The 56,857-nt window shown below is 69.8% G+C and carries 51 protein-coding genes and 3 pseudogenes (2 of these 54 cut by a window edge); 33 read left to right on the top strand and 21 right to left on the bottom strand.

Features of this window, described 5'->3' with window-relative positions; translation table 11 throughout:
• Positions 1 to 493, bottom strand: the 5' portion of a protein-coding gene (locus DMC61_RS31400; RefSeq protein WP_016334088.1) for a TetR/AcrR family transcriptional regulator. Its footprint begins 104 nt before the window's first position; only the first 493 of its 597 coding nucleotides appear in the window; the start codon lies at positions 491 to 493; its stop codon lies beyond the left edge, outside the window.
• Between the two features lie 203 nt (positions 494 to 696).
• Here DMC61_RS31400 and DMC61_RS31395 point away from each other — a divergent pair, with 203 nt between their 5' ends.
• From DMC61_RS31395 to DMC61_RS31380, 4 genes are read left to right on the top strand one after another with little or no spacing between them, the layout of a single operon-like run.
• On the top strand, positions 697 to 1,095 hold the full coding sequence (locus DMC61_RS31395) for a hypothetical protein (protein ID WP_016334089.1): 399 nt from the start codon (positions 697 to 699) through the stop codon (positions 1,093 to 1,095).
• A 2-nt stretch (positions 1,096 to 1,097) separates the two neighbouring features.
• Complete coding sequence (locus DMC61_RS31390) at positions 1,098 to 1,724, top strand: DUF3558 domain-containing protein (protein WP_043848104.1); 627 nt, start codon at positions 1,098 to 1,100, stop codon at positions 1,722 to 1,724.
• Positions 1,721 to 3,055: a hypothetical protein gene (locus DMC61_RS31385; RefSeq protein ID WP_125693700.1), complete on the top strand. Its 1,335-nt coding sequence runs from the start codon at positions 1,721 to 1,723 to the stop codon at positions 3,053 to 3,055. The genes DMC61_RS31390 and DMC61_RS31385 overlap by 4 nt, the downstream gene beginning before the upstream one ends.
• A 24-nt stretch (positions 3,056 to 3,079) precedes the next feature.
• The gene (locus DMC61_RS31380; RefSeq protein WP_125693742.1) at positions 3,080 to 3,811 is read left to right on the top strand and encodes an ESX secretion-associated protein EspG; all 732 of its coding nucleotides are present in this window, start codon (positions 3,080 to 3,082) and stop codon (positions 3,809 to 3,811) included.
• 4 nt (positions 3,812 to 3,815) lie between these two features.
• Here the strand turns inward: DMC61_RS31380 and DMC61_RS31375 are convergent, their stop codons facing one another.
• Complete coding sequence (locus tag DMC61_RS31375) at positions 3,816 to 4,619, bottom strand: MarR family transcriptional regulator (RefSeq protein ID WP_199750146.1); 804 nt, start codon at positions 4,617 to 4,619, stop codon at positions 3,816 to 3,818.
• A gap of 207 nt (positions 4,620 to 4,826) precedes the next feature.
• On the opposite strand from DMC61_RS31375, the gene pip reads away from it, so the two are divergent.
• Positions 4,827 to 5,732, top strand: coding sequence for a prolyl aminopeptidase (gene pip / locus DMC61_RS31370; RefSeq protein WP_233595024.1), 906 nt, complete (start codon positions 4,827 to 4,829; stop codon positions 5,730 to 5,732).
• 45 nt (positions 5,733 to 5,777) lie between these two features.
• Here the strand turns inward: pip and DMC61_RS31365 are convergent, their stop codons facing one another.
• A complete protein-coding gene (locus DMC61_RS31365) occupies positions 5,778 to 6,965 on the bottom strand; it encodes a Glu/Leu/Phe/Val dehydrogenase dimerization domain-containing protein (RefSeq protein WP_125693694.1) in 1,188 nt (395 codons plus the stop codon).
• A 164-nt stretch (positions 6,966 to 7,129) separates the two neighbouring features.
• Between DMC61_RS31365 and DMC61_RS31360 the strand changes: the two genes are divergently transcribed.
• The 7 genes from DMC61_RS31360 to DMC61_RS31330 all read left to right on the top strand — a co-directional run bounded on the left by DMC61_RS31360 (position 7,130) and on the right by DMC61_RS31330 (position 14,765).
• Complete coding sequence (locus DMC61_RS31360) at positions 7,130 to 8,053, top strand: LysR family transcriptional regulator (protein ID WP_037337353.1); 924 nt, start codon at positions 7,130 to 7,132, stop codon at positions 8,051 to 8,053.
• A gap of 129 nt (positions 8,054 to 8,182) precedes the next feature.
• Positions 8,183 to 9,445 carry a glutamate-cysteine ligase family protein gene (locus DMC61_RS31355; protein WP_125693692.1) on the top strand — a complete coding sequence of 421 codons (1,263 nt, stop codon included), beginning with the start codon at positions 8,183 to 8,185 and terminating at the stop codon, positions 9,443 to 9,445.
• Complete coding sequence (gene egtB, locus DMC61_RS31350) at positions 9,442 to 10,791, top strand: ergothioneine biosynthesis protein EgtB (protein WP_125693690.1); 1,350 nt, start codon at positions 9,442 to 9,444, stop codon at positions 10,789 to 10,791. Before DMC61_RS31355 ends, egtB begins: the two co-directional genes overlap by 4 nt.
• 5 nt (positions 10,792 to 10,796) lie before the next feature.
• Entirely contained in the window at positions 10,797 to 11,561 is a 765-nt protein-coding gene (egtC, locus tag DMC61_RS31345) for an ergothioneine biosynthesis protein EgtC (RefSeq protein WP_125693688.1), read from the top strand.
• The gene (gene egtD / locus DMC61_RS31340) at positions 11,558 to 12,535 is read left to right on the top strand and encodes an L-histidine N(alpha)-methyltransferase (RefSeq protein WP_125693686.1); all 978 of its coding nucleotides are present in this window, start codon (positions 11,558 to 11,560) and stop codon (positions 12,533 to 12,535) included. Before egtC ends, egtD begins: the two co-directional genes overlap by 4 nt.
• Before the next feature lie 46 nt (positions 12,536 to 12,581).
• Positions 12,582 to 13,004, top strand: coding sequence for a nitroreductase family deazaflavin-dependent oxidoreductase (locus tag DMC61_RS31335; protein ID WP_072027263.1), 423 nt, complete (start codon positions 12,582 to 12,584; stop codon positions 13,002 to 13,004).
• A gap of 156 nt (positions 13,005 to 13,160) precedes the next feature.
• Positions 13,161 to 14,765 carry an alpha/beta hydrolase gene (locus DMC61_RS31330; RefSeq protein WP_125693684.1) on the top strand — a complete coding sequence of 535 codons (1,605 nt, stop codon included), beginning with the start codon at positions 13,161 to 13,163 and terminating at the stop codon, positions 14,763 to 14,765.
• A gap of 211 nt (positions 14,766 to 14,976) precedes the next feature.
• On the opposite strand, the gene DMC61_RS31325 is transcribed toward DMC61_RS31330, so the two are convergent.
• On the bottom strand, positions 14,977 to 15,879 hold the full coding sequence (locus DMC61_RS31325) for an SDR family oxidoreductase (RefSeq protein ID WP_125693682.1): 903 nt from the start codon (positions 15,877 to 15,879) through the stop codon (positions 14,977 to 14,979).
• A 13-nt stretch (positions 15,880 to 15,892) separates the two neighbouring features.
• Positions 15,893 to 17,314, bottom strand: coding sequence for an MFS transporter (locus tag DMC61_RS31320; RefSeq protein WP_199750145.1), 1,422 nt, complete (start codon positions 17,312 to 17,314; stop codon positions 15,893 to 15,895).
• A gap of 138 nt (positions 17,315 to 17,452) precedes the next feature.
• Between DMC61_RS31320 and DMC61_RS31315 the strand changes: the two genes are divergently transcribed.
• Positions 17,453 to 18,406, top strand: a complete 954-nt coding sequence (locus tag DMC61_RS31315; protein WP_125693678.1) for a LysR family transcriptional regulator — start codon at positions 17,453 to 17,455, stop codon at positions 18,404 to 18,406.
• A 135-nt stretch (positions 18,407 to 18,541) separates the two neighbouring features.
• Positions 18,542 to 18,985, top strand: a pseudogene (locus DMC61_RS31310) (MgtC/SapB family protein); the annotation flags it as partial.
• A 42-nt stretch (positions 18,986 to 19,027) separates the two neighbouring features.
• Here DMC61_RS31310 and DMC61_RS31305 read toward each other — a convergent pair.
• A complete protein-coding gene (locus DMC61_RS31305) occupies positions 19,028 to 19,831 on the bottom strand; it encodes an alpha/beta fold hydrolase (RefSeq protein ID WP_125693674.1) in 804 nt (267 codons plus the stop codon).
• Between the two features lie 75 nt (positions 19,832 to 19,906).
• The gene (locus DMC61_RS31300) at positions 19,907 to 22,714 is read right to left on the bottom strand and encodes an aconitate hydratase (RefSeq protein WP_125693672.1); all 2,808 of its coding nucleotides are present in this window, start codon (positions 22,712 to 22,714) and stop codon (positions 19,907 to 19,909) included.
• Positions 22,715 to 23,055: 341 nt separating this feature from the next.
• On the opposite strand from DMC61_RS31300, the gene DMC61_RS31295 reads away from it, so the two are divergent.
• The 6 genes from DMC61_RS31295 (at position 23,056) to DMC61_RS31270 (ending at position 30,363) form a co-directional block, all read left to right on the top strand.
• Positions 23,056 to 24,405, top strand: coding sequence for an NlpC/P60 family protein (locus tag DMC61_RS31295; protein ID WP_016334110.1), 1,350 nt, complete (start codon positions 23,056 to 23,058; stop codon positions 24,403 to 24,405).
• Between the two features lie 2 nt (positions 24,406 to 24,407).
• Complete coding sequence (locus DMC61_RS31290) at positions 24,408 to 24,950, top strand: molybdenum cofactor guanylyltransferase (RefSeq protein ID WP_125693670.1); 543 nt, start codon at positions 24,408 to 24,410, stop codon at positions 24,948 to 24,950.
• Positions 24,951 to 24,994: 44 nt separating this feature from the next.
• Positions 24,995 to 27,271, top strand: a complete 2,277-nt coding sequence (locus DMC61_RS31285) for a hypothetical protein (protein ID WP_125693668.1) — start codon at positions 24,995 to 24,997, stop codon at positions 27,269 to 27,271.
• A gap of 92 nt (positions 27,272 to 27,363) precedes the next feature.
• A complete protein-coding gene (locus DMC61_RS31280) occupies positions 27,364 to 28,431 on the top strand; it encodes a MoxR family ATPase (RefSeq protein WP_016334113.1) in 1,068 nt (355 codons plus the stop codon).
• Positions 28,432 to 28,501: 70 nt separating this feature from the next.
• The gene (locus DMC61_RS31275; protein WP_228688411.1) at positions 28,502 to 29,386 is read left to right on the top strand and encodes a DUF58 domain-containing protein; all 885 of its coding nucleotides are present in this window, start codon (positions 28,502 to 28,504) and stop codon (positions 29,384 to 29,386) included.
• Positions 29,383 to 30,363 (top strand): VWA domain-containing protein, encoded by a 981-nt coding sequence (locus DMC61_RS31270; RefSeq protein WP_016334115.1) that lies wholly within the window; start codon positions 29,383 to 29,385, stop codon positions 30,361 to 30,363. Before DMC61_RS31275 ends, DMC61_RS31270 begins: the two co-directional genes overlap by 4 nt.
• A 77-nt stretch (positions 30,364 to 30,440) precedes the next feature.
• Here the strand turns inward: DMC61_RS31270 and DMC61_RS31265 are convergent, their stop codons facing one another.
• On the bottom strand, positions 30,441 to 30,902 hold the full coding sequence (locus DMC61_RS31265; RefSeq protein ID WP_125693666.1) for a tRNA (cytidine(34)-2'-O)-methyltransferase: 462 nt from the start codon (positions 30,900 to 30,902) through the stop codon (positions 30,441 to 30,443).
• Positions 30,903 to 31,014: 112 nt separating this feature from the next.
• Between DMC61_RS31265 and DMC61_RS31260 the strand changes: the two genes are divergently transcribed.
• Positions 31,015 to 32,610, top strand: a complete 1,596-nt coding sequence (locus DMC61_RS31260) for an alkaline phosphatase (protein ID WP_125693664.1) — start codon at positions 31,015 to 31,017, stop codon at positions 32,608 to 32,610.
• On the opposite strand, the gene DMC61_RS31255 is transcribed toward DMC61_RS31260, so the two are convergent.
• From DMC61_RS31255 to DMC61_RS31230, 6 genes and pseudogenes are all read right to left on the bottom strand, one after another.
• On the bottom strand, positions 32,598 to 33,029 hold the full coding sequence (locus DMC61_RS31255; RefSeq protein ID WP_063273699.1) for a thioesterase family protein: 432 nt from the start codon (positions 33,027 to 33,029) through the stop codon (positions 32,598 to 32,600). The two genes, DMC61_RS31260 and DMC61_RS31255, sit on opposite strands and share 13 nt — an antisense overlap.
• 60 nt (positions 33,030 to 33,089) lie before the next feature.
• Positions 33,090 to 34,376: a lipase gene (locus tag DMC61_RS31250; RefSeq protein WP_125693662.1), complete on the bottom strand. Its 1,287-nt coding sequence runs from the start codon at positions 34,374 to 34,376 to the stop codon at positions 33,090 to 33,092.
• Between the two features lie 100 nt (positions 34,377 to 34,476).
• On the bottom strand, positions 34,477 to 35,418 hold the full coding sequence (locus DMC61_RS31245; RefSeq protein WP_125693660.1) for a TAXI family TRAP transporter solute-binding subunit: 942 nt from the start codon (positions 35,416 to 35,418) through the stop codon (positions 34,477 to 34,479).
• On the bottom strand, positions 35,415 to 36,818 hold the full coding sequence (locus tag DMC61_RS31240) for a HAMP domain-containing sensor histidine kinase (RefSeq protein ID WP_125693658.1): 1,404 nt from the start codon (positions 36,816 to 36,818) through the stop codon (positions 35,415 to 35,417). The genes DMC61_RS31245 and DMC61_RS31240 overlap by 4 nt, the downstream gene beginning before the upstream one ends.
• Positions 36,819 to 36,821: 3 nt before the next feature.
• Positions 36,822 to 37,490, bottom strand: a complete 669-nt coding sequence (locus DMC61_RS31235; RefSeq protein WP_043848110.1) for a response regulator transcription factor — start codon at positions 37,488 to 37,490, stop codon at positions 36,822 to 36,824.
• A 46-nt stretch (positions 37,491 to 37,536) separates the two neighbouring features.
• A pseudogene (locus tag DMC61_RS31230) lies at positions 37,537 to 38,859 on the bottom strand (MFS transporter); the annotation flags it as partial.
• 192 nt (positions 38,860 to 39,051) lie between these two features.
• Here DMC61_RS31230 and fabG point away from each other — a divergent pair.
• The gene (gene fabG, locus DMC61_RS31225; RefSeq protein WP_016334125.1) at positions 39,052 to 39,756 is read left to right on the top strand and encodes a beta-ketoacyl-ACP reductase; all 705 of its coding nucleotides are present in this window, start codon (positions 39,052 to 39,054) and stop codon (positions 39,754 to 39,756) included.
• 51 nt (positions 39,757 to 39,807) lie between these two features.
• A complete protein-coding gene (fabI, locus tag DMC61_RS31220) occupies positions 39,808 to 40,575 on the top strand; it encodes an enoyl-ACP reductase FabI (protein WP_016334126.1) in 768 nt (255 codons plus the stop codon).
• 64 nt (positions 40,576 to 40,639) lie between these two features.
• Here fabI and DMC61_RS31215 read toward each other — a convergent pair whose 3' ends face one another.
• The 3 genes from DMC61_RS31215 to DMC61_RS31205 form a co-directional block, all read right to left on the bottom strand.
• A complete protein-coding gene (locus tag DMC61_RS31215; RefSeq protein ID WP_125693656.1) occupies positions 40,640 to 41,044 on the bottom strand; it encodes a nuclear transport factor 2 family protein in 405 nt (134 codons plus the stop codon).
• Between the two features lie 9 nt (positions 41,045 to 41,053).
• Positions 41,054 to 42,235 carry a Cmx/CmrA family chloramphenicol efflux MFS transporter gene (locus DMC61_RS31210; protein WP_125693654.1) on the bottom strand — a complete coding sequence of 394 codons (1,182 nt, stop codon included), beginning with the start codon at positions 42,233 to 42,235 and terminating at the stop codon, positions 41,054 to 41,056.
• 72 nt (positions 42,236 to 42,307) lie between these two features.
• Positions 42,308 to 42,892, bottom strand: a complete 585-nt coding sequence (locus DMC61_RS31205) for a TetR/AcrR family transcriptional regulator (RefSeq protein WP_125693652.1) — start codon at positions 42,890 to 42,892, stop codon at positions 42,308 to 42,310.
• An 85-nt stretch (positions 42,893 to 42,977) separates the two neighbouring features.
• On the opposite strand from DMC61_RS31205, the gene DMC61_RS31200 reads away from it, so the two are divergent.
• The 3 genes and pseudogenes from DMC61_RS31200 to DMC61_RS42160 all read left to right on the top strand — a co-directional run bounded on the left by DMC61_RS31200 (position 42,978) and on the right by DMC61_RS42160 (position 45,368).
• Complete coding sequence (locus DMC61_RS31200; RefSeq protein ID WP_125693650.1) at positions 42,978 to 44,024, top strand: ferrochelatase; 1,047 nt, start codon at positions 42,978 to 42,980, stop codon at positions 44,022 to 44,024.
• A 405-nt stretch (positions 44,025 to 44,429) separates the two neighbouring features.
• A pseudogene (locus DMC61_RS41805) lies at positions 44,430 to 44,627 on the top strand (cold-shock protein); the annotation flags it as partial.
• A 30-nt stretch (positions 44,628 to 44,657) separates the two neighbouring features.
• Entirely contained in the window at positions 44,658 to 45,368 is a 711-nt protein-coding gene (locus tag DMC61_RS42160; protein ID WP_370456436.1) for a cold-shock protein, read from the top strand.
• Between the two features lie 247 nt (positions 45,369 to 45,615).
• On the opposite strand, the gene DMC61_RS31190 is transcribed toward DMC61_RS42160, so the two are convergent.
• Positions 45,616 to 46,179, bottom strand: coding sequence for a TetR/AcrR family transcriptional regulator (locus DMC61_RS31190; RefSeq protein WP_125693646.1), 564 nt, complete (start codon positions 46,177 to 46,179; stop codon positions 45,616 to 45,618).
• An 89-nt stretch (positions 46,180 to 46,268) separates the two neighbouring features.
• Between DMC61_RS31190 and DMC61_RS31185 the strand changes: the two genes are divergently transcribed.
• The gene (locus DMC61_RS31185) at positions 46,269 to 47,153 is read left to right on the top strand and encodes an alpha/beta fold hydrolase (RefSeq protein ID WP_125693740.1); all 885 of its coding nucleotides are present in this window, start codon (positions 46,269 to 46,271) and stop codon (positions 47,151 to 47,153) included.
• Complete coding sequence (locus DMC61_RS31180; RefSeq protein ID WP_125693644.1) at positions 47,150 to 47,770, top strand: VC0807 family protein; 621 nt, start codon at positions 47,150 to 47,152, stop codon at positions 47,768 to 47,770. Before DMC61_RS31185 ends, DMC61_RS31180 begins: the two co-directional genes overlap by 4 nt.
• 4 nt (positions 47,771 to 47,774) lie before the next feature.
• Here the strand turns inward: DMC61_RS31180 and DMC61_RS31175 are convergent, their stop codons facing one another.
• Entirely contained in the window at positions 47,775 to 48,572 is a 798-nt protein-coding gene (locus tag DMC61_RS31175) for a hypothetical protein (protein ID WP_072027246.1), read from the bottom strand.
• A 132-nt stretch (positions 48,573 to 48,704) separates the two neighbouring features.
• On the opposite strand from DMC61_RS31175, the gene DMC61_RS31170 reads away from it, so the two are divergent.
• The 4 genes from DMC61_RS31170 (at position 48,705) to mshC (ending at position 54,155) form a co-directional block, all read left to right on the top strand.
• A complete protein-coding gene (locus DMC61_RS31170) occupies positions 48,705 to 50,102 on the top strand; it encodes an ATP-binding protein (protein ID WP_125693642.1) in 1,398 nt (465 codons plus the stop codon).
• Positions 50,099 to 52,057, top strand: coding sequence for a VWA domain-containing protein (locus DMC61_RS31165; RefSeq protein WP_125693640.1), 1,959 nt, complete (start codon positions 50,099 to 50,101; stop codon positions 52,055 to 52,057). Before DMC61_RS31170 ends, DMC61_RS31165 begins: the two co-directional genes overlap by 4 nt.
• Before the next feature lie 19 nt (positions 52,058 to 52,076).
• Entirely contained in the window at positions 52,077 to 52,841 is a 765-nt protein-coding gene (locus tag DMC61_RS31160; protein WP_125693638.1) for a MerR family transcriptional regulator, read from the top strand.
• A 75-nt stretch (positions 52,842 to 52,916) separates the two neighbouring features.
• Positions 52,917 to 54,155: a cysteine--1-D-myo-inosityl 2-amino-2-deoxy-alpha-D-glucopyranoside ligase gene (gene mshC, locus DMC61_RS31155; protein ID WP_125693636.1), complete on the top strand. Its 1,239-nt coding sequence runs from the start codon at positions 52,917 to 52,919 to the stop codon at positions 54,153 to 54,155.
• 72 nt (positions 54,156 to 54,227) lie between these two features.
• Here mshC and DMC61_RS31150 read toward each other — a convergent pair whose 3' ends face one another.
• Together DMC61_RS31150 and DMC61_RS31145 are read right to left on the bottom strand one after the other, a co-directional pair.
• The gene (locus DMC61_RS31150; RefSeq protein ID WP_125693634.1) at positions 54,228 to 55,835 is read right to left on the bottom strand and encodes an ABC-F family ATP-binding cassette domain-containing protein; all 1,608 of its coding nucleotides are present in this window, start codon (positions 55,833 to 55,835) and stop codon (positions 54,228 to 54,230) included.
• A 149-nt stretch (positions 55,836 to 55,984) separates the two neighbouring features.
• The gene (locus DMC61_RS31145; RefSeq protein ID WP_125693632.1) at positions 55,985 to 56,455 is read right to left on the bottom strand and encodes a MarR family winged helix-turn-helix transcriptional regulator; all 471 of its coding nucleotides are present in this window, start codon (positions 56,453 to 56,455) and stop codon (positions 55,985 to 55,987) included.
• 144 nt (positions 56,456 to 56,599) lie between these two features.
• Here DMC61_RS31145 and DMC61_RS31140 point away from each other — a divergent pair, with 144 nt between their 5' ends.
• On the top strand, positions 56,600 to 56,857 hold the 5' portion of the coding sequence (locus DMC61_RS31140; RefSeq protein WP_125693630.1) for a helix-turn-helix domain-containing protein. Its footprint extends 321 nt past the window's final position; the window shows 258 of its 579 coding nt (coding positions 1-258); the start codon lies at positions 56,600 to 56,602; the stop codon falls past the right edge of the window.

Genomic DNA, 56,857 nt, shown 5'->3' with positions numbered 1-56,857 from the left:
GAGAGACGAGACCTTCGAGAACCAGTTCGAGATACGCGGTCAGGATGTCGACGTCGACGTCGTCACGCAGGATCCCGGCCTCGCGCTGACGCTCCAGACGGCGCCGGGTCGCGGCGGTCAGCTGATGGGACCGCTCGGCCCAGCGGGCACGGAACTCGGGGTCGGTGCGCAGGCGGCGGGAGACCTCCAGCCGCGTGCCGAGCCAGTCGGCGGGGTGTTCGCTGCGGTTCGTCAGCAGCTCGCGCATCACCTGGACGAGACCCTGCTCGGCGACGATGTCGGCCATGCGCACCGCGTCGTCCTCGGCCAAGGCGAGGAAGAGGGACTCCTTGTCACGGAAATGGTGGAAGATCGCACCGCGGGACAGGCCGGTGGCCTCTTCCAGCCGCCGGACGGTGGCACCCTCGTAACCATGGCGTGCGAAGCACACGCGCGAGCCGTCGAGGATCTGGCGCCGGCGTGCGTCGAGGTGATCCTGGCTGACCCGTGGCATCCTGGAATCCTGTCACCGGGAACCCGGTTAATGCAATCCGTACGTACGTACTGTGACCAGTTCGCGGGATGTTCCACCCTCACCGGGAACCGGACGGCTCCGAGACACGTCCGATCACTCGGCCGGATCGGCTGACACGCCGTCCGCCGCTTGGCTACTCTTTGTCCATCACCGTGTGTGAGTGCTGAGGGGAAGGTGCGGGTGTGAACATCATCGGCGACGCCGCGAGCGCGATCAAGGCCGTCTGGGGTGACCTCACCACGCCGAAGGAACCGACCGTTTACGGCGGTGGGGGCGGCGGTGGCGGCGGGTTCGAGATGAGCCCCGAGGAGCTGAAGACCGTCATCGGGCTGTGGCAGGACGAGCTGAAGAAGGTCGTCGACGACGGCGACAAGATCGACATGATCGTCGGTGACCTGATGCCCCCGGGGAAGGATGAGGCCAGCACGAGCTACGTGAACTCCGGGCTCGACTCCTTGTTGTCCCTGCAGAAGCAGAACGAGTCGATGCGGGCCTACATCGAGGGCTACATCGAGAAGCTCGAGATCGCTCGCACGAAGACGATGGCGACCGACCAGGCCAACACCCTGCGCACTACCTGAGGATGCCGAACGTGTTGAGGAATCGCGCCGCGGTGGCGGCGCTCGTGCTCGTTTCCGTCGCGGTCGCGGGCTGCACGGGGGAGACCCCCGGTACAGCAACGCCCACCCCGGGAACGTCGCCGTCGTCGGCTCCGTCGGCCGCGCCGGAGGATCCGAACGTCCCGAAGGTGGCGAATCCGCTGGACGCCTCGGCATTCGTTGGTGACGTCTGCAAGCTGCTTCCGGCCGCCGCGGCCGCGGAACTGGGGTTCACCGCGCCCGGCGAGTCGAAGGGTGAAGGCAGCAATCCCGGTTGTAGCTGGCAGATTCGCGGCAAGGCCGACAGCTTGCTGATCATCCTCGGTAGCGGGAACCGCGAGAAGGGCATGGGCGGCATCGCCGGTCTGCACAAGGCCAAGGAAGCCGGGCAGCTGAGGTTCCTCGAGCCCGGCCCCGAGGTCGACGGTTATCCGACCGTCTACTACGGACTGCAGGACCGGCGAGCGAGTGGCAGCTGCGATCTCGCGGTGGGCGTCGCCGACGATCTGGCGATCAGCACCCTCGCCAAGGGATACGACAACGAACAGGATTCGTGCGGGACCGCGCAGAAACTCGCGTCGGCCGTGATCAAGACACTCAAGGGGGCATGAGGGTGGACGGCAAACAGATCTACGAGAACTTCACCCAGGGCGACACTCGCAACCTGCGCAGCGCGGCCGATCGCGTCGCGGAACTCTCGAACGCCTACGTCGAGCGCGGGATGGCCATCAAGTCCCTGCAGACGCGGATGACGGCGTCCTGGACCGGTTCCGCCGCCGACGCGGCCAACGCCGGTGCCGGTCCGCTCGAGCAGGCCTTCAAGGAGACCGCGGATCCGCTGTTCCAGACCAGGGACTCGGTGACGACGCAGGCCGACAGCTTCGACGATTCGGGCTCGTCCGTCGTCCCCGTGCCGCCGAAGCCGGACAAGCCCAACCCCTGGACCACCGGCCTGAAGGGCGCGATCCCGATCGCCGGGCCGTTCATGGTCAACAACGACATCAAGAACTACCAAGAGGGCGTCGCGAAGCACGAGGCGGCGAACCAGAACAACGTCCGCGTGATGGACCAGTACGACTCGGTCACCAGCAGCACGAGCTCCAGCCTGCCGACCGACTACGGCGTGCTGAAGAACGACGGCGCGAACGTCAGTGTCAAGACCCCCGGCGGTACGCCCCCGGTCATCATCCCACCGGTCATCCCGGTGAAGCCCGGCAGGAACGGCGGCGGGGACGACAACGACGGTACGGACACCAGCGGCACGGACGACAACGGCACCAACCAGAACAGGCCGGGCGGCGACCAGAACCAGAACAGGCCGGGTACCAACGAGGACCGTCCGGTGCCTCCCCGGGACAGGCCCGACACCAACATCACGAACCCGCCGCGGAGGCCGGGGGGTACCGGGGACGACGACACCACGCGGCCGTCCGGCGGTGGCAAGGGCAAGCCGGGCCCGACGACCGATATCCCGGGCAGGACTCCTGGACGTGGTCCCGGCGGAGACTCGGACAACGTCATCGGCCTGCCGAACGGCCCCGGCCAGAACTACAACCCCAACGCCCCGGGCCAGAATCCGCCGGGAACCAGCGGTGGTCGCAACGTGCCCCCGTCCAACAGCGCCGCGGGCAGGCTGCTCGGTGGCGAGGGCGGCACCGGCGGCAAGGCCGGCGCTCCCGGTTCCGGCGGTCTCGGCTCGGGCAGGGGCTCCGGTATGGGCGGCATCGGCGGCCTGGGCGGTGCCGACCACCTGGCCGGTGGCCGTGGCGGCGCCGGTCGTGGCGGCGCGGGTGCGATGGGCGGCCCGATGGGAGCCGGTGGCAGGCGCGCGGACGGCGACGAGGACGACGAGCACCAGCGTCCCGACTACCTGATCGAGGCCGACCCGGACGCGATCTTCGGCACCGACCAGCGGACCAGCCCGCCGGTCATCGGCGAGTAGCGGATGACCGTGAGAACAGGCCGGGTGGACGTCCCGGTCGAAGCCCTGGCGGCGCTCGCCGAACGCGAACGCGTCGGCGAGCTGCACATCACGCTGCGTCCCGAACCGCGCTGGCTGTCCAGGACGGCCCGCGCGGAGGCGGACAAGCGAGTGGAAGCGGCACTGGCACAGGCCGGGTTGCTGGATTCGAGCGGCCGCGCGTCGGTCGACTTCCTGGACTGGCTTCCGGTGCTCACGAAACCGGCCATCGAGTACTACGGCTGGGTGAACACCGGAGGCCAGACCTACGGCGTCCTCGCCGCCTCGCTGGGGCTGCAGGCGGTCCTGGCGGTGGCGTCCGGCGACTGGGTCGGGCTGCAGGAGATCGATCGGCGACGGTTGCCCGAGACACTGATCGAGCAGCTGCCGCCCGTCCCGGCGGGCGGCGGCAGGCTGCGCACGGTCCGCGCGTACGAGCTCGAAGAAGCGGCTCGCCGCGGCCCGGACACGCATTCGCTGCCGCCGGTGATCGCGGACATCGTCAGCCTCGTGCAGCGGCCGGTCGAGGGGAGTGGCGAGCTCTACGTCGGCAAGCGGGACGAAGTCGGCAGGCATGTGGCCGCCGAGGATCCGCTCCACTTCGCCGACACCGACTGGGGCCGGTACCTCAGCTACACGACCGGCCACGGCAACGACGCCGTCGTCCACATCGGACCCGCCGGCCCGGCGGAGCTGGTAGACGCGCTTCGGCACGTCTCCAGCACCTTGGCCGGCTAGGCCGTCACCAGGGATACACCGCTCGGAGCGCGGCCGAGATCGGTTCGAGGTCGGCGACGACCCACTGGAGTTCGTGGGCGCTCAGGGCGTCGTAGGGCGTCTCCGCGAGCCGGTCGGTCATGGCCTCGACGCGTTCCTTCGTGGCGCGGCCGTCGGCGGTGAGCCAGCCGTCCGTCCCGATGAGACCGCGGTCGCGCATACCGTCGACGACCGCGGTCAACCGGTCGGCGGGGAGGTGCCAGACCCGGCCGAACTTGTTCGCGGGGACGCCGGTCGACAGGGCGTGGAGCACGTGGGACTCGGTGCCGCCGATGCCCTCGGCCAGCAAGGCGACGGTGTGGCCGTCGCCGCGGTGTTCGCGCAGGAGGGTGGCGGCGTGCCACAGCCTGGCCACGGGCTCCTGCGGGACCGGAAGGGTGCGAAGGGCGGCGTAGAGGGCACGTCCCTCCACCCGCGCGCTGGTCGCCGCTTTCATCAGGAGATCACCTGCTCGGGTGACTTCGGGGGCGTCGGCGAGCTCGCCGAGGATCCGCCGTATCCCCGCGACGCAGCCCCGTTCGCGGGCGGCCAGTGCCGCCTCGGGGGTGGTCAGGTCCCAGACCTTCGGGATGTGGCGGGCCACCTCGCCGGGGGCGAAGTTGTAGAAGATCGCATGGATCACCTCGGCGGGCACTGACCGGCCGAACGGCGCGGCCCGGCCCGCGAAGTAGGCGTCCCACTGGTTGCGCAGGCCGAGCGCGATCAGCGCCTCGTCCGACTCGTCGGCGAAGTAGGGCACCAGGCCGATGGGCTCGACCAGGTCGTACATGCGGCGGGCGTGTGCCATCTCATCCCCTGAGGTTCGTGGCGGCACCCCTCGTGGGAGCCACTCATCTTGTCCACGAACGTCCAGGGCCGGAACAGACACTCGGACCACATCCCGCTATTGTGACAGCGCTGTTGTATTTCTGGCGGGGTCTGGGAGGACGAGAACGTGACACGGCTGTATCCGGAAATCGAACCGTACGACCACGGGATGCTCGACGTCGGCGACGGGCACCTCGTGTACTGGGAGGTCTGTGGTAATCCCGACGGCAAACCCGCCGTCACGCTGCACGGTGGCCCCGGGACCGGCTGCAGCACCGGCCTTCGCCGGTATTTCGACCCGGCCAAGTACCGCGTCGTGCTGTTCGACCAGCGGGGCTGCGGCCGGAGCACCCCGCACGCGGGGGAGACCGAGGCCGACCTCTCCGCCAACACCACCGACCATCTGATCGCCGACATGGAACGGCTTCGCGAGCACCTGGGCATCGAGAAGTGGCTGCTCTTCGGCGGTTCCTGGGGATCGGTACTCGCTCTGGTCTACGCCGAGCGCCATCCGGACCGGGTCTCGGAGATGGTCCTGATGGGCTTGGCGACCGGACGGCGGAGCGAGACCGACCTGCTCACCCGCGGCCTCGGCGGCGTCTTCCCCGAGGCATGGGCGAAGTTCCGTGACGGCGTTCCCGAAGAGGATCGCGACGGTGACCTGGCGGCGGCTTACCTGAAGTTGCTGATGGACCCTGATCCCGCGGTGCACCAGAAGGCGGCGGCCGACTGGTGCGCCTGGGAGGACGCGATCATCCCGACCTCCCCGCCGTACAAGAGTTTCGAAAGTCCGGAGTTCCGGCTCGCCTTCGCCCGGCTGGTCACGCACTACTGGAGCCAAGGGTCCTTTTTGGACGAAGGCGTGGTCCTGCGGGAGGCCGGGAAACTGGCCCACATCCCGGCGGTGCTCGCCGAAGGAAGTCTCGACCTGAGCAACCTCATCGGTACGCCGTGGGAGCTGGCGCACGCGTGGCCCGGCAGCGAACTGGTGATCATCGACGAGGTCGGCCACAGCACCCAGGACGAGCCGATGCGCGAAGTCCTCATCGGCGCGACAGACCGCTTCGCCTCCTGAACGAGTGTGAAGGCCCCTTCGCGGGAGGGGCCTTCACACTCGTTGTCAGGGGATGACCAGTGCAGGTGCGGTTTCCGGGGTGGCGGCGTCCGAACGGGTGGTTTCGGCCAGTCGCAATCCCGTGGTGCGGGGTGCGATCCGGTCGAGGTTCCACGAGCTCAGCAGCAGGGCCACCTTCGCCCGCATCTCGGTCCGCAGGCGCAGGAACGAATCGGCGGGATCGGCGCCGACCTCGCCGAGCAGGAGCCACCAGGCCCACGCGGCCGCGCCGGCGTTCGCGACGAAGTCCGGGATCACCGGGATGCCGCGGGCCGCCAGCCCCGCTTCCGCGTCGGGTGTGGTCGCCGCGTTGGCCGCTTCGATGACGACCTTCGCCTTGACGACGCCCTGGTTCCCGGCGCGCAACGCGTAGGAGATCGCCGCCGGGACGAGGATGTCCGCTTCGGTCGCCACGATCTCGTCGCGGGGGAGCAGCCGCACGTCGGCGGGGAGCCGGCTGCGGTCGACCTCGCCGTAGGAGTCGCGTAGTTCCAGCAGCGCCGGGATGTCGAGGCCTTCGGGCCGGTACAGCGTGCCGGCCGCGTCGGCGACCGCGACGACCTTCATCCCGGCTTCGTGCAGGTACCAGGCCGCGCCGCCGCCCATCGTGCCGATGCCCTGGATGGCGACCGTGGTCTCGTCGGCGGCCCATTCCCACGCGTCGGCGACACCGAGGCAGGCCTGCGCGACGCCGTAGCCGCCGATCACGTCGCCGAGCAGGAGCCCGCCGGGGACCGGTGTGTTCAGCCCGGCCTGTACGCGGCGAAGGGTGTGCGCCGGATCGGCCGAACGACGGATCGCGGCGTGGTACGACTGCTCCAGCCCGAGCTTCGCGAACACCTCGTCGATCAGGTGCTGTGGCACGCCGAGGTCTTCGGCGGTCACCCAGTGGTTGTCGATCCACGGCCGCAGGAACGAGCAGAACCGTTCCAGCACACCGAAAGCACGCTCGTCCTTCGGATCGAAGTCGATACCGCCCTTGGCCCCGCCCACCGGCAGGCCGAAGGTCGCGGTCTTGTTCGCCATCCCCCTCGCCAGGTCTTCGACCTCGGTCATCGTGCAGCCCGCGCGCATCCGGGTCCCGCCGGTCGCGATGCCGGAGACCAGGCTGTGCACTACGAGGTAGCCGGTGGCACCGGTGACGGGGTCGGTCCAGACGAGCCTCATCAGCGGTTCGGCGTTCCTCGCGGCCATGCGGCCACCTCCTTCGTGGATTCGGGGTCGTTCCTGCGCCACTTCCGAGGGTGCGCCCACGCCGGCGCGCGCGTCCATTTACCGAATCTGAACGATGATGTGCAGAGAAACTGGTGTAACGCGTCACCGGGCGTCCGCGACCGCACCCGATTACGTTTGGGGCCATGGAGCTTTCGTTGCACCGCCTGCGGATGCTCCGCGAGCTGAGCAGGCGCGGCACCGTCACGGCGGCCGCCGCTTCGCTGCATTACACCGCTTCGGCGGTATCGCAGCAGCTGGCTCAGCTGGAGCGGGACGTGGGCGCGAAGCTGTTCGAACGATTCGGCAGACGGGTGCAGCTGACCGAACTGGGGTTACTGCTCACCGAGCACGCCGAGGAGATCCTGGGATCGGTCGAACGGGCGACACTGGCCTTGGAGGAGGCACAGGAAACCGTTTCGGTCCGCCTCATGGCCGGAGTGTGGGCGTCGGTCGCCTCCGGTCTGCTGCCGCACGCGCTGGCCGCGCTCGCTGGTGAGCATCCGGGCATCCAAGTCCGGACCCGTGAACTGGCTCCCGAGGACACCGCCGACGCCGTCCGTGACGGCGAGCTGGACCTGTCGTTCGTCCTCGACTATTCCGACGCGCCGATGCCGTGGGACGCGGGCCTGGAGCGCGCGGTGATCGCGGTCGAACGGCTGCACGCCGCCGTACCCGCCGGTGCGGTGCCCGCCGGGAGTGCTTCCCTGCTCGAACTGGGTGAGCATCCCTGGATCCTCGCCAGCCCGAAGAGTCATTTCGGTCGCGCGGTGCGCACGGCTTGTCACCGGCACGGATTCGAACCCAAGATCAATCACGAGGTCGAGGAGCAGTCGACGGCGATGGCGATGGTCAGGGCCGGGCTCGGGGTGACCCTCGTTTCCGACCTCGGGCTCGGGCTGCGGCCGCCGGGGATCGACGTCGTCGCGTTGACCACACCCTTGCTCCGGACGGTTTCGATCGCCTACCGGACGACCTCGTCACGGCGGCCGGCGCTGCAGCTGGTGATCGAGGCGGTGCGGAACGCGGCGGCGGCACTGGGCCTGGGCACGGAGCCCGCTTTGCCCTGATCGTCCCGTCCCGGACGGTGGTCCGGGAATCCTGCCCGGCAAGAACCGGACTGATTTTGTCGGACCTCGCGTGTAGCGTCCGAAGTCAAGGTATCTCAGTTATCGGACAACCGACTGGACTGCGGAAAGATGACTACTGTTCATGATTTCCCCGAGAAGTCCGGGAGCGCGTCGAACGCGACGGCGAAGGTCCTGTCGGACCGCGCCGAAGGCGAGGCGTATGTGGCTTCCGTGTGCTTCAAACACGGGCCGCCGAGACTGCTCGGCGTAGAGCTGGAATTCACCGTGCACTACGCCGACGACCCCGCCCGGCCCCTCGACCCCGACGATCTCGCCACCGCGCTCGGCCCGCACACGCCGCGGACACTGCGCCCCGACAGTCCCGCCCTCCCGCTTCCGGCAGGTTCACCGCTGAGCCTCGAGCCCGGATGCCAGGTGGAGATCTCCGCTCATCCACAGACCACGCTGCGCCACCTGGACGCCGTAGTCTCGGCCGATCTGGCCCACCTCGAAAGTCTTCTCGCCGCACGAGGCCTGTACCTGGGGGACACCGGGATAGACAGGTATCGCGCGCCCGCCCGCAAGCTGGGCACCCCTCGCTACGCCGCCATGGAACGCCGCTTCGCCCCGATGGGCGCCGGCGGCGCGACGATGATGTGCAGCACCGCGGGCCTGCAGGTCTGTGTGGACGCCGGCGAGGCGCACGACCTGGCCGTCCGCTGGGCCGCCGTGCACGCGCTCGGCCCGCCGCTGCTCGCCACCTTCGCCAATTCCCGGATCCACGCCGGACGCGACACCGGCCACGCGTCCGCGCGCTGGCTCGCCGTCATGGAGACGGAAAAGGCCCGCACCCGGTCGGCGGAACCGGGCGAGGATCCGGCCGCCGAGTGGGCGGACAGGATCCTGGACACCCCGCTGATGGTGCTTCCGGGCTCCGACGGCCGCTGGGACGCGCCCGATTCCCTGACCTTCGCCGACTGGATCGAAGGACGGGGAGAGGGCGCCGGGCTCGGCAAGCCGACCGAGGAAGACCTGGCCTATCACCTGACGACGTTCTTCACCCCGGTCCGTCCACAGGGGTACCTGGAGATCCGCTACCTGGACGCCCAACCCGCCGCCAGGTGGCTTCATCCGGTGGCCCTGCTGGCCGCACTGCTCGCGCGTCCGTCCACAGTGGACAAGGTGCTCGAACTGTGCGAACCGGTCATGGGCAGATGGGAGTGCGCGGCCCGGTTCGGCCTCGCCGACCGGGCGATCGCCGACGTCGCGGGCAAGGTGGTGGACCTCGGCTGTGCCGAACTGGGCACGACCGGTCTGCCACCGGAGACCATCACCGAGATCAGCGAGGGCGTGCTGTCCCTCGTAAGCGGTTCGAGGAGCCACCAGTCATGAGCGTGGAAAGCACCGAGACCAACCCGCTTCGCGCGCTGAGCCCGCAAGACCTGCGGGCCCACGCGGCCGAGGCGCTCACCAGGGCCCGTGAGCGCAGTGTCGCGCTGACGAGCGTCGACGACGAAGACCTGGTCCGCCAGCATTCGAAACTGATGTCGCCGCTGGTCTGGGACCTCGCGCACATCGGCAGCCAGGAGGAGCTCTGGCTGGTACGCGACGTCGGCGGCCGCGAGGCGCTCCGGCCCGACATCGACGACATCTACGACGCGTTCCAGCACGCCCGCGCGGATCGCCCGGCGCTGCCGCTGCTGGGCCCGGAGGAAGCGCGCAAGTACGTCCGCGAGGTCAGGGAGAAATCCTTCGACATCCTGGAAACCGTTCCACTGCAAGGCAGGCGGCTCACCGAGGACGCCTTCGCCTTCGGCATGATCACCCAGCACGAGCAGCAGCACGACGAGACGATGCTGGCCACCCACCAGTTGCGCAAGGGCGATCCGGTGCTGCACGCGCCCGCCCCGCCGCCGTCGCGGTCCGGGCCGCTGCCCGCGGAGGTGTTCGTGCCCGGCGGTGCCTTCACCATGGGCACTTCCGCCGAGCCGTGGGCGCTGGACAACGAGCGTCCGGCGCACGAGGTCGCGGTGGAGGCGTTCTTCATCGACACCACGCCGGTCACCTGCGGGGCGTACGCCGAGTTCCTCGATTCCGGCGGTTACGAAGATCCGAAGTGGTGGAGCGAGCGCGGCTGGGCGTATCGCAGCGAGCACGGCATCGACGCGCCGCGGTTCTGGAAACGGGAGCAGGACGGCTGGTGGCGGACGCGGTTCGGCGTCTACGAGAAGGTGCCCGCGGCGGAACCCGTGGTCCACGTTTCCTTCCACGAGGCCGAGGCGTACGCCGCCTGGGCGGGCCGTCGCCTGCCGACGGAGCCGGAATGGGAGAAGGCCGCCCGGTTCGACCCGGCGACCGGCCGGTCGCGCCGGTTCCCCTGGGGCGACGAGGAACCGACCCCCGACCACGCCAACCTCGGGCAGCGGCATCTGCGGCCCGCGGAGGTCGGCGCGTACCCGGCGGGTGTTTCGCCGCTGGGAGTCCACCAGTTGATCGGCGACGTCTGGGAGTGGACCAGCAGCGGGTTCGAGGCGTACCCGGGATTCGCCGCGTTCCCGTACAAGGAGTACTCGGAGGTCTTCTTCGGCGGCGACTACCGGATCCTGCGCGGTGGCTCGTTCGGTACGGACGCGGCGGCCATCCGCGGCACGTTCCGCAACTGGGATCACCCGATCCGGCGGCAGATCTTCTCCGGGTTCCGCTGTGCCCGGGACGCGCGGCCGAGCGAGGTGGCCTGAGCGGCATGTGCCGTCACGTCGCGTATCTCGGCGAGCCACGTTCGCCCGCCGAGACGCTCTTCCACGCCCCTCATTCGCTGCTCGTGCAGTCGTACGCCCCCCGTGACATGCGGGGCGGCGGCTCCGTCAACGCGGACGGGTACGGCCTCGGCTGGTACGCCGAAGGCCCCGAGCCGCTGCGGCTGCGCCGGTCCGCTCCCTTGTGGACGGACGGGGATCTGCCCGCCCTCGCCGGATCGGTCCGCTCGCACGCCTTCCTGGCGGCGGTCCGGAACGGTACGACGGGGATGCCCGTGGTCGAGGCGGCGAACGCGCCGTTCACCGGCGGCGGCTACCTCTTCAGCCACAACGGGCTGGTGCGGGGCTGGCCGGACTCGATGGCCGAGCTCGCCGCGAAGCTGCCGATCACCCGGCTGCTGACCCTGGAGGCGACCACGGATTCGGTGCTGCTGTGGGCTTTGCTGCGTGAACGGCTCGATGCGGGCGAAGACCCGCTCGCGGCCGTCACCTGGCTGACCGGAGCGGTCGAGGAGGCGGGGCCGGGTTCGCGGCTCAACCTCCTGCTGACCGACGGCCGGACGCTCATCGGTACCGCGTGGACGCATTCCCTGTCCTATCGGGACACCGGAGACGGTGTGCTCGTCGCGTCGGAACCGTGCGACGACGATCCCGGATGGACCCCCGTTCCCGACCGCCACGCCGTCCGGGTCACCGGCGCGGGCGTGGAGATCCTGCCCCTCGAAGCCGATCGGAGCCCTGAGGCACGATGACCGAACTCGACCTCGACGTACACCACAGCGAATCGGATATCACCGAGCAGCTGCGCGCGGACGTCCGCACCGGCCTGGAGGCGGACCAGAAGTGGTTGTCGCCCAAATGGTTCTACGACGCGCGCGGCAGCGAGCTGTTCGAGAAGATCACCGCCCTTCCCGAGTACTACCCGACCCGGAGCGAGCGGGAGGTGCTCGCCGCGCGCGGTGGCGAGATCGCCGCGAGCTCGGGCGCGCACACCCTCGTCGAACTCGGCTCCGGATCGAGCGAGAAGACGAGGCTCCTGCTCGACGCGCTCACGAGTCACGGCACGCTGAAGGAGTTCGTCCCGCTGGACGTCTCCGAAACCGCGCTCGCCGAGGCGGCGGAAGCCATCACCGCCGACTACCCGTCCCTCGAGGTCCGCGGCGTGGTCGGCGACTTCACCCAGCACCTCGACCTGCTGCCGGGTGACCGGCCGCGGATGGTGGTCTTCCTCGGCGGCACGATTGGGAACTTCCTCCCCGCGGACCGCACCGCGTTCCTGCGCTCGGTCCGGGAGGTGCTCGACGAAGGGGAGTGGTTCCTTCTCGGGACGGATCTGGTGAAGGACCGGGAAACCCTGGAGCGCGCGTACGACGACGCGGCCGGGGTGACCGCCGAGTTCAACCGCAACATGCTCCACGTGATCAACAACGGCCTCGGCGCGAACTTCGACCCGGCCGCGTTCGACCACGTCTCGTATTGGGACGAAGAGAACGAATGGATCGAAATGCGCCTGCGTGCGCGTGAGCCGCAGACCGTCGACATCCCGGGCGCCGACCTGCGGGTGAAGTTCGCCGAGGGGGAATACGTGCGCACCGAGATCTCCGCGAAGTTCCGGCGGGAGGGAATCGCCGCGGAACTGGCCGAAGCCGGTTTCTCCGTGGAGAAATGGTGGACGGACTCGGAATCGCGGTTCGGGGTGAGCCTGGCAAGATCTGTCCGTGGCTAACCCTCTCACGTCGCTCGCCCGCGTACTCGGCACCAAACCGTGGCTGATGGGGCTCGCGGGCGGGATCATCTGGGTGGACAAGAGACTCCACCGGCTGTTCAAGGGGAAGGTGAGCCTGGTCGCGCTGGCCGGGCTCCCTTCCCTGCGGCTGACCACGACCGGGCGGAAGAGCGGGCTGCCGCGCGCTACCAATCTCCTGTACTTCCCGCACGGGGAGGATTTCGTGCTCGTCGGCTCCAATTGGGGGAAGCCGAACGATCCGGCGTGGACACACAACCTGCGCTCGAATCCCGAGGCGGTCGTCGCGCTGGCCGGCAAGGAGATCCCGGTCAGGGCCAGGGAACTGCTCGGTGACGAGTACGAAGCGATGTGGAAACTGCTGCTGGAGTTCTGGCCCGGTTACTCCATGGAGGCCGACGCCGCTCGCCGTGTGTTACCGATTTTCGAGTTGAAGACAACCACTCGATAGGTTCGTACCATCCTTTCGGCCGGTGACTGGGTTACCGGCCTGTGCGAGGCTCCTTTGGTGTTACGCGCCGTGACGTCGGCGGCGCATCGTGCGACGTGGTCCGTCACGTCGCCAGCCGAGGGAGGAGTCGTTTTGCCGAGATCCACAAGGAGGCCGGTGCGCGGTTTCGCACTGGTAGGGGCACTCGTGGCCGGCGCCGCGCTGACCGGGGCGTCCGGGACGGCGGTCGCCGCCCAGGAAGCCGGGCCGCCCGCCGCCCAGGTCGGTGCGACGGCGCCGGTGAACTGGGGTGCCTGCACGGCGGACCAGCTCCGCGGTGTTCCGGCCGATCAGGTGAAGTTCTACAGCTGTGCGCGGTATCGCGTGCCGATCGACCACGACAACGCGGCGCTCGGCACGATCGACATCGCGATGCTGAAGCGGGCGGCGAAGACGCCCGACAAGAAGGTCGGTTCGCTGTTCCTGAACCCGGGAGGTCCGGGCGGCTCCGGGTTCCGGATGCCGATCGGCGCGGTGAACTACTTCCAGCCGCAGGTGCTGGACCGGTTCGACCTGATCGGGTTCGACCCGCGCGGCGTCGGGGCCAGCAACCCGCTCAAATGCTTCACCACGCAGGAGGACGCGGACGACGTCTTCGCCGCGCAGATCCCCGTGCCGCTGTCGCGGCAGGAGATCTCCGGGACGCTGGCCTCGTACCGCGACTACGGCCAGTTCTGCAAGAACAACGCGGGCGCGCTGCTGAACCACATGTCCACCAAGGACGTCGTGCGTGACCTCGACAAGATGCGGGCGGCCGTCGGCGACCAGAAGCTGACCTTCGTCGGCTTCTCGTACGGAACCCTGATCGGGTCGACGTACACGTCGATGTTCCCGAAGCAGAGCCGGGCGATCGTCATCGACGGCAACGTCGATCCGGCGCTGCGCACCAGCGACGGCGTGCAGTACGACCGCGAGCGCGCTCGCGGGTTCGAGATCGCGCTGGACGCCTTCCTGCGCAAGTGCGCGCAGGTCGGGCCGAAGTGCTCGTTCAGCGCGGGCACGCCGCGGGACAAGTTCGACGAGATCCGCGACCGCCTGCGCCAGCAGCCGATCAAGCTGCCGGACGGGAGCAGCTACGACATCAACGCGTTCACCAGCACGGTGGCCGGGGTGCTGTACTCGCCGACGTCGTTCCCGCCGCTGGCCGACGACCTGCAGGCGCTGTACAACGTCGTCCACCCGCCCGCTGCGCAGACTCAGGCGGCTCAGGCCGTCGAGCTGAAGGTGCTGCGGTCCGGGGCGAACGGGCGCGCGGACGCGGACCCGGACAGCCCGTACACCGGCGACGACTCGTACTTCGCCGTGAACTGCTCGGACAAGAAGATCACGATCAAGCAGGAGAAGGTTCCGGAGATCGCCGCGAAGTGGGAGAAGGAATCGCCCACTTTCGGTCGCTACCAGGCGTTCTCGGACGTGGCGGGCTGCCCGGTGTGGCCGGTGAAGAAGCCGGACGTCTACCGCGGTCCGTGGCAGGCCAAGACCGACACCCCGGTCCTGGTCGTCGGCAACTACTACGACCCGGCGACCCAGTACCTGTTCTCGAAGCGGATGGCCGACCAGCTGGGCAACGCCCGGCTGCTCTCGGTCGACGCCTTCGGGCACTGCATCCTGGGCGACTCGCTCGGGGTGGACAAGGTGACGGCCGACTACCTGATCGATCTGAAGGTCCCGGCCAACGGCCAGGTCTTCCAGCCGAACGTCCAGCCGTTCGAAACCGCCTGATCCAGGGCTGAAGAACACGAAGGCCACCGTCTCGGCGGTGGCCTTCGTGGCGTCCGGGGACCGGTCCCGAACTCTCGGCCCTAGGGTTCCGGACGGGGAGGGCCGGATCGGCCCCTGGGCGAACCCCACGTCCAGGAGATCCGGGTGGGTAACCAGGGCACCGGCTTCGGCTTGGTCGCGGCCGCCGGTGCGCCTGGCTCATCCATCGGCCTCAGACGTTGATGCTCGCGTAGGCGCCGGCTTCGATGTCCTCGGCCAGGCTCGGTCCGTACGGGGTCCACTTCAGGAGTTCGCGGGTGCGTGCGCTGGACGCGGACATGTCCAGCGCGAAGAACCGGCCGACGAACCCGAAGTGCTCGGCGGCGTTCTCCGGTGCCACGGACACCACCGGGACGTCGAGCGTCCGTCCGATGGATCCGGCGATCTCCTTCGTGGTGACGGCTTCTTCCGCGACCGCGTGGAGCAGCGAGCCGGTGGGTGCGCCTTCCAGTCCCAGCCGGACGAGCCGGGCCGCGTCGGTGCGGTGCACGGCGGCCCACGCCGCGCTGCCGGCGCCGAGGTAGCCGGAAACGCCATGCTTGCGGGCGGCCGCGACGAGGGCGGCGATGAAACCGTGGTCGCCCACGCCGTGCACGGACGGCGCGAAACGGACACTGATCACCCGCATGCCCTTTTCGGCGTACTCGAGCGCGAGGTTCTCGGCGCCGCCACGGTGGGAGCCGGGGCCGACGGCGGGGGAGAGGTCGGTCTCGGTGGCGGGGCGTCCGGTGGCCAGGGTCGAGAGGCCCGCGGCGAGAACGAAGGCTCGCCCGGTACCGGTCAAGGCATCGGCGAAGGTCTGGACGGCCGCCCGTTCGGCCCGGTCGGATTCCGCCGGGTTGGCCCAGTCGTGCTTGTTCGCCAGGTGGATGACGGCGTCGGCCGCCTCGGCGCCGTCGCGGAGGCCGTCGAGATCGTCCAGGTCGCCGCGGCGGACCCGGACGCCCTTCCGCTCCAGCGCGGCGGCTGAGGCGTCGGATCTGGCGAGGCCGGTGACCTCGTGCCCGGCGTCGAGCAGTTCGTCCACGACGGCCGAGCCGATCCAGCCGGTCGCCCCGGTGACGAATACGTGCATGGGAATGCTCCTTCTACTTGGCGTTGCGGGAAAGCCGTGATTGCAGGACGACGAGCGCCCCGAGGACGAGGACGCTCACCCCGATCACCCGGAGTGCCGTGCTCGCGCCGGTGACGAACGCGGAGATCACCTCGGGCGAGCGGCCGGGCGCGGTGACGGCCAGCGCTTGCGCGACGGTGTGCGGATCGTGGGCCTCACGGATGTCTTCCGGCAGCGCCGCGACGAAGCGTCCGGTGAGGACGGTGCCGATGACTGCGACACCGAGTGCGCTGCCAAATTCGCGCGTGGTGGCCTGAAGTCCGGCGCCGACACCGGCCTGTGCCGGAGGCAGCGAGCCGGAGATCGCGGCGGACAGCGTCGGAAGGGCCAGGGTGACACCGGCCCCGGTCACCACGAGCCAGGCCGCGTAGACCGGATACGGCGTCGAAGCGTCGCTTGTGGACAGTCCGAGGAGACCGCCGCCGCAGAAGAGGAACGCGATGGCGACGACGGCGTCGACCCCGAAACGTTGGACGAGCTTGCCGACGTGCCGTGCGCCGAAGATGACCGGCACGGTCAGCGGGATGATCCCGAGCCCGGTCGGCAGTACCCCGAAACCCTTGCCGTACTGGAGGAAGGACGCGTTGACGTAGAAGAGCGCGAACATCCCGAAGAAGATCGCGGTCATGCCGAGACACGCACTGCGCAGCGCGGGCACCCGGAACAACCGGGGATCGAGAAGCGGGTGCTCGGCCTTCAGTTCCACGAACGTCCACAGCGCGAACAACACGACCGAACCGGCGAATCCGGCCAGGACGATCGGGCTGGTCCAACCCGCTTCGGGACCTTCGACGATGCCGAGCAGCAGCGCGACCGAAGCGCCGACGAGCAGGACGGCGCCGAGCGGGCTGAGCGGCCGCTCGTGCCGCGGGGACACCGGCGCGATCCGGGCGACGAGCGCCACGAGCACCAGCGAGATCGGGACGGCGGCCGCGAACAGCCATCGCCACGACCCGCCCGCCAGCACGGCGCCGCCGCCGGCATTGCCCGCGACACCGCCGATCCCGGTCATCGACGCCCAGGTCGCGATGGTCACGCCCTTGCGCTCGGCGGGCACGGCGTGCAGCAGGACGGCGAGCGTGTTGGGCAGCACCGCGGCGGCCCCGATCCCGGTGATCGCCCGGCCCGCCAGCAGGAAGGGCACGTTCGGCGCGATCGCCGACAGCAGCGCGCCGAGCGCGAAAAGCGCCAGGCCCGCGAGCAGGACACCCTTGCGGCCGAACCGATCGCCCGCCGCTCCGCCGGGGATCACCAGACAGGCGAAGAAGACGACATAGGTGTCGACGATCCAGATCAGCGCCGACGCGGACGGGTGGAGATCGCTCGCGGCGAGCATCGGGACGGCGAGGTTGATCGCGGCGACCATCCCGACCATGAGCACGACACAGGCGCACATGACGGGCAGCAGGCCGCGTCGGTCCGCTGCGGGGGCGGCGCGGACTTGAAGTCGGAGTGGCATGTCCACGACGCTATGGGCCTGCTGGTTCTTCGTGCCACGCAACATTGGCAACTAAAAGTTGCGTACGATGCAACTATGGCCGATCAGCTGGACCTCAATCTCCTGCGGGTGTTCGACGCCTTGCTGCGGGAGGGCAGCGTGACAGCGGCCGCCGAACGCCTGCATCTGTCGATCCCGGCGGCGAGCCGGGCGCTGGGCCGGCTGCGGCGCGCGATGGGGGATCCGATCCTCGTGCGCGCCGGCCGCGGGATGGTGCCGACGCCGTTCGCGCTCCGGACGGCGCCACGGGTGCGATCGCTGCTCGACGAGGCGTCGGCGCTGATCAGCGCGGACCGCGAGTTGTCCCTCGGCGACCTCGAACGCACCTTCACCATCCGCATCAACGACGGCGTCGCCGCGACACTGGCGACGGCCGTCGTCGAGGCGACCGCCGCCGTCGCTCCGGGCGTCGTCCTGCGCTTCGTCGCGGAAGGCAGCGAAAGCACCGAAGCCTTGCGAGACGGTTCGGTGGACCTGGACATCGGCGCGGGCGACATCACGGCCCCCGACATCCACTCGGCGCTGCTGTACCACGAACGCGTGGTCGCGATCGTCAGGGCGGACGGTCCGCTCGGCGGAGTGCGGCGGCCGACGCTGGCGCAGCTTTGCCGCCATCCCCACGTTTCCGCGTCGCGGCGTGGCCGGGGCAGGGGACCGCTCGACGACGTGCTCGAGGCGGCCGGTCTCCAGCGCCGGGTCGCCGCGGTCGTCCCCACCTCGGCCGTCGCCGCGTTCCTGGTCGCGTCGAGCGACTACATCGGGCTCGCGCCCCAGCGGCTCGCCGAGCAGTACGGCCGGTCGCTCGGCATCCGCTGGTTCCCGATCCCCGCCGATCTCCCGCGGATCGAGGTCTGCCAGCTCTGGCACGCGCGGCTCGACGCCGATCCGGCCCAGCGCTGGCTACGTGACACGATCCACGCCGCGCTCGGGCCGTCCGGTGGTAGAGTCCCGAAGGTTGATCAACACCGATCGAGTACGAAAGCGAGGTGAGCGGCACATGCCGGAAGACAGTTCTGGACCGACCGGACGTGGTCGCCGTTCACCCGTGTGCGCGGTGCGCTGACCTTCTCCGGTCTCCTTTCCCTGTCTGGCTTTGTGTACGCACGCCAGAAAAGAGCCGGAATCATGAACACCTTCGAAATGCTGCTCCGGGTCGGCACCGGCGTCGGCCTCGGCGCCGTCATCGGCATCGAGCGTCAGTACCGCGCCCGGATGGCCGGACTCCGCACCAACGCCCTCGTCGCCGTCGGCGCGACCCTCTTCGTCCTGTTGTCCGCCCACGGTTTCGGCGGGCTGACCACCAGCGGTGACGCCGACCCGACACGCGTCGCCGCCCAGATCGTCTCCGGAATCGGTTTCCTCGGCGCCGGGGTGATCCTGCGCGACGGCCTGAACGTGCGCGGGCTCAACACCGCGGCCACCCTCTGGTGCTCCGCGGCCGTCGGATCCCTTGCGGGAGCTGGACTTTACGTCGTCGCGCTCGCGGGGACCGCGGTGATCGTCGGGGTCAACGTGCTGTTGCGCCCGCTCGGCCGCGTCGTCGACCGGCGCCCGGAGCACCGGGAAGACGACCTCGTGAGTGGTAATGACGGTTAGAACCGTCCTCACCACTCACGAGCAGGCCAGGAAGTCCAGCAATATCCGGGAGAACTCCGCGGGCTTCTCCAGATTGATCATGTGCGCGACCCCAGGGACGACCAGTTTCCGGGCGTCGCGTGCCTCGCTTGCGATCTGGTCCGCGATGGCGACGATGTCCGAGGAATCCAGATCCCCCACTAAGGTCAACGTGCGCGGGGTCAGCTCGCCGGTGCGCTCGATGGCCCGTAGCTCGTCCATCAGCGTGAAGCCGGCGAGCCGGTGCCGCACGACCGTCTGGGTGTACATCTCCTGGCACAGCAGCCGGACCCGCTGATCGACGTCCGTGGGCGAGCGCCGGGGACCGTCCACCCACATGCGCAGGATGCTTTCGATGGCGGCGGGAAGATCGCCACGGGCGCCCGCCTCTTCGAGGTTCTTGGTCTGTTCCAGGACGAAGGGATCCTTCGGCACCATCGAGCTGAGCCCGGTCGCGACGAGGACGAGCTTCTCGACCAGCTCCGGATACGTCAGCGCGAAATCGACCGCGATCCGCCCGCCGCCGGACAAGCCGACCAGTGACGCGCGGGGGAGCTCCAGCGCGGTCATCAGCGCGCGGAGATCGTCGTAGTGCCTGAATCGTTCGGTCGGCGTGGACGATTCGCCGTGTCCGCGCGCGTCGTACCGGATGACGGCGTGGTGCCGTCCGAGTTCGCTCATCTCGGCGTCCCACATCCGGGAGTCGAGAATCCCGCCGTGCAACAGGATGACCGGATCACCCTCGCCTCGGATCTCGTACGCGAGTTCGCCGTTCCCGACCTGGATTCGACCGTGGGCCATAGGTCCACGCTACCGAAGAACGCACGAAGGCCCCTTTCCCGAAAGTGCGGGGAAAGGGGCCTTCGCGTGTGGTGCTTACGCCTGGGTCATCTTCCGCAGGACGTACTGCAGGATGCCGCCGTTGCGGTAGTAGTCCGCCTCACCCGGGGTGTCGATGCGGACGTCCGCGTCGAACTCCACCTTGGTGCCGTCGGTCTTCGTCGCGGTGACGTGGACCGTGCGCGGGGTCTCGCCGTCGTTCAGCTTCGTGATGCCCGAGATGTCGAACGTCTCGGTGCCGTCGAGGCCGAGCGACGAGGCCGACTCGCCCGCCGGGAACTGCAGCGGGATGACGCCCATGCCGATCAGGTTCGACCGGTGGATGCGCTCGAACGACTCGGTGATCACCGCGCGCACACCCAGCAGGCGCGTGCCCTTGGCCGCCCAGTCACGCGACGATCCGGAGCCGTACTCCTTGCCGCCCAGGACGACCAGCGGGATGTCCTGCGCCGCGTAGTTCTGCGCCGCGTCGTAGATGAACGCCTGCGGGGCGTCGGCCTGGGTGAAGTCGCGGGTGTAGCCGCCCTGCACGTCGTCCAGCAGCTGGTTGCGCAGCCGGATGTTCGCGAAGGTGCCGCGGATCATGACCTCGTGGTTACCGCGACGCGAGCCGTAGGAGTTGAAGTCCTTCTTCTCCACGCCGTGCTCGGTCAGGTACTGCGCGGCCGGGGTGCCCGGCTTGATCGCGCCGGCGGGGGAGATGTGGTCGGTGGTGACCGAGTCGCCCAGCTTCGCCAGCACACGCGCGCCGGAGATGTCGGTGACCGGGGCGGGCTCCGCCTGCATGCCCTCGAAGTACGGGGGCTTCCGGACGTAGGTGGACTCCGCGTCCCAGTCGAAGGTCTTGCCCTCGGGGGTCGGCAGCGACTTCCACCGCTCGCCACCGTCGAAGACGTCGGCGTAGTCCTTGGTGAACATCTCCTGCGTGATGGCGTAGTCGATGGTCTCCTGGATCTCCTTGGCCGACGGCCAGATGTCCTTCAGGAAGACGTCGTTGCCGTCGGTGTCCTGGCCGAGCGGCTGGGCCTCGAAGTCGAAGTCCATCGTGCCGGCGAGCGCGTACGCGATGACCAGCGGCGGCGACGCGAGGTAGTTCATCTTCACGTCGGGGTTGATGCGGCCTTCGAAGTTCCGGTTGCCCGAGAGCACCGAAACCGCGGTGAGGTCGTTCTCCTGGATCGCCGCGGAGATCTCGTCCGAGAGCGGGCCGGAGTTGCCGATGCAGGTGGTGCAGCCGTAGCCGACCAGGTGGTAGCCCAGCTTCTCCAGGTACGGCCAGAGGCCGGCCTTGTCGTAGTAGTCGGTGACGACCTGCGAACCCGGCGCCATCGAGGTCTTGACCCACGGCTTGACCGCGAGGCCCTTGTCGACCGCGTTCCGCGCGAGCAGCGCCGCGCCGAGCATGACCGACGGGTTGGAGGTGTTGGTGCACGAGGTGATCGAGGCGATCACCACGGCGCCGTGGTCGAGGATGAACTCGCCGCGGTCCGGGGTGCTGACCTTGATCGGGTTGGTCGGACGGCCGGTGTGGCCGTTCGCCGCCGACTGGATGTCGACCGCGCCCTCGTCCTTGAAGGACAGGGCGGCCGGGTCGCTGGCCGGGAAGGACTCCTCGACGGCTTCGTCCACGTTGGTGTGCGGGACCTGCTCGCCGCCCACGTAGTCGTGGATCGACTTGCGGAACGAGTTCTTCGCGTCGGTGAGCTCGATGCGGTCCTGCGGGCGCTTCGGGCCGGCGATCGACGGGACGACCGTCGACAGGTCCAGCTCGAGGTACTCGGAGTACTCCGGCTCGTGCGACGGGTCGTGCCAGAGGCCCTGCTCCTTGGCGTAGGCCTCGACGAGCGCGACCTGCTCCTCGGAGCGGCCGGTGAGCTTGAGGTAGCGGACGGTCTCCTCGTCGATCGGGAAGATCGCCGCGGTGGAGCCGAACTCGGGGCTCATGTTGCCGATGGTGGCGCGGTTCGCCAGCGGCACCGCGCCGACGCTCTCGCCGTAGAACTCGACGAACTTGCTGACCACACCGTGCTTGCGCAGCATCTCGGTGATGGTGAGCACGACGTCGGTGGCGGTCACGCCGGTCGGGATCTCGCCGGTGAGCTTGAAGCCCACGACGCGCGGGATGAGCATGGAGACCGGCTGGCCCAGCATGGCGGCCTCGGCCTCGATGCCGCCGACGCCCCAGCCCAGCACGCCGAGGCCGTTGACCATGGTGGTGTGCGAGTCGGTGCCGACGCAGGAGTCGGGGTACGCCTGGCCGTTGCGGGCCATCACCGTGCGCGCGAGGTGCTCGATGTTGACCTGGTGAACGATGCCGGTGCCCGGCGGGACGACCTTGAACTCGTCGAACGCGCCCTGGCCCCAGCGCAGGAACTGGTAGCGCTCGCGGTTGCGCTCGTACTCGATCTCGACGTTGCGCTCGAAGGCGTCGGCGCGGCCGAAGACGTCGATGATGACGGAGTGGTCGATGACCAGCTCGGCGGGGGCGAGCGGGTTCACCTTGTCCGGGTCGCCGCCGAGGTCGGTGACGGCCTCGCGCATGGTGGCGAGGTCGACGACGCAGGGGACGCCGGTGAAGTCCTGCATGATCACGCGGGCGGGCGTGAACTGGATCTCGATCGACGGGTCGGCCTTGGCGTCCCAGTTGCCGAGCGCGCGGATGTGGTCGGCGGTGATGTTCGCGCCGTCCTCGGTCCGCAGCAGGTTCTCGAGCAGGATCTTCAGGCTGTAGGGAAGGCGCTGGGAGCCCTCGACCTTGTTCAGGCGGAAAACCTCGTAGGAGGCGTCGCCCACCTTCAGCGTGTCTTTGGCGCCGAAGCTGTCCTTGCTGGCGGGTGCGGTCACTTCTAACTCCAGTGGCGGGTCAGTTCGGTGTGTTCTCCAGGTCGTTCGGGCCGACCCGGAGCGAGTGTTGCGCACCCCCACCGTAGGTCCGGACCCGGGATGGCACACCTCGTTCGTCCCTTCAAACAGTACGCCCGTCCTGTTTGGCTTGGCAAGCCGACACGCGGGTCATGAAGGTCTCAGCGCCTGCGTCCGTTCGAGTGACGAAACGTTCGTCTGTTCGTCCCCCGTTGAGGGGAAATGGTGCCTACGGTGTGTAAGTTCCTGGTGGTGCTTCTGGTAATGCTGTGACGGCAGTGGCACAGTGAGCTCATTGTTCAAGATCAGGAGGTGGGTGGATCGTGCGTGGTGAAGCCGGGTCGGGGACCGGTGCCCGCCGTGGCATGACCATCGGCGCCCTCGGGATCGCCCTGTTGCTCGGGGTGACGGGTACCGCCGTTGCGGTACCGCCGCCTCCGCCGAATCCCAGCGACTCCGAGATCAACTCCAGCAAGGCCGACGCCAACGCCAAGGCGGGCGACGTCGGCAGGCTCACGAACCAGCTGGCCCAGGCCGAGTCGAAGCTCGCCCAGCTCAACGACGACGTCGAGCTGAAGATGGAAGAGGCCAACAAGGCGCGGGTCGACGCGGAGACCGCGCAGGACGAAGCCGCGCAGGCCGATCGCGAGGCGCGGTCCGCGCGCACCGAATCCGACGCCGCGCAGGCGACCATCGACAAGGCCCGCGCCGACCTCGACAAGTTCGCCGCCGCGAGCTTCCAGCAGGGCAGCACGATCGGCTCGGTGTCGGCGTACCTGACCGCCAACAGCCCGAAGGAACTCCTCGGTCGCGCCCAGATGCTCGACGCGGTCGGCGGCAGCAGGCTCAACGCGCTCGACACGATGAAGCGCGCGCAGACGGACAAGTCCAACAAGGACGCGACCGCGCGCAAGAAGCTGGAAATCGCGCAGGAGCGCAAGCGTGCGGCCGAGGCGGCCAAGCACGAGGCCGACAACGCGCAGAGTGCCGCGCAGCACGCCCAGGACACCCAGGCCGCGCAGAACCAGAAACTCGAAGCCGACAAGGCCAGCGTCGAGAAGCAGCTCTTCGAAGCGCAGCAGAAGGTCAACGGCCTGCAGGGCCAGCGGCAGCGCTACGAGGACTGGAAGGCGCAGAAGGCCCGTGAGGACGAGGAGCGTGCTCGTCAGGCCGCTCTCGCCGCGGAAAGGCCCAGCCAGGGCGGCGGTGGCCGTCCGTCCGCCAGGCCCGTCCAGTCCGCCCCCGCCGGGGCGAGCGTCGAGGCCGTCGTCCGGCGTGCGCTGTCGCAGCTCGGAGTGGTCTACGCGTGGGGTGGCGGCAACACCTCCGGCCCGACCCGCGGTATCCGCGATGGCGGCACGGCGGACCGCTACGGCGACTACAACAAGATCGGGTTCGACTGCTCGGGCCTGATGATCTACGCGTTCGCCGGGGTGAAATCGCTCCCGCACTACAGCGGCTACCAGTACAACGCCGGGCGGAAGGTGCCGCTCTCCCAGATGCGCCGCGGCGACATGCTCTTCTGGGGCGGCAGCGCGCGGGGCATCCACCACGTCGCGATGTACCTCGGGAACGGCCAGATGGTCGAGGCGCCGCAGTCGGGCCTGCGGGTCCGGATCGCGCCCGTGCGGTACGGCGGCATCATGCCGTACGCGACCCGCTTGATCGGCTAAGCGTGTCGTATGCGGGGATCGTGCTGGCGGGTGGCGCCGCGCGCCGCCTGTCCGGTGTGGACAAACCCGCGCTCCCCGTCGGCGGGAAACCGTTGCTGACGAGGGCTTTGGCGGCCCTAGTGGACGCGGATCCGGTGATCGTCGTCGGCCCGGAACGGCCGGGGTTCGGCGACGTCGTGTGGACCAGGGAGTCGTCACCGGGATCGGGTCCGGTGGCCGCGCTGGCGGCCGGGCTCGCGCTGGTGCGCACGGAGATCGTCGTGGTGCTGGCCGGTGACCTCGCCGGCGTCCGGAAGTCCACTGTGGACCGCCTGCTGGCGGGGCTCGGCGACGCCTCAGGGGCGGTGCTGGTCGACGCCTCGGGGGAGCGGCAGTGGCTGCTCGGCGCCTGGCGCGCGGAGGCCTTGCGCGGCGCCCTGCCGGAACCGGTGGAGAACGCGTCGTTGCGGCGGACGCTGGGCGGGCTGGAGATCGTCGAGGTGCCCGAAGAGCCGGGGGAGAGCGCCGACATCGACACGCCGGAGGATCTGGACCGGTTTTCCTGACCGGAGCCGGGGGACGCGGCCGGGCGGTTCGGCATCATAAGCCGGTGAGCGACCTGCAGCCGGATGAGTACGAGTCGGACCTCCTGCGCGACGGCCAGGGTTTCGTCGAGGATTTCGACACGTGGTCTTCGCTGCTCGCGCTGGAGGCCGTGCTCGACGAAGCGCTCACCGAACCGGAGATCGCCGCGGGACTCCGCAGGGAGGGGCTGCGCGCCGAGGACGCCCGCACGGCCGTGCTCGGCGATGTCACCGCGCTCGCGCGGATCCGCATGGAGCGGGAACGGGCGGGCGTGGTCTTCGAACGGCCGCGGCGCCTCCCGTTCCGGCGGGTGACCGTCCGGGAGGCGGGCTGGTTGCTCGTGACCTGCGCGCTTCTGGTGGGGTACCTCCGGGTCCTCCAGCTGACGTGGTCGGCGATGCCGTTGCCGTTCCAGCTGGTCGGCGTGCTGGGGCTCGGCGGGGTGATCGGGATGGCCGTGCTGGTCATCGGCCGGCGGATCCCCGGGCTCTTCGTCACCGAAGGCTGGCAACGCACCGAGGAATGGGCGCATCCGGAGATGATCGGTTTGGGCGAACGGTGGGAGTTCGCGCTGCGGGAGATCGTCCTGCCCGCCCTCCGGGACCATCTGCGGGATCACCGGCGGATCCGCTCGGGCGTGAATCTCGTCTTCGAAGAGCCGGACGCCTCGGCGGATCTGGAAGCGAGCCTCGTGCGGACGGCCGCGGTGAAACGGCTGCGGCGGATCGTCGATCGGGCCGATTCGGTGGCCGTCGCGCTCGCCGGGCACCGGGGGACCGGCAAGACCACGTCGATCCGCTCGTTGGAGCAGGGGCTGCTGAGCCGGTCGGACCGGGCGGCACCACTGGTCGTGGTCGCCTCCGCGCCCGCCGCCTACGAGGCCCGCGACTTCGTGCTGCACCTGCACGCGCTGCTCTGCAAGGCGGTGCTGGCGAAGATCTCGAAGGGCTCGCGAACGGTATCCGGCCGTCTTCGGCGGCGCCGGATGCTCGAGCGCTCACTCCGGAAGGCGTCGGCGTTCCTGGTGTTCTGGGGAGTGGCGGCGTCGGCCGTGTGGCTGCTGTGGGGCGGGGCACCCTGGCAGGACCTCTGGACGCTCGCGGTCGATGTCGTGAACGGGCGCGTGACACCTCAGCAGGTGTGGACGGGACAGTCCACAGCGAAGCTCTTCGCCCTCGGAGCGGTGTCGCTGTTCCTGCTGCGGCTGGTGTTCGGCGTGGTGGCGGCCGGGGCCGCGGTCGTCCGGCTGGTGATCGCGCGCCGCCGGGACATCCGCCTGGCGGGCTTCCGCCGCCTCACCGAACAGCAACTCGACCGGATCCGGTTCCTGCAGACCTACACGACCGGATGGTCCGGGAAGCTCAGCATGCCGCTGAAGGGGGAAGCAGGCCGCACCTGGTCGACCCAGCGCGCCGAACAGCAGCTCACCCATCCGGAGGTCGTCGACAAGTTCCGTGAGTTCGCCGAAGAGGCGGCTCGGCGGCTTGACGCGGAGAGGATCGCCGGCCGGGTCGTGATCGCGATCGACGAACTGGACAAGATCGGCGAACCCGACAAGGCACACCAGTTCATCAACGACGTGAAGGGTGTCTTCGACGTTCCGGGATGCCTGTTCTTCGTGTCCGTTTCGGACGACGCCGTCCTCGGCTTCGAACAGCGGGGGCTCGGCGTCCGGGACGCCTTCGACAGCGCGTTCTCGGAGATGGTGCGGCTCGAACCGTTCACTTTGGACGAAAGCAGGCTCTGGATCGCGTTGCGGTTGCGGGGGATCTCCGAACAGTTCTGCTACCTGGCCCACTGTCTGTCGGGAGGCCTGCCCCGGGACCTCAAACGCTGCGCCACCGAGATGGTCGATCTCGCGAACGAGGTCTACCAGCCGTCACTGGAAGTCGTCGCGCGAAGCCTCGTCACCGCGGAACTGGCGGGCAAGGCCCGCGCCTTCATCGCCACCGCGGCCACCTTGGACCGCTCGCCGGAACTGGCCGCGCTGACCACGGAACTGCTCGGCATCCCGGGGACGGAGGAGCCGGAAGCACTGGCCGCGATCGCCGAGCGGCTGGTGGCCGGTGGCGGCGACGAGGCCGCGGTGATCGGCGATCTGCGCTGGCACAGTGGCTGTTTCGTGCTGTTCTGCGCGACCGTGCTGGAGGTCTTCGACGACACGCTGACCGCCGACCGGCTGACACCGCGCCTGCACGGGCTCGCCGTCGTCCGGCAGCGGATGGCGATGCACCCGAAGCAGGCGTGGGACGACCTGGTGAAGTTCCGCGGCGAGGCCCCTTCACAGCCGTCATACCGCTGATCGGGTTGGCTACCGTCACGAACGGCTGTGTCACCGACCACTACGGTCACATCCGGACGCAAGAACGCAAGCGGGGAACACAGGAGGCACGAGTGACCGAGCCCGGCTACGCCGACGGCGCGCAGCAGCCCGGAACGCCGGCGCGGGACGCCCAGTTGCTGGAGCGGACCGTGTTCGAGGTCAAGCGGATCATCGTCGGCCAGGACAGGCTGGTCGAGCGGATGCTGGTCGGCCTGCTGGCCAAGGGACACCTCCTGCTCGAAGGTGTGCCTGGTGTCGCGAAGACCCTCGCCGTCGAGACCTTCGCGCGAGTCGTGGGCGGCTCGTTCTCGCGCGTGCAGTTCACCCCGGACCTGGTCCCCGCCGACATCCTCGGCACCCGGATCTACCGGCAGGGCGCCGAGCGGTTCGACGTCGAGCTCGGCCCGGTGGTGGCGAACTTCGTGCTCGCCGACGAGATCAACCGCGCGCCCGCGAAGGTGCAGTCGGCGATGCTCGAGGTGATGGCCGAGCGGCACGTGTCGATCGGCGGCCAGACCTTCCCGATGCCCGACCCGTTCCTCGTGCTCGCCACGCAGAACCCGATCGAGAACGAGGGTGTGTACCCGCTGCCCGAGGCGCAGCGTGACCGCTTCCTGTTCAAGATCGTCGTCGAGTACCCGACGGCCGAGGAAGAGCGCGAGATCATCTACCGGATGGGCGTCACCCCGCCCACCCCGCAGGAGGTGCTCAGCCCGGCGGAGCTGGTGCGGCTGCAGAACGTCGCTTCGCAGGTCTTCGTGCACCACGCGCTCGTCGACTACGTCGTGCGCCTCGTGCTCACCACCCGTACGCCGAACGACCACGGCCTCGCCGACGTCGCGGGCTGGGTGTCCTACGGCGCCTCGCCGCGTGCCAGCCTCGGCATCATCGCCGCGGCCCGCGCGCTGGCGCTGGTCCGCGGGCGGGACTACGTGCTGCCGCAGGACGTCGTCGACGTCGTTCCCGACGTGCTGCGCCACCGGCTCGTGCTGTCCTACGACGCGCTGGCCGACGGTGTGCCCATCGACCACATCATCACGCGGGTGCTGCAGACCGTGCCGCTGCCGCAGGTCTCGGCCCGTCCGCAGGGCGGCGCCGGGCAGGGCGGCCCGGTCCCGGCCGGCGCACCGGTCAGGTAGGGAAGCGAGCGTGAAGAACGAGAAGGGCGAACGTCCTTCCTGGGCTCCGCCGGTACTCCGCGGGGAGCGGATGGAGGCGGGCCTGCGCACGCTCGAACTCGACGTGCGCCGCCGTCTCGACGGTCTGCTGCAGGGAAACCATCTCGGCCTCGTGCCGGGGCCCGGTTCGGAACCGGGGGAGGCCCGGCCGTATCAGCCCGGTGACGACGTCCGCCGGATGGACTGGGCGGTCACCGCGCGCACGACGAGCCCGCATATCCGGGAGACCGTCGCCGACCGCGAACTGGAGACGTGGCTGGTGGCGGACGTGTCCGCGAGCCTCGACTTCGGCACCGCGCTGTGCGAAAAACGCGACCTGGTCGTCTGCGCGACGGCCGCGGTCGCCCATCTGACCGGCGGTGGCGGGAACCGGATCGGCGCGCTCGTCTCCAACGGGGCGGGCAACATCACGCGCATCCCGGCGCGCGGCGGGCTCCCGCACGCGCGGGGGCTGGTCCGCAAGATCGCCGAAACCCCGCGTGCCGAGGAAGGCGTCCGCGGGGATCTCGCCGCGGCACTGGAGAAACTGCGCCGCCCGCCGCGTCGTCGCGGGCTCGCCGTCGTGATCTCCGACTTCCTCGGCGACACCGAATGGCAGCGTCCGCTGCGGGCGCTCGGCGGGCACCACGACCTCATCGCCATCGAAGTCCTCGACCCGCGCGACATCGACCTGCCCGACGTGGGCACCGTCGTGCTGGCCGACCCGGAGACAGGGAAACAGCGCGAAGTGCACGCTTCGGCCTTGCTGCGCAAGGAATTCGGCGCCGCGGCGCACGCACACCGGCAGGAGGTCGCGGCCGCGCTGCGCCGCGCCGGTGCCGCGCATCTGGTGCTGCGCACCGATTCGGACTGGATCGCCGACATGGTCCGGTTCGTGGTGGCCCGGAAGCGCCGCTGGTCCGGTGGTGTCGCGTGAGCCTCACCGGATTCGCGTCGCCGTGGTGGTTCCTGCTGCTGCTGGCGGTCGCCGCGGTGGCCGTGGGCTACGTGCTGTCCCAGCGCGCGCGGCGCAAACGCACCATGCGGTTCGCCAACCTGGAGCTGCTGGAGAAGGTCGCGCCGAAGAGCCAGGGATGGGTGCGGCACGTTCCCGCCATCCTGATCGTGCTCTCGCTGCTGGTGCTCACCGTCGCGCTCGCCGGGCCGACGGCCGAGCAGAAGGTGCCCCGCAACCGGGCCACCGTGATGCTGGTGATCGACACGTCGCTGTCGATGGAGGCGACCGATGTCGCCCCGACCCGACTGAAGGCGGCCCAGGAGTCGGCGCGGTCGTTCGCGCAGAACATGACGCCGGGCGTGAACCTCGGGCTGATCTCCTTCGCCGGCACGGCGACGGTGCTGGTCGCGCCGACGACCGATCGCGGTGGCGTGGTGAAGGCGATCGACAACCTGAAGCTGGCGCAGTCGACGGCCACCGGTGAAGGGATCTTCGCCGCGTTGCAGTCGATCGAGAGCTTCTCGGCGATCGTCGGTGGCGCCGAAGGCCCGCCGCCCGCGCGGATCGTGTTGATGAGTGACGGCAAGCAGACCGTCCCGGACGACCTGTACGCACCGCGAGGCGGCTACACGGCCGCTCAGGCCGCGAAGCAGGCGCAGGTGCCGATCTCGTCGATCTCGTTCGGCACCACGCACGGTTCGGTCGACATCGACGGCAAACCGCAGGACGTGAAGGTCGACGACGAATCGCTGGAGGAGATCGCGCGGCTTTCGGGCGGCGACTTCTACAAGGCGGCGAGCGCGGACGAGCTGAAACGCGTGTACGACGACCTCGGCGAGCAGATCGGGTACGAGCTCAAGGACGCCGACGCGAGTCGTCCTTGGGTTATTCTCGGGACGTTGGTGCTGATGATCGGTGCCGCGGCTTCGCTCTTCCTGGGGCAGCGCCTGCCCTAGCCGGGTCGCGACGTGTCATGAAAGGGCCGTTCAGGACAAAAGATGTCCTGAACGGCCCTTTCATGACATCCGGGCGGCTACGGAGTCGCGAAGCCGTTCTGCCGCCAAGCCTCGTACACGCTGATCGCAGCGGTGTTCGAGAGGTTCAGCGACCGGCTCGACGGCAGCATCGGCAGCCGTACCCGGTCGGTCACCTGCGGGGCTTCCTGGATCTCGGCGGGCAGCCCCGCCGACTCCGGTCCGAACATCAGGACGTCACCGGGCTCGTACGCGACGTCGGTGTGCAGCCGCGTCGCCGAAGCGCTGAACGCGTAGACCCGCGCGGGAAGCAGTGCCGCCCAAGCGGCGTCGAGATCCGCGTGGACGTGGACGCGCGCGAGGTCGTGGTAGTCGAGCCCCGCGCGCCGTAACTGCTTGTCCTCCAGCGTGAAACCGAGCGGCTCCACCAGGTGGAGCTCGCAGCCGGTGTTCGCGGTCAAGCGGATCGCGTTACCCGTGTTGGGCGGGATTTCGGGGCGGTAGAACAGGATGCGGAACACGAGGGTTGATCGTCTTTCGTTCACGGGCGCTTCGCCTGAGCGCGGCCGGGCGGCCATCAAGCCGGACGAGCATGAGGCCCGCCCGTGACCATCCCACCACAGGAGGGCTTACATGCCTTCGCTCCCTCACCCCCTGTCGCGGCGTCGCTTCCTCGGTTATGGCTCCGCCGGCGCTGCCGCCGTCCTGCTGGGGACCGGTGCCTGGAACGCCGCCGGCGCGATGCCGCTCGCCCGCGGTGCCGGCGACCCGTTCACCCTCGGTGTCGCGTCGGGCGACCCGCTGCCCGGCGGGGTCGTCCTCTGGACCAGGCTCGCGCCGAAGCCCTACGAGGCCGACGGGTTCGGCGGCATGCCGCGCACGCCGGTCCGCGTCGAGTACGAAGTGTCGCTCGACGAGCGCTTCCGCGCCGTGGTCCGCCGCGGCTCCGTGGTGGCCACGCCGGAACTCGGTCACTCGGTGCACCCCGAGGTCCACGGTCTCGCGCCGGACCACGAGTACTTCTACCGCTTCCGCACGGGCGGCGTGATCTCGCCGGTCGGGCGCACCCGGACGGCGCCCGTCGCCTGGTCGTCGCCGCGCGAGCTGAACTTCGCGTTCGCGTCCTGCCAGAACTGGGAGGCCGGGCACTTCACCGCGTACGACCACATGGCGGCCGAGGACCTCGACCTGGTCGTGCACCTCGGCGACTACCTCTACGAAAGCGGTGTCACCGGGGTCGGCCGCGGCACGCCGGTGGGACCGCAGTTCAAGGGCGAGACCTTCGACCTGGCCCGCTACCGGCTCCAGTACGCGCTCTACAAGTCCGAAGCGCCGCTGATGGCCGCGCACGCCGCCTTCCCGTGGATCCACGTCAACGACGACCACGAGGTGGAGAACAACTGGGCGGGCGACATCTCGCAGATCGACAAGGAACCGGACCAGGACCGCGCGGTGTTCCGGCAGCGGCGGGCCGAGGCGTTCCAGGCGATGTACGAGCACCTGCCGTACCGCATCGCCCAGCTGCCGAAGGGGCCGGACGCGCGGCTTCACCGTCGGCTCAGCTACGGCACGCTCGCCGACTTCACCATGCTCGACACCCGCCAGTACCGCGACGACCAGCCGTGCGGCGACGGTCAGTCGGCGAACTGCACCGAGCGGTTCGACGAGAACCGCACCCTGCTCGGCTCGGAGCAGCGGAAGTGGCTGCTCGACGGGTTCTCGCGGTCCCGCGCGCGGTGGCAGATCCTCGGCAACCAGGCGCCGATGGGCCAGACCGACACCGACGCGGGCGAGGCCACGAACGTCTACCTCGACCCGTGGGACGGCTACGTCGCCGACCGCGACCGCGTGCTCGCCGCGGCGCAGGACCGCGGGGTGCGGAACCTGGTGGTCATCACCGGCGACAGGCACCAGAACTACGCCTGGGACCTCAAGCGCGACTTCGCCGACCCCGGTTCGCCGACCGTGGCGAGCGAGTTCGTCGGGACGTCGATCACCAGCGGCGGCAACGGCGCGGACATGACGCCCGGCGGTGAGAACCTGCTGAAGGCCAACCCGCATATGAAGTTCTTCAACAGCCAGCGCGGCTACGTCCGGGTGAACGTCAACCGGCATCGCTGGCGCAGCGACTTCCGGGTGGTGCCGTACGTCAACACCCCCGGAGCGCCGATCAGCACGCGGGCCAGTTACGTCGTCGAAGACCGGCGGCCCGGCGTTCAGTCCGCCTGAGCGGGCACGAAGGCGGCGTACGCCTCGCGCACAGCCGCGGGCGGCGCCGCCTTCGTGAGGGTCGCCGGGTCGACGAAGACGTAGCGGGTCTTGACCTCCGCGCACAGGCGGCCGTCGCGAGTGATCTCGAAGTCGATGATCAGCGACGTCGTCCCGAGGTGGTTCAGGTACACGGCGACGACCAGTTCGTCGTCGTAGCGGCAAGGCGCGCGGTAGCGGAGGTTCGATTCGGCGACGACGACGTCGACACCGCGGGCCACCGCCTCCTGGTGGGAGCCGAAGAGGGCTTTCTCGACCTCGAACATGGCCATGTCCACATAGGCGAGGTAGTGCGCGTTGAACACGATGCCCTGCCCGTCGCATTCGTGGTAGCGCACGCGCAGCGGCATCTCGACGATCGGTTTCCGTGGCTCTGTCACGGTTCCAACCTACGTGAAGGACGCCTTCCCCTTGCTGAGGAGAAAGCGTCCTTCACCGGCTCAGTCGATGAAGTCGATGTTCGGATGACGCGGCGACTCGCCGTCGAACAGATGCCGGTCGCGGCCCTTCAGGTGCAGATCGAAGAACGCGCCGATGTAGTCCCGCTGCGCGGCCACCGAACGGCGGGGATCGATGGTGCCGATGACCGCCTCCCGCTTCTCCGGCGCCACTCGCGAACCGAGCTGCGGCACGACGACCTGCAGATCGCTGTAGGCCATGTGCGTGCTGCCGCCGCGCAGCAGGAGGTCCCGCTTCCACCCGCGCTGGTTGGCCCAGAAATCCGCCCAGCTGCGGTCGAAATCGGGCTGCCGGTGCGTGTGTTCGAGCGGTTTGCCGTTCTCGTCGACGCCCTCGGCGCCCATCAGCATGAACGGCCGGTCGAGACCGCGTTTGGTGACCTCGCCGGGTACGTAGGCGCTGCCCGGCGGGTAGCCGAACGCGGTCGCCATCGCGCCGTCCAAGTTGATCCCGGCGTCGACCCTGCGGTCGTGCACCATCGTTTCGCCGGAGGTGAATCCGCCGTAGGAGTGCCCGTAGGCACCGACCCGGGACAGGTCGAGTGACCAGCCGAGGCCGCGGGGGAGCTGTCGCTTCTCCGCGTCGGGATTCTCGCCACGGGTGATCTTCGCGAGCTGGTCCAAAACGAAGCGGAAGTCACCGACCCGGGCGTCGAGCGCCTTCTTCATGAACTCGGGCCCTTCGCCCTGCTGGACGGCCGTTTCGAGCCTTCCGCCGGGGAACTCGACCGCGGCGCTCTCGTAGGTGTGCGAAAGCGAGACGACCACGTACCCGCGGCTGGCCAGGTCGTCGACGATCGCCGTGTACGTCTCCCGCGGCCCGCCGAAACCGGGGGAGAAGAGCGCCACCGGCTTCGGTGCGCCGTGCGCCGCGGGGACGCCGATCTCGGCGCGCCGCTTCGACGACGCCCAGTCGATGGAGCCTGCGGGGAGGCCGAGGTAGTCCTCGCTCGCCAGCACCTGGTCGATGACGGCGCTCATCCCGGGTGTGAACCACGGCGCGCGCGGTCCCTCGGCGAACCGGTCCGCCGGATAGGTGACGGTGGCCATGACTTCCCGGCGCCGCTCCGGTTTCCACGGATCGGCGCGGGACGGGTCGACGAGGTGGAGGTCGGTGGTGCCGACCTCGTAGGGGCCGGTGAGGGCCGGTGCGGTGAGCTTGACCTGGTCGGCCGCGACGGCGGGGGCCGCCGTGGCGAGACCGCCCGCGAGCGCGAGGCCCGCGATCAGCGCCGAACCCCGCACCACCCTGTTGTGTCTCGATGACACTGCTGGAGTCCTTTCGGATCGGGGCGGCCCGACGGCCGCCTGCTTCCGACCCTGGCAGCGCCCCGGTGCGACGCGCATCCCTCTGAAGATGGAGCCGTGATCACCCGTGCAGGGCACGGTAGGCCGAAGCGGCTCCGGGATGCAGCGGGACCTTTCCCGTGCCGATCAGCGTCCGGACGTCGAGGAACTGCGTCCCCACCGCGGCGGCGGGCACGAGATCGGCGGCGTGCCCGGCCAGGACCCGCGCCACCGCGGCCGCGACGTCATCGGGGAGCGAAGGGGCGGCCAGCAGCAGGTTCGCGACGCCGATCGTCCGCAGCTCGCCCACCCCTTGATAAGCCTGCGCCGGGACGTGGACCTGGTCGTACACCGGGCCGTATCCCGCGCGCAGGGCGGGGAGATGGGCATCGAGCGGGAGAAGGGTGATCGGGGTGGTCCGGTTCAGTTCGGTGAGCGCGGGGGTCGGGATCCCACCGGACCAGAGCAGTGCGTCGACCTCGTGCGCCGCCAGCGCGTTGATCGCTTCACCCAAAAGCAGGTTCCTGGCTTTCACCGGGACCCCGGCACGGGCGAACAGGCGCGTGCTGAACACCGCGACACCGGATCCGCTCGCGCCCATCGCCACCGGCCGCCCGGTCAGGTCGGCTAGTGTGCGCACTCCGCCGTCCACCCGGACGACGAGCTGGTGGTAGTTCTCGTAGACGCGGCCGATGGCCGAGAACTCGATCGGGACGGAGAACGGTTCCGCGCCGAGGAAAGCGGATTCGGCGACGTCTCCGAGGACGAGCCCGAGGTCGGCTCTACCGTCCCGTAGCCGCCGCAGGTTCTCGACGCTGGCTTCGGTGGCGACGGCGGTCGCCCGCAGCCGCGGCTCGGCCCGGTTCAGCTGCTGGGCGAGGAGTTCCGCGAAGGCCAGATAGAACCCGCCGTTCTCGCCCGCCGCGATGACGACCTCGCGTTCCGGGCCCCGGTAACCCGCGCTCGAACAGCCCGCGAGGGCCGCGAGCCCGGCGAGGAGCGCGGTGCGCCTGGTGACGGTCATGCCATTTCCCCTGTCGCGAGGGGCAGTTCGACGCGGACTTCGAGCCCGTGCGGTGCCGCCTCGCGCAGTTCGAGTTTCCCGCCCCTCGCGAGCACGTGCTGGCTCGCGATCGCGAGGCCGAGGCCCGTGCCGCGTGGGGCGCCGTCGCCACCGGCCCGCCAGAAGCGTTCGGTCGCGCGTTCGCGGTCCTCTTTGGACAGTCCGGGACCGTTGTCGGACACGAAGAGCGTCGCCGTCGTGTCAGCGGTTTCGTAGCCGGTGGTGATCGTGGCGCCGCGTCCCGCGTAGTGCACCGCGTTGTCCAGCAAGACGTCCAGCACTTGCGCCAGTTCGCTTTCCTCGCACCGCACCGGCACCGGCTCGTCGTGGCCTTCGGACGCCGCGAGTCCCACGCCGGCGTCTTCGGCCGCGGGCCGCCACGCGTCGACCCGTTCGGCCAGGACGGCGGGGAGATCGCAGGGTTCGTCACCGGATTCGCCCGCGGCGAGCCGGGTCGCGGCGCTTTCGGCGAGCGCCAGCGCGAGCAGCCCGTCGAGCAGGGACTCCAGGCGCTCGACCTCCGCGACGGTCGCCCGATAGGCCCGCTGACCGTCGCCGTCGACCTGCGCGGCGAGCGAATCGACCCGCAACCGCAAGGCGGCCATGGGATTCCGCAGCTGATGTGACGCGTCGGCGACCAGCCGCCGCTGCTGTTCGGACGCCTCGACGACGGCGTCGGACATCCGGTTGAACGACGTCGCGAGCGACCGCAGCTCACGGGGCCCGGCCCGGTCGGGGACCTGCGCGCGATGCCCTTCGGTCACCGCCTGCACGCCGGTCTCCAGTTCGTGCAGCGGCCGCACCATCCAGCGGGCCAGCAGGACCGCGAGCAGCACGGACACCGCCGCGACCAGCACCGCGCCCGCGACGATCGCGGCCCAGCGCGCGGCGACGTCGGCCGCCGCCGTGGTCACCGACGCGCGGAGCACGACCACACCGGCCACGCGGGTCCCGGTGCCCACCGGACGGGCGAAATGGACCGGATCGGCCGACCACGGGCTGAGCTGTTCCGGTCCCTTCGCGGGCTGATTGCGCAGCGCGGCCTCGACGAGCGAGCGGACCACCGGTTCCGCGGCGGTCATCCCGCCGGTCTCGACCAGCGGCACGCCCCGCGCGTCGACCACCACGACCGCTTCGCCGTATAACGACGAATACCGCGCGGCGTCGACCGCCAGCGCGGTCGGGTCGGCGGCGTCCACGGCCTGCTGGGCGAGGACGACGAAGCGGTCGACGTCGGCGTTGCGGGCGATCACGAGCTGCTGCGTGCGCTGGGCGGCGGTCGAACCGAACAGCGGGATCGCGAACGCGGCGACCACCGTCAGCGCGAGGGCCACGAGGACGACCAGCAGCCGGGTGCGCACCGGTCAGTCCCGGCCGAGCCGGTAGCCGAAGCCCCGGATGGTGGTCAGCAGGCCCGGCCGGTCGAGCTTCGCGCGCAGCTGGGTCAGGTGCACGTCGAGCGAACGGGAGACGGCGAGGTACGCGTCGCCCCAGACCTCGTCCATCAGCTGCTGGCGGCTCACCGCGGTACCCGGCCGGGCGGCGAGCACCGCCAGGACGGCGAACTCCTTGGCGGTGAGCCCGATGTCGTGCCCGTCCACCAGCACGCGCCGCGCGCCGAGGTCGATCTCGACGTCCTCGACGCGCACGACGCCGTCCTGCGGTGCGGCGGAGACGGTGGCGCGGCGGACGACCGCGTCCATCCTCGCCAGCAGTTCGGCGAGGCGGACCGGTTTCGTCAGGTAGTCGTCGGCACCGAGCCGCAGCCCGCGCACCACGGACCGTTCGTCCCCGCTCGCGGTGAGCACGAGCACCGGCACCGGCGACACCTGACGGACCTTCCTGAGCACGTCGAGCCCGTGCATGTCGGGCAGGTTGAGATCCAGCAGGATCACGTCGGCGGCCCGATGCCGGTGCAGCGCGTCGCTGCCGCGGATCGCGTGGGAGACGGTGTGGCCGCGTGACTGCAGCGCTTCGGCGAGCGCGTCGGCGACACCGGCGTCGTCCTCGACGAGCAGCACCCGCACGGCCACACCTTCCCGCCCAGCCTTCGCGGCCGGACACGAGCTCGGGCTCGGGCTGCTTCTTCTTGTCCAGCTCCGAGGTCTTCGAGGTTTCCCGCATTGTGCCGTACACGATCAGCGACACCAGGACACAGCCCGCGACGTAGTAGAAGAACACCGATTCGTGGCCGGCCCCCTTGAGCGCCTGCGCGATGAGCTCGGCGGTGCCGCCGAAGATCGCCACGGTGAGCGCGTAGGGGAGACCGACGCCGATCGCGCGGATCTTCGTCGGGAACAGCTCGGCCTTCACGATCGCGTTGATCGAGGTGTACCCGGTGACGATCACCAGCCCGGCCAGCATCAGCAGGAAGGCGAGCACCGGCTGGTTCGTCCCGCCCATCAGCGTCATGATCGGGACGGTCAGCAGCGTGCCGGCGATCCCGAAGAACATCAGCAGCGGACGACGGCCGATGCGGTCGGACAGCTTGCCCGCGAACGGCTGCAGGATCGCGGCGACGAGGATCGCGCAGAACAGGATCAGCGTGACCGTCCGGCGCGGGATGCCCGCGGTGTTCTCCATGAACTTCTGGCTGTAGGTGGCGAAGGTGTAGAACGACACCGTGCCGCCGAGGGTGAGGCCGACGACGAGCGCGATCTCCTTGGGGTACTTGATCAGCGCGCGCAGCGTGCCCTTGTCGCCCGCGTCCTTGCCGGTGCCGGAGGCCTTGGTCTCCTCGAAGCTGGCCGACTCGTCCATCCCGCGGCGCAGGACCATCACCACGACCGCGGCGAGCGCGCCGACGATGAAGGCGATCCGCCAGCCCCACGAGGTCAGCTGCTGCTCGGTCAGCACGGCCTGCAGGAGCAACTGGAGACCCAGCGCCAGCAACTGGCCGCCGTACAGCGTCACGTACTGGAAGCTGGAGTAGAAGCCGCGCTTGCCCGGAGTGGCCACTTCGGACAGATAGGTCGCGGAGGTCGAATACTCGCCGCCGACCGAGAGTCCCTGGACGAGCCGGGCCACCAGCAGCAGGATCGGCGCGGCGATCCCGATCGAGGCGTAGGTCGGTGTCACGGCGATCATCAGCGACCCCGTCGCCATCAACGTGACGGAAAGCACGAGTGCGCTTCGTCGCCCGAACCGGTCGGCGAACCGGCCGAGCATCCAGCCGCCGAGCGGCCGCATGAGGAAGCCGACGGCGAAGACCGCCGCGGTGCCGAGGAAGGCCGCCGTCGTGTCCTTGGTGGGGAAGAAGGACTTCGCGAAGTACGTGGTGAAGGCGGCGTAGGCGTACCAGTCGTACCACTCGACCAGGTTGCCGATCGAGCCGCGCAGCACGTTGCCGACGACTCGACGTTCGCTCACGGGCGGCGTGGATTCGCCGATCCGGGTTGTCATCTTTGACCTCCTGTGTTCCGGCTCACGGTGAACAATCCGTGACCGCCGGGCAAGGTTTCGGCGCGGTTCCTAACATCCGCTTAGGACGGTCGCGGTTACCCGGAGGTAGGGGTGGCGCGGCTCCGGCGCGAACCTGGCGAGCCGATAACCTCAGTGCCGTCAGCGCGACAAGACGAGGCGAGGAGAGCTGAAGTGGGACGGTCGGTACTGGTCACCGGCGGCAACCGCGGCATCGGTTTGGCGATCGCGAAGGACCTCGCGGCGCAGGGGCACAAGGTCGCGATCACGCACCGCGGTTCCGGCGCGCCCGAAGGCCTCTTCGGGGTGCAGGCCGACGTCACCGACGCCGAGCAGATCGACGCCGCGTTCAAGCTCGTCGAGGAGCACCAGGGCCCGGTCGAGGTCCTCGTCGCGAACGCCGGGATGACCGACGACACCCTCCTCATGCGCATGAGCGAAGAGCAGTTCACCCGCGTGGTCGACGCCAACCTCACCGGCGCGTACCGGGTGGCCAAGCGCGCCTCCCGCGGCATGCTGCGCGGCAAGTGGGGCCGCTACATCTTCATCTCGTCCGTCGTCGGCCTCACCGGTTCGGCCGGTCAGGTCAACTACGCGGCCAGCAAGGCGGGCCTCGTCGGGCTCGCCCGTTCGCTCGCGCGTGAGCTGGGCTCGCGCAACATCACCTCGAACGTCATCGCGCCGGGCTTCGTCGCCACGGACATGACCGACGAGCTCGGCGAGGACCGCAAGAAGGAGATCCTCGCCCAGGTTCCCTCCGGCCGGTACGCCGAGCCGTCGGAGATCGCCGCCGCCGTCCGCTACCTCGCCTCGGAAGAGGCCGGTTACGTCAACGGTGCGGTGCTGCCGGTCGACGGCGGCCTCGGCATGGGCCACTGACGTCCCCGTTTTCCCGTACCGATCGCAAAACCACTCCGGACTGGAGGTCCCGTGCCAGGACTGCTCGAAGGCAAGCGCCTGCTGATCACCGGCGTCATCACCGACGCCTCGCTCGCGTTCCACGCGGCCAAGATCGCGCAGCAGGAGGGCGCGAAGGTCGTGCTCACCGGCTTCGGCAGGCTGTCGCTCGTCGAGCGCATCGCCAAGCGGCTCCCCGAGCCGGCGCCGGTGCTGGAGCTGGACGTCACCAACCAGGAGCACCTCGACTCGCTCGCCGACCGCGTGCGTGAGCACGTCGACGGGCTCGACGGCGTGCTGCACTCGATCGGGTTCGCCCCGCAGTCCTGCCTCGGCGCGCCGTTCCTGGACGCGCCGGGCGAGGACGTGAAGGTCGCCGTCGACGTCTCGGCGTTCTCCTTCAAGGCCCTGGCCGTCGCGACGCTGCCGCTGCTCTCGCGCGGTTCGTCGATCGTCGGCATGGACTTCGACGCGCGCGTCGCGTGGCCCGTCTACAACTGGATGGGCGTGGCGAAGGCGGCGCTGGAGTCGGTGAACCGGTACCTGGCGCGCGACCTCGGCCCGAAGGGGATCCGGGTCAACCTGGTCAGCGCCGGTCCGATGAAGACCATGGCCGCGAAGTCGATCCCCGGCTTCTCCGAGCTGGAGGAGGGCTGGGGCGACCGCGCGCCGCTCGGCTGGGACAGCTCCGACCCGGACCCGACGGCGAAGTCCGTCTGCGCCGTCCTGTCGGACTGGCTGCCCGCCACCACCGGCTCGATGATCATGGTCGACGGCGGAGTGCACGCCCTCGGCATCTAGGTCTCGATGCGCGTGAAGGCCCCCTTCCCTCGGCTCAGCAGAGGGAAGGGGGCCTTCACGCGTGTCAGGGGAGGGCGGCGTTCGCGACGTGCCAGGAGTCTTCGAGCATGAGGTACTTGGTGATCCGGCCGTCGTCGTCCACCTCGAATTCGAGGCTGAAGGCCGTCTGGATCACCTTGCCGGTGCTGCGGATCGTCGAGCGCAGGTGGCCGATCGCGACGGCGTGACGTCCGTCGACGAAGACGCGCTCGACGTCGAACCGGTCCTTGATCAGCCCTTTGTCGAGCAGGTCGAAGAACTCGCGGACCTCCGCCCGGTTCCGGCGCGGGCCGATCCACGGGACCAGCTCGGTGGCGCCGGGGATGTCCCACGCGACACTGTCGGCGAAGAGTTCCGTGGCGCCGTCAGCGTCCCCTGTGGACATTCGGCGGAAGAACTCGTCGAGGGTGGCCTTGGTTCGTTCGGACATTATTTCTCCTTACTGGGTAACGGGTTCGCGGAGCAGACGGGTGTCGTCGGTGCGCTGGACACCGGCGGCGAAGGTGAGGGCGACGACGGTGGCGACCCCGAGCCCGACGCTCACCCACGCCACGCTCGGATAGCCGAGACCGGCGTCGATCGACTCGCCGCCGAGCCACGGGCCGACCGTGTTGCCGACGTTGAACGCGGCGGTCGTGCTCGCGCCGACGAGCGTGGGCGCGTTGCCCGCCACGGCGAAGGCGCGGACGTTCAAGGCGGGATTGACCCCGAAGCCGGCGACGCCGAACAGGAACACGGCGAGGATCGCGAGCGGGGTCGCCGGGCCGGAGATCGCGAGCAGGATCAGGGCGACCAGTGCGACGGCGAGGCCGCCGTAGAGGGTCGCGAAGGGCCTCGCGTCGGCGAGCCTGCCGCCGGCGGTGATCCCGATCAGCGCGCCGAGCCCGAACAGGGAGAGCACGCCCGGCACCCAGCTCTCCGGCAGCCCGGCGACCTCGGTCAGCAGGGGCGCGAGGTAGCTGAAGGTCGCGAAGATCATCGCCTGCGCGAGCGCGATCACGCCGAGCGCCAGCCAGAACCGGCCGCCTCGGTAGAGCCGCAATTCGGTCGCGACGTCGGTCTTGTCCTCGCCGTTCTGGGTCTCCGGGACCAGGGCGAAGACGCCGATCAGCGCGATCACGGTCAGCGCCGTGACCGCCCAGAACGCCGCCCGCCAGCCCGCGTGCTGGCCGAGGAAGGTCCCGGCGGGGACACCGGCGATGTTCGCGACGGTGAGGCCGCCGACCAGGATGGCCAGCGCGCGGCCGCGGCGCTCCACCGGGACGAGCGCGACCGCCGTGGCCGCCGCGACCGCCCAGAACCCGGCGCAGGCGACCGCGCTGACGACGCGCGTCGCGAAGAGCAGGGCGTACCCCGAGCCCAGTGCGCCGACGACGTGCGAGAGCCCGAAGACGACGAGCAGGGCCATGAGTGTGGCGCGCCTCGGCACCCTCAGCGTCGCGATCGCGAGCAGGGGAGCGCCGACGACCATGCCGATCGCGAAGGCCGAGATGAGCAGCCCGGCCTCCGGGATGCCGACGTCCAGATCGGCCGCCATCCCCGGTAGCAGGCCGGTGATCATGAACTCGGAGGTGCCGAGCGCGAACACGCTCAGTCCGAGTACGCAGACCGCCAAAGGCACGGGAATTCCCTCCAGTTTTGTATCGTTCAGTCCAAAATGTGGGCAGCGTTGCGCACAAGGGGTTGTTTCGGTCTACTTCGCGGCGATCGCGTCCAGCGCGATGGCCGCGACGGCCTCCATGGCCGCTCGACCGGCGCCACGACGGGACATCAGCCGGAGCCCGGCGACCGTGCTGTGCGCGAACTCGGCGACGGCGCCGGGCTCGCGACGGCCGTCTATCGTCCCGTCGAGTTGTCCTTCCTTGGCGCAGGCCGAAAGAAGGGCGAGGTGCCGCCGGGTGTCGGCGTCGATCCGCGCCTTGATCTCGGGATCGCGCCCGCCGAACTCCGCCACCGTGTTGACCACGAGGCAGCCCCGGCCGTGATGCTCGACTTCCTCGTCGATCGTGTACGCGAACAGGGCACGGAACCGCTCGACGCCGGTCCCGGATTCCCCCAGTAGGGCGGTCCTGGCCGTGATTCCGCGTTCGGCGTAGTGGTCGAGCGCGCGCATGAACAGCGCGTGCTTGCTGGTGAAGGTGTTGTAGATGCTGCTGCGGCCCAAACCGGTGGCTTCGCAGAGGGCCTGTGTCGACGTGCCCTCGTAACCGCGTGCCCAGAACGCGTCCATGGCGCGCCCGACCGCGGCGCGCTCGTCGAATTCCTTCGGCCTGGCCATGGAAGTGACCGTACCAGGTTTTGGATCGGTCGGTTCAAAATGGGCCGGGTCAGCGTGCGGGGCGCCACAGCGGCAAGATGGCAGGGTGGGTTACGACGCGCTGCTTTGGCTTTCGTTCGGTGGTCCCGAGGGACCCGACGAGGTGATGCCGTTCCTGGAGAACGTCACGCGGGGACGGGGGGTCCCCCGGGAACGGCTGCTCGAAGTCTCCGAGCACTACCAGCACTTCGGCGGGGTCTCGCCGATCAACCGGCTGAACCGGGACGCGATCTCCGCGGTCGAGAAGCAACTCGCGGCCGCCGGGATCGATCTGCCCGTCCACTTCGGCAACCGCAACTGGCGGCCGATGGTCGAGGACACCCTGGCCGAAATCACCGAGGCGGGTGCCCAGCGCGTCCTGGTGTTCCCCACGAGCGCGTACGGCGGCTATTCCGCCTGCCGCCAGTACGACGAGGACATCGAGCGTGCCCGTGCGTCGGTCGGCGACGGTGCGCCGGAGCTGGTGAAGCTGCGGCAGTTCTTCGACCACCCGCTGTTCATCGCCGCCTTCGCCGACGCCGTCCGGGCCGCGCACGCGAAACTGGGGAACCAGGCCGGGACCAGGACGGTTTTCTGCGCGCACTCGGTGCCCGAGTCGGCCGACAAGGCGTCCGGCCCGCCGTCGGAAGGCGGACGGCGTTACTCGCGCCAGATCGCCGAAGCGGCCCGGCTCGTCGCGGCCGAAGCGGGGATCGAGACCTACGACGTCGTCTGGCAGTCGCGCTCCGGCCCGCCGCAGGTGCCGTGGCTGGAGCCGGACATCGTCGACCACATCGACGCGCTGCACGAGGAAGGTGTCACCTCGGTGGTGGTCTGCCCGGTCGGTTTCGTGTCCGACCACCTCGAGGTGATCTGGGACCTCGACAACGAAGCCGCCGAGCGGGCCGCGGAGCACGGCATGGGCTTCGCGCGGGCCGCCACGCCGGACACCGACCCGCGGTTCGCCGAACTCGTCGTGGAACTGATCCGGGAGCACATCGAAGGGGCGCCGGCGCGGAAGCTTTCGTCGTTCCCGGCGGCCGGGTGCACGATCAACGGGGCGCCTTGCGCGGTGGGCTGCTGCGAGCCCGCGAAGAGGCCCGCGCGTCCGTAAGTGGTACAGCCCTCGTGAACGGAATGACGGTTCTATTTGAGAGGCAAGTCGAACATGGCGTGATGGAGATGGTGGCGAGAGCATGCTCACCACAGAGACCTGGCGCGCTCTTGACTGTCCACAAGGGACACATTCAGAGGCAAAATGTCCGATTTGGTCACTTTGTGCAGAGGTCGTGAGTGATTTGGGTGGTTCTAACCCTCATTATCACTCACGACCCCGTCCAGAAACGGACATAAAGGTATCAATTGGACGCCCGATCGACGCGATATGTCCCTTGTGGACACTTGAACCAACGGCCCGCCCCTGGCTCCGCATCGCCCGCCTGTGGGCCCGGCCTGACGGGCCGGAGGTCTGTCAGGGAGACTGTGGGTTAGTGCCCGCCCTCTCGACCTGGAGTCTTTTATGCCGCAAGGGACCGTCCGCTGGTTCGACGCCGAACGGGGTTTCGGCTTCCTCGCGCCCGAGGACGGCTCGCCGGACGTGTTCGTGCACGCCTCCGAGATCGTCGAGGACGGCGGCGCGAGAGTGCTCCGCGAGGGGCAGGCCGTCGTGTTCGAGGTCGGCGAGAACGACCGCGGGCCCCAGGCGCTGCGCGTTCGCGTCACCGCCGATGCGGCCACCGGCAGCACCGTGGGCCTGCTCGGCACCATCAACTGGTACGAGCCGGGCAAGGGGTACGGCTTCGCGTCGCCGGACGGCGGCGGCGCCGACATCTTCGTGCACAGCTCCGCCATCGTTACCGGCGGCGTGGTCACCGAGGGGCAGCGGGTGGCCTTCCTGATCGTCGAAGGCGAGCGCGGCCCGCAGGCCGGGCACGTGATCCCGCTGGGAGCAGGGGCCGGCGCACCCGCTGCGGCTGGTATCGCGGACGGTGCCGACGGCACGGTGGCCTGGTACGACGAGGACAAGGGCTTCGGCTTCATCAACCCCGACTCCGGCGCCGGGGACGTCTTCGTTCACGCCCGGGCCCTGGCCGAGGGGTTGACGTGGCTCGCGGAGGGCGACCGCGTCGCCTACGAGGTGACTAGTGGAGACAAGGGCCCACAGGCCCGCGACGTGCACCTGGTCCGGGGCGCCGAGCCCCAGACGGCGCCGCAGCGGTCGGCACCTGCAGGGCCGGCGGCGCGGGACGTGCCCGTACGAGGCGGCGAGGGCGTCGTCGCGCGCTACGACGGCGACCGCGGCTTCGGCTTCATCACCCCGGACGCAGGCGGCGACGATCTCTTCGCCCACGCGTCCGTGATCATGGGGTCGGAGCCGCTGCAGAAGGGTGACCGGGTCCGGTACGCGGTGCGTCAGAGCGACCGGGGCCCGCAGGCCGACCGCGTCGAACGCCTCTGAAGAGGCGGCCCTGCCGATGGCTGATCACTTCCGATCCGGGGCGCCTCTTAAGTTTTGAGACCAGGTCTAACCCGAATCGCCACTCACGACCACCGGGTTGGGTCCCTGAAGTACATGAAGGCCCCCTTCCTTGCGCCTGGCGCAAGGAAGGGGGCCTTCATGTACTTGGGGAAAGTGTGAAGGCCGAGTTTCTTCGGCTGAGCCGAGTGGTGGGGTTGCGGCAGACCCGGCCAGTGATCTGCCAGGGTCAGGTGGCAATCCTCGACAAGTGCAGATCGATCAGGGCGATGGCCTCGTCGCCGGATTGGTAACCGAGCAACACCGCGTCACCGAGACCGGAAACCAGGGACAGCAGCAGGACGGCTTCCGTGGCCGGGTCGATGGACTGAACGAGCTCGCCGTCTGTCTGGGCGGCGGAGAGCAGAGCCGCCACCGCGTCGCGAAGCAGCCCATGGCCGGTCCGGAAGTGCCCGGCGATCTCAGGATCCTTCAGGGCGCGCACCAGGAAGGCGTTGGCGACCAGCGCGTCGTCCCGGCCCGCGTCGTCGAGGGGGAGCAAGGCGATGAGCAGGTCCCGGACACGAAGCGGGGTGGCGATGCGCTCCTCGAGTCCACCTCGCAGGGTGGTCGCCGCGAAGCGCAGCATGTCGTCCCGTGAAGCGAAGTAGTGCTGGACGAACCCCTTCGAGATTCCGGCTTCGGCCGCGACTTCGTTCAGGCTGACCCCTTCGAGCCCCCGGTCGGCCGCGATGCGGCGAACGGCCGCGGCGATCTGCCGCCGCCGGTCCTCGTGATCGACTCGCTTGGGCACGCACTGCTCCTTTTGACAGTCCGATCGGATTGCAAACTTCTGACGAACCTGTTTACAATCCGATCGTACCGTAAAGAGGAGGGGTGCGAATGAAGGTGGGCGGTTTCGCCTCGTCGGCGGCGCGAGCCGAGTACGAGGCCGTTTACGACCGAGGTTTGGCGGCTTTGCCCGCGCCGGCCGGGGTGCACGACATCCAGACGGCGTTCGGGGTGGCGCGCGTGTACCGGTTCGGGCAGCCGGGTGGGACACCGATCGTGCTGCTGCCCGGTCGCGCGGGGACCGCGGTGATGTGGGAACCCAACCTCACGGCGCTGCTCGGGCACGGCGAGGTCTACGCGGTGGACCTCATCGGCGAGGCGGGGCGCAGCGAACAGACCGCGCCGATCCGTGATGGCGTGGATCAAGCCGCGTGGTTGACGACGGTGCTTGAGGCACTCGACCTGACGTCCGTGCACCTGATCGGGTATTCATTCGGGGGCTGGCTCGCCGCCAACCTCGCGGTGCGGGCGCCGGAACGGCTGAGGTCGCTCACCGTGATCGACCCCGTGCTGACCTTCGGCGGGCTGACGCCGGGTCTCGTCGTCCGAGCGACCCTCGCCGCGATCCCCGGCATCAACCGATGGGCCCGCCCTTCGTTCCTCGACTGGATTTCCGGCGGCGCGGAGGTCGACGCCACGGATCCCGTCGCGCGGGTGATCGACGAGGGGATGCGGACCTACCGCATCGCCTTGCCATCGCCCAGGTTGTTCACCGACGAGCAGTTGCGCTCGCTGCGGATGCCCGTGCTGGCCCTGATCGCCGGGCGCAGCGTCATCCACGATCCCGCCCGCGCCGCCGCCCGTGCTCGCGAGCTCCTGGCGCGGGGACAGGTCGAACTGTGGCCGTCGGCGACCCACGCCATCGCCGGCGAATCCGCGGCCGAGGTCAACGCGCGCGTCCTGAAGTTCCTGACCGACTGCGAAGCGGGCTCGTGACCGCGCGCGGCAAGAACCCCACGCTGTCGTTGCTGCTCTGGGACGTCGCGCTTCCGCTGGCCGCCTACTACGGGCTCCGGCTCGCCGGCCAGAGCGAGCAGATCTCGCTGCTGGCCGGGGCTGGTGCGGCCGCGGCGCGGATCGCGTGGGTCGCCGTCCGCGACCGGTCTTTCGACGGCTTCGCCGCGTTGCTGGCCGGTGTGCTCGGGGTCGGGCTCGTGCTCTCGCTGGTCACCGGTGACGCGAAGTTCCTGCTGCTGAAGGAATCCTTCGCCACCGCGACCGCCGCGATCGTGCTGTTGCTGAGCTGCTTCAGCCGCACGCCCATGGTGCTCGTCGCCGTGCGGGCCGGTTCCAGTGCGGCGAAACGCGCGGAGATCGACCGGCTCGGCGACGAGGTCCCCGCTTTCCGGCGTGCGTTCACCCGGATGTCGGCGGTGTGGGGAATCGCGCTGCTGCTGGAGGCCGCGGTCCGGGTGCCGCTGGTCTACACCCTGTCGGCCGACGTGATGAACGCGCTGAGCGTGATCCTGCTGCTCGCCGTCATCGGCGGGCTCTCGCTGTGGTCCGTCCGCTATGCCGAAAAAATCCAGAAAAGGCATACGGTGGCCACCTGAGGACCTACGGGTGCCTGTCCGCCTGCTCGGCGAACACCCGCACCGCTTCGTTGATCGCCGCGCATCGGGCGTTGCGGACGGCTTCGGTCAGCGGCCGCAGGGCCTCCGCCCGCCGCAGCGCCGCCGACGACGAGAGCGCTCCGCCCGGATCGTCGGATTCCGCGATGGCGAGGATCGCCGCGATCTCCTGGGATCGTTGGAGCACCCGAAGCGCCCGGCTGGGCATTCCGGCGGGCCAGGGCGCGTCGGTGGCCGCCCGGAGCCTTGCGGAGAGCTCCGCTCGCACCCCTGGCCGTTCGCTGGCGACGTCCAACGCCTGCAGCGCACCAGCGCTCGCGCGGATCGCGTCGGTCAGGCCGTGTTCGGCCTCGCCCAGCGGGCGGTATTCGAGGACGCCCGGCATGGGCACCGAGTACACGGTCCAGCGCATGAGACCTTCGGCGATCGCCTCGGGGACCACCCCGTAGCCGAGATCCGGCAGCACGACGGCCTCACCGGTCCGCAGCGCGGCCTCGGCGAACGGGCCGCGGCCACCCAGCCCCCGGACGTCACCGGGCACCGGGAGCAGCAGCTGCATGCTCTTGGCCCCCTGCGCGCGCAGGGCGAGCAGCAGCTGGACCGGGGTCGCGGCCCGGTTGAACGCGAGCGGCAGGTCGAACGCCTCGGCGGCCGCCGCGTCCGCGGCGACGAAGTCGTGGGCTTCGCCCCAGACCTGCAGGGCGTCAAGGACGTCGTCGGAGGCCGCGGCTCCGTTCAGCCACGCCGAAGACCAGACCGCGAGGGTCGCACTAGGACGGCACACCGGACTGATTTTAGTCGTGTTCCGGCGAAACCCGGCTATGGGAGGGTTAACCCCGGCTTGCCGTTCGCGATCGCCGGAGCTGGAGTTGGTTCACGTCGACAGCGACCACGCCCGCGACGTAGCGTCGAACGGGTGAACGATGTTCCCGCAAACCTGCCCCGGACCGCCGGGGACCTCCGCGCGGCGGGTCACCTGCCGCGGTCGATCAACCAAGAACTGCACGACAACCTGCTGGCCAAGCTCCGTGCCGGCGAAGACGCCTGGCCCGGCATCGTCGGCTTCTCGCGCACCGTGCTGCCCCAGCTGGAACGCGCGCTGCTGGCCGGCCACGATGTCGTCCTCCTCGGCGAGCGCGGCCAGGGCAAGACCAGGCTGCTGCGTACCCTCGCGGGACTTCTCGACGAATGGACGCCCGTCATCGAGGGTGCCGAACTGGGCGAGCACCCGCTCGACCCGATCACCCCGGAGTCGCGCCGCCGTGCCGCCGAACTCGGCGACGCCCTCCCGGTGACCTGGCGCCACCGGGACGAGCGGTACACCGAGAAGCTGGCCACACCGGACACCTCGGTCGGCGACCTGATCGGCGACGTCGACCCGGTGAAGGTCGCGGAAGGCCGCAGCCTCGGCGATCCCGAGACCATCCACTTCGGACTCGTTCCGCGCGCCCACCGCGGCATCGTGGCGATCAACGAGCTGCCGGACCTCGCCGAACGCATCCAGGTCGCGCTGCTGAACGTGATGGAGGAACGCGACATCCAGGTGCGCGGCTACACCCTGCGCCTGCCGCTGGACGTGCTGCTGGTGGCGACCGCCAACCCGGAGGACTACACCAACCGCGGCCGCATCATCACCCCGCTCAAGGACCGGTTCGGCGCCGAGATCCGCACCCACTACCCGCTCGACGTCGAGGCGGAGATCGCGGTCGTCCGGCAGGAGGCCCATCTGGTCGCCGAGGTCGGCGAGCCGCTGCTGGAGGTGCTCGCGCGGTTCGTGCGGAACCTGCGGGAGTCGCCGGCGATCGACCAGCGGTCCGGGGTTTCGGCCCGGTTCGCCGTCGCGGCGGCGGAAACGGTCGGCGCCGCGGCGTTGCGCCGCTCCGCGCTGACCGGTGAGGAGCCCGCGGTGGCGCGCCCGGTCGATCTCGACGCCGTCCCCGCCGTCCTGCGCGGCAAGCTCGAATTCGAGCCGGGGGAGGAGGGACGCGAGACCGAACACCTCGTGCATCTGCTGCGCCGGGCGGTCGCGGAGACGGCCCGCTCGCGGTTCGCAGGTCTGGACCTGCTGCCGCTGGCCGACGCCGTCGAGTCCGGGCATCTGGTGGCCACCGGGGAACGCGTACCCGGCAAGGACGTCCTCGCCGCGCTGCCCGAACTGCCGGTGCTGCACGACGTCGCGGCGCGTGCGGGCGTCGCGCCGGACGAACCGGCGGGGCGGATCGCGGCCGCGGTCGAGCTGGCGCTGGAATCCCTGTTCCTGTCGAGGAGACTCGCCAAGGACTCGGACGACTCGACCACCGTCTACGGCCGATGAGCTTCCTCCCGGAGGGCTATTCGTACGGGCCGTGGCACGACGGCCCCGATCCGCTGGCGCCGCCTGCCGACCTGCGCGACGCGCTCGACGAGATCGGCCGCGACGTCATGGCGGGCGCCTCGCCCCGGTCCGCGCTCGAAGAGCTGTTGCGGCGCGGAACACCTCGCACCGCGGGGCTCGACGAGCTGACCAGGCGGCTCTGGCAGCGCCGGTCGGAGATCCAGCGCAGGCACCGGCTCGACGGCACGCTCCAAGAGGTCCAACGGCTTCTCGACCAGGCGCTGGAGGCCGAGCGGCGCGAGCTGTTCCCCGACCCGGACGACGACGCCCGGTTCCGCGAGGCACAGCTGGACGCGTTGCCGCCGGGGACGGCCGCGGCGGTGCGCGAACTCGCCGAGTACGACTGGCGTTCGCGGGAGGGCAGGGAGAACTACGAGAAGATCCGTGACCTGCTCGGCCGTGAGCTGCTGGATTCCCGGTTCGAAGGGATGAAGGAGGCACTGCGGAACGCCGGGCCGGAACAGGTCGAGCAGGCGAACCGCATGCTCGCCGACCTCAACGACCTTCTGTCCGCGCACGCCCAGGGCCGCGACGACGTCCCGGAGCGGTTCGCGGAGTTCATGCGTCAGCACGGCGAGTTCTTCCCCGAGAACCCGAAGAACGTGGAAGAGCTGATCGACGTCCTCGCCGCCCGTGCCGCGGCCGCGCAGCGGATGCTGAACTCGATGACTCCCGAACAGCGGGCCGAACTGGCCGAGCTGTCACAGCAGGCGTTCGGCGACCCGCGGCTCGCGCAGCAACTGTCCACTTTGGATGCCCAGCTGCGAGCGCTGCGGCCCGGTGAGGATTGGACGTCTTCGGAACGGTTCCGTGGCAACGATCCGATGGGCCTCGGTGAAGGTGCCCGGGCGATGTCCGATCTCGCCGAACTGGACGCGCTGGCCGAACAACTCGGCCAGTCGTATCCCGGCGCCAGGCTGGAGGACATCGACGTCGACGCGCTGATGCGCCAGCTCGGACCGGAGGCCGGCGTCGACGCGCGGCGGTTGTCCGAACTGGAGCGTGAACTCCGGCGGCAAGGGCTCTTCGAACGGGCTCCCGACGGCACGCTTCGCCTGTCTCCCAAGGCTTTGCGCCGGCTGGGGGAGACCGCGCTCGCGGACGTAGTGAACTCGCTGCGCGGGAAGACCGGGCAGCGGGAGACCGAGTCCGCCGGCGCCGCGGGCGAACCGACCGGGGCGACCAGGCCGTGGCGGTTCGGGGACATGCAGCCGTGGGACGTCTCCAGGACGGTCCGCAACTCCGTCCTCCGCTCGGTTTCGATGGGGGAGCGATCGGTCCGGATGGACGTTTCCGACGTCGAGGTGATCGAGACCGAGCACCGGTCGCGCGCGGCGGTGGCGTTGCTCGTGGACACCTCGTGGTCGATGGTGCAGGAGGGCCGCTGGCTGCCGATGAAGCGGACGGCGCTCGCGCTGCACCAGCTGATCAGCACCCGATTCCGCAACGACGCTCTCCAGCTGATCACCTTCGGCCGGTACGCCACTTCGGTCGAACTGGCCGAACTGGTGGGCCTGGAAGGCGCTTGGGAACAGGGCACCAACGCCCACCACGCCCTGCTCCTGGCCGGACGGCATCTGCGGCGGCATCCCGACGCGCAGCCGGTGGTCCTGATGGTCACCGACGGCGAGCCGACCGCACACCTGGAACCGGACGGATCGGCGGAATTCGACTATCCGCCCCAGCCGAGGACACTGCTGAAGACCTTGTCCGAAGTGGACCGGATGGCGAAGCTGGGTGCGTCGGTGACGGTGTTCCGGCTCGGGGACGACCCGCGGCTGACGGAGTTCGTCGACCTGCTCGCCCGCCGCTCCGGCGGCCGGGTGGTCGCTCCGGACCTCGACGGGCTCGGTGCCGCCGTGGTCGGCGACTACCTGCGGACCAGGAAGCGCTGAACTCGCCTACGCTGGCCCGATGGGGTACTCGGTCGGGAAGGTCGCGGCGCTCTCGGGTGTCACCGTGCGCACGCTGCACCACTACGACGAGATCGGCCTGCTGTCCCCGAGCGGGCGGACTGCGGCGGGTTATCGCAGCTACAGCGACGACGACCTCGACCGGCTCCAGCGCGTCCTGTTCTACCGGGAGCTCGGGTTCGGCCTCGACACGATCGCGAAGGTGATCGAAGACCCGGGTGTCGACGCGCTGGAGCACCTGCGGCGTCAGCGCGCGTTGCTCGCCGAACGGATCGGTGAGCTGACGCGGATGGCCGAATCCGTCGAGCGGGTGATCGCGGCGAAGGAGGTCGGGAACGCGCTGACCCCGGAGGAGCGGTTCGAGGTCTTCGGCGAGTTCCGCGAGCCGGAGGGCTACGCGGAGGAGGCCGTCCGTCGATGGGGTGAGACGCCGCAGTGGCGGGCGGCGGCCGTGCCGCGGTCCAAGGAGGACTGGATCGAGGCGGAGAAGATCCGGGAGGACTGGGTCCGGCGGCTGCTCGCCGTCTTCGACTCGGGCGCGCCCGCCGTCAGCGTCCCGGCCATGGACCTCGCCGAGGAACACCGCCGGATGCTCGCGGCGTTCATGGGCGACTGTGACCTCGCCACGCACCGTGAGCTCGCCGGGCTGTACGCGACCGAACCGGTCCAGCTCGGCTTCCTGGTGCGTGAGCCGGACCAGCGGCCGGGCCTCGGCGAGTACATCCGGGACGCCGTCCACGCCAACGCGGACCGGGCCGCCGGATAGCGATTCCGGTTACTCCGGCCGTGTTCGTCTCCCACCGGGCGGGAACGGCGCGGCGGCTCCGCTTACAGTCGGGGTATGCAGACTTGGTCATCGGTCGACGTGCCCCGTATCCCCGGCACCCCCCGTCCGCTGCGGCTCCACGACACGGCGACGGGGCAGATCCGCCCCACGGCGCCCGGGTCGACCGCCCGGATGTACGTCTGCGGCATCACGCCGTACGACGCCACCCATCTGGGGCACGCCGCGACGTACCTGACGTTCGACCTGGTGAACCGCCTGTGGCGGGACGCCGGGCACGAGGTCCACTACGTGCAGAACGTGACGGACATCGACGAGCCCCTGTTGGAGCGCGCCGAGCGGGACAAGGACGACTGGGTCGTCCTCGGCATGCGTGAGACGGCGCTGTTCCGCGAGGACATGACCGCGTTGCGGGTGCTGCCGCCGCGGCAGTTCGTGGGGGCCGTCGAGAGCATCCCGGAGATCGTCGAGGTCATCGCCAAACTGCTGGCCAACGGCAGCGCCTACCGCGCAGACGACACCGAGTACCCGGACATCTACTTCGACCACAACGCCACCGGGCACTTCGGTTCCGAGTCGAACTACGACGCCGAGACCATGGCGAAGTTCTTCGCCGAACGCGGCGGCGACCCGGACCGTCCTGGTAAGCAGCACCCGCTCGACGCGCTGCTGTGGCGCATGGCGCGTCCGGGCGAGCCGTCGTGGGAGTCCGAACTGGGCGCGGGCAGGCCGGGCTGGCACATCGAGTGCAGCGCGATCGCGGTCAACCGGCTCGGCCTCGGCTTCGACGTCCAGGGCGGTGGTTCGGACCTGATCTTCCCCCACCACGAGTACAGCGCCGCGCACGCGGAGGCCGTCGCGGGGGACAGGCCGTTCGCGCGGCATTACGTGCACGCCGGGATGATCGGCCTCGACGGCGAGAAGATGTCGAAGTCGCGGGGGAACCTCGTGTTCGTCTCGCGGCTGCGCGCCGACAAGGTCGACCCCGGCACGATCCGGCTCGCGCTGTTCGCCGGCCACTACCGCGAGGACCGGCCGTGGACCGCGCAGTTGCAGACGGACGCCGAAGCACGGCTGGCGCGCTGGCGCGAAGCGGTCTCGCTCGCCACGGGCCCGGCGGCGGAGGACACCGTCGCGCGGCTGCGTGACCACCTCACCGACGACCTCGACACGCCCAAGGCGCTCGCGGCCGTCGACGCGTGGGTGGAGCAGGCGCTGAACCGTTCCGGCACCGACCCGGCCGCGCCCGGGCTGATCCGGAACGCGGTCGACGCACTGCTCGGCATCGAGCTCTGAAGAACGTCAGGAAAGGGTCGTTCAGGACATCTTTCGTCCTGAACGACCCTTTCATGACATCCGTATAACGCCCTACACGGCCACGCGACCGGCTTCCAGTCGAAGGTGGTCACCCGCCCAATCCCGCCGCAGCCATCGATCATGAGACGCGATGACGACGGCACCCGGCGCGGAATCGAGCGCGGTGAACAGTTCCTCGGCCAAGGTGAGCGAGATGTGGTTCGTCGGCTCGTCCAGCAGGAGGACCTCCGGCGGGTCGGCGATCAGCAACGCCAGCGCGAGCCGCCGCCGCTGCCCGACCGACAACGCGCCGACGCGGGTCCCAAGATCACGCGGAGCCAGCAATCCCAGGCCACGCAACGGGGGAGCGTCCTCGCCGAGGGCCTCGGCGTAGGTCCGTTGCGCGGTCTTCTCCGGCTCGGCGAACACGACGTCCTGTGCCAGCAGGCCGATCCGCACCCCGCGTCCGGAAAGGACGGTGCCGGAGTCCGGGGTCAGCGAGCCGGCGAGGACGGACAGCAGCGTCGACTTCCCGGCGCCGTTGCCACCGGTGATCAGGAGCCTCGACGTGGTCGTGACATCCAAGGTCGCCAGCCGCAGCCGCCCCGCGATCTCGATGTCCCGTACCGAGATCGCCGTCTTCCCCTCGCCGGGCTCGCCGGTCAGATCGCCCTGGAACCGCAGCGGCGCGGGTGGTTTCCGCACCTGATCGCGTTCCAGTTCGTCCAAGCGCAGCTGGGCGTTGCGGACCCGGCGTGAGATCTGCTTCTGCACCCTCCCGGTCTTGAAGTCGTAAAGCATCTTGGCGTTGTCGCGCTGCGGCCGGTTGTGCGCGACGTTGCGCGCGGTGACGGCCACCGATTCGCGCAGTTCCTTGAGCTCGTCCTGTTCCTCGGCGTAGCGCTGTTCCCAGCGCGCCCGCTCGGCCCGTTTCTGGTCCAGGTAATCGGAATACGTGCCGCCGTACCGGGTCGGGCCGCCCAGCGCCGGGTCGAGGTCGACGATGTCGGTGCACACCGCGTCGAGGAACACGCGATCGTGCGACGACAGCACGAGGACGCCGGTCAGCGAAGCGAGATGCTGTTCGAGGAACTCCATCGCGGCGTCGTCGAGATGGTTCGTCGGCTCGTCCAGGACCAGGGTGCCCGGCCGCCGGATGAGCAACGCGGCGAGGCCGAGCCGCGAGCGCTGTCCGCCCGACAGTGTGCCCAGTTCGCGCGCCGGGTCGATCCCGGCCAGTCCGAGCCCCGCGCAAACGACCTCGGCACGCCGGTCGGCGTCCCACAGGTCGTGCGCCTGCGCCCACTCGAGCACCGTGCCGTACTCGTCGAGCACGGCGGCGTCGTCCGGATGCCGGGCGAGCGCCGCGGTCAGCTCGTCGAGTCTCGCCGACGCCTGCCGGATCTCGGCGAGGGCGTCGTCGATGACGTCGGAGAACCGCGCGGTGAGCGGGAAAGGCAACTCCTGCAAGAGGAAACCGAGGTCGTCGCCTCGAAGCACTTCACCGCCTTGCGGCTCCTCGACCCCGGCGAGCAAGCGCAGGAGCGTGGACTTGCCAACGCCGTTCTCGCCGACCAGTCCGAGCCGCTGCCCGGCCGAAGCCGTCAGGTTCACGCCGTCGAGGACGACGCGGGCACCGTAGGAGTGGACGAGGTCCTTGGCGATCAGGGAAAGAGACATACGACATCACCGTGCTTCTTCGGACATGGGGGACCCCGCCGGGCCTCGTGGCTTACGGGAGCCGTGCTCGACCGAAGCCGCCTCGGAGCGGGGAAAGGCGCGATGTCAGTTGTCCATGATACGAAGAGTCTAACGCAACACCTGTAGCGTTAGTCAACCCCTTTTTCGGAGCGCAGCCGAGCGGCCTCTCGTTCGGCGAACGCGCGCCCGTCGGTCAGGACGCCGAGCAGCGCGGTGAGCTGGCGCCGGTCCAGCTTGCCGAGGCGGTCGCCGAAGAACCGGGCCATGGGGGAGTAGAGGTCGGCGACGTCGTCGAGCCGGTCCGGAAGCGGGCGGAGCGTGAGACGGCGGCGGTCGGCCGGATCGGGGACGCGCTCGACCAGCCGCCGCGTCTCCATCCGGTCGAGCATCCGCGTCACCGCGCCGGTGGTCATGCCGAGTGCCCGTGCCAGCTCGGTCGGCGAGGTCGCGGCGCCGCTGATGACGAGCTGGAGCCCGTGCAGTTCGGTGGGGCTGATCCCGAGCCGTTCCGCCATGGCCGTCTGGAACAGGACGGTCGCGCTGACGAACCGGGGGATCTCCAAGGCCGCCGCGGTGGCGAGTTCTCGCTGGTCAGGCACGTGATTCCTTGTGCAGTAAGTGAACTGTGCAGTTGCTGCCTTGTGCAGCAACTTCTCCGGCAAGGGTATCTGCTTGACAGTGCCCAAGTCACCTGCAAATCTGAAAGAGAATTTTCGAAAGAAACCTTTCAGATTGGATCGGCGATGGCCGGGTTACCGCCGCGCAAGCGGGTCGAAGACGTCGAGCTGATGCGGGCGCTGGCGCATCCACTGCGTTCGGCGCTGGTGGACCACCTCATGGCCGTCGGCCCGCGCACCGCGAGCGAGTGCGCGGCGGCCGTCGGCTCGACCGCCTCGAACTGCAGCTGGCATCTGCGTCAGCTGGCGCGGCACGGCCTCGTGGAGCGGGTCGAAGGGGAGGACGGGCGGGAGCGGCCGTGGCGGGCGTGCCAGGTCGGTATC

The organism is Amycolatopsis sp. WAC 04169, from assembly GCF_003947535.1.
GTDB classification, from domain to species: Bacteria; Actinomycetota; Actinomycetes; order Mycobacteriales; family Pseudonocardiaceae; genus Amycolatopsis; species Amycolatopsis keratiniphila.
The sequence above is the reverse complement of the archived record's forward strand: the minus strand, read 5'-3'. Positions and strand labels throughout refer to the sequence as shown.

What these genes read in the sequence shown, in the direction of transcription:
- pip (WP_233595024.1), top strand. Translation starts at nt 4,827, where the DNA reads ATGCTCGACGTCGGCGACGGGCACCTCGTGTACTGGGAGGTCTGTGGT.
- DMC61_RS31160 (WP_125693638.1), top strand. Translation starts at nt 52,077, where the DNA reads ATGGGGTACTCGGTCGGGAAGGTCGCGGCGCTCTCGGGTGTCACCGTG.
- DMC61_RS31355 (WP_125693692.1), top strand. Translation starts at nt 8,183, where the DNA reads ATGACTACTGTTCATGATTTCCCCGAGAAGTCCGGGAGCGCGTCGAAC.
- DMC61_RS31315 (WP_125693678.1), top strand. Translation starts at nt 17,453, where the DNA reads ATGGCCGATCAGCTGGACCTCAATCTCCTGCGGGTGTTCGACGCCTTG.
- egtB (WP_125693690.1), top strand. Translation starts at nt 9,442, where the DNA reads ATGAGCGTGGAAAGCACCGAGACCAACCCGCTTCGCGCGCTGAGCCCG.
- DMC61_RS31205 (WP_125693652.1), bottom strand. Translation starts at nt 42,892, where the DNA reads ATGGCCAGGCCGAAGGAATTCGACGAGCGCGCCGCGGTCGGGCGCGCC.
- DMC61_RS31165 (WP_125693640.1), top strand. Translation starts at nt 50,099, where the DNA reads ATGAGCTTCCTCCCGGAGGGCTATTCGTACGGGCCGTGGCACGACGGC.
- DMC61_RS31215 (WP_125693656.1), bottom strand. Translation starts at nt 41,044, where the DNA reads ATGTCCGAACGAACCAAGGCCACCCTCGACGAGTTCTTCCGCCGAATG.
- DMC61_RS31150 (WP_125693634.1), bottom strand. Translation starts at nt 55,835, where the DNA reads ATGTCTCTTTCCCTGATCGCCAAGGACCTCGTCCACTCCTACGGTGCC.
- DMC61_RS31335 (WP_072027263.1), top strand. Translation starts at nt 12,582, where the DNA reads ATGGGGCTCGCGGGCGGGATCATCTGGGTGGACAAGAGACTCCACCGG.
- DMC61_RS31365 (WP_125693694.1), bottom strand. Translation starts at nt 6,965, where the DNA reads ATGGCCGCGAGGAACGCCGAACCGCTGATGAGGCTCGTCTGGACCGAC.
- DMC61_RS31320 (WP_199750145.1), bottom strand. Translation starts at nt 17,314, where the DNA reads ATGTGCGCCTGTGTCGTGCTCATGGTCGGGATGGTCGCCGCGATCAAC.
- DMC61_RS31385 (WP_125693700.1), top strand. Translation starts at nt 1,721, where the DNA reads ATGAGGGTGGACGGCAAACAGATCTACGAGAACTTCACCCAGGGCGAC.
- DMC61_RS31275 (WP_228688411.1), top strand. Translation starts at nt 28,502, where the DNA reads ATGGAGGCGGGCCTGCGCACGCTCGAACTCGACGTGCGCCGCCGTCTC.
- DMC61_RS31390 (WP_043848104.1), top strand. Translation starts at nt 1,098, where the DNA reads ATGCCGAACGTGTTGAGGAATCGCGCCGCGGTGGCGGCGCTCGTGCTC.
- DMC61_RS31185 (WP_125693740.1), top strand. Translation starts at nt 46,269, where the DNA reads ATGAAGGTGGGCGGTTTCGCCTCGTCGGCGGCGCGAGCCGAGTACGAG.
- DMC61_RS31245 (WP_125693660.1), bottom strand. Translation starts at nt 35,418, where the DNA reads ATGACCGTCACCAGGCGCACCGCGCTCCTCGCCGGGCTCGCGGCCCTC.
- egtD (WP_125693686.1), top strand. Translation starts at nt 11,558, where the DNA reads ATGACCGAACTCGACCTCGACGTACACCACAGCGAATCGGATATCACC.
- DMC61_RS31375 (WP_199750146.1), bottom strand. Translation starts at nt 4,619, where the DNA reads ATGTACGACCTGGTCGAGCCCATCGGCCTGGTGCCCTACTTCGCCGAC.
- egtC (WP_125693688.1), top strand. Translation starts at nt 10,797, where the DNA reads ATGTGCCGTCACGTCGCGTATCTCGGCGAGCCACGTTCGCCCGCCGAG.
- DMC61_RS31360 (WP_037337353.1), top strand. Translation starts at nt 7,130, where the DNA reads ATGGAGCTTTCGTTGCACCGCCTGCGGATGCTCCGCGAGCTGAGCAGG.
- mshC (WP_125693636.1), top strand. Translation starts at nt 52,917, where the DNA reads ATGCAGACTTGGTCATCGGTCGACGTGCCCCGTATCCCCGGCACCCCC.
- DMC61_RS31260 (WP_125693664.1), top strand. Translation starts at nt 31,015, where the DNA reads ATGCCTTCGCTCCCTCACCCCCTGTCGCGGCGTCGCTTCCTCGGTTAT.
- DMC61_RS31325 (WP_125693682.1), bottom strand. Translation starts at nt 15,879, where the DNA reads ATGCACGTATTCGTCACCGGGGCGACCGGCTGGATCGGCTCGGCCGTC.
- DMC61_RS31305 (WP_125693674.1), bottom strand. Translation starts at nt 19,831, where the DNA reads ATGGCCCACGGTCGAATCCAGGTCGGGAACGGCGAACTCGCGTACGAG.